The following is a 57,671-nucleotide window of genomic DNA, read 5'->3' as shown; positions in this document are numbered from 1 at the left end:
GTTTTCAAAGAAATTTAATTTTGGGGGATTAGATCAGAAAAAAGAATATGTTAACATAACAAATGAAACATTTTATACAAATGAGAATGAGTATGGATTTGTTACTGAAGGTGTTAAAGAGAAAAATGAATTATTACAAATTCCTGAACTTGGAAGTGCTTTCGATATTGATCCATCATTAATTGGGCAGCAAATAAGTAATATTCTTATGGAGGAGCAGGACAATAATAATATTATAAATGGATTTTGTTATAGTGATAAACCCGATGTACCATTAAGTTTTAGAGTTAAAATTCCACGTAGCGGAAATTATAACATAAAGTTAAGTATGGGAAATAAAAACAAGGATATGACGGTTTCAGTATTTTCCCAAAGAAGAAGGTGCGTACTAAAAAATGCAATTGCTAAAGCTGGGGAATTGATTGATTTTGATTTTACAGCAAACGTTTGTGACATTGTTCCTAGAGGTAAAACTGAGGTTTATAAAGATGATAGTATAGATATTACTATTTTGGGGATTAACTCTTGCATTAATTTCTTAACTGTTGATGAAGCTAGTAACATACCAACTATTTATATTGCGGGGGATTCTACAGTAACTGATCAAGGTGCAAATTACCCATATAATCCTGCAACTAGTTATTGCGGATGGGCTCAGATACTACCACTATTTTTAAAACAAGGCATATCTGTTTCTAATCATTCTCACTCTGGATTAACAACTGAAAGTTTTAGAAGCGGTGGACACTGGAGTATTGTTGAAAGGTCTATAAAGCAAGATGATATAATAATTATGCAATTCGGACATAATGATCAAAAGGACAAGACTTTGGGTGCTTTTGGAGGTTATGCAGATAATCTAAGAAGATATGCTCAGGAGATACAGGAAAAAGGTGCTTATCCAGTTATTGTTTCTCCAGTAAGTAGAACTATATGGAATGGGCCTAATGGGAGTTTTAATGATATGCTCAAAGAATATGCGGATGCGTGTAAACAAGTTGCTTTTGAAAGAGGAATCCCTCTTATTGATCTTCATGATAAAAGTGTTGATTTTATTTTAAAACATGGATCAAAAAAAGTTGCTAGGTATTTTTATCCTAAGGACTATACTCATCATAATGATTTTGGCGCTTTCGAAATGGCAAGGCTTGTAGTAGATGGAATTAAGGAAGCCAAAATCCATACTATAATAAAGCATTTAAGAGATATTTCTGAGGATGAAATACAAATAAAGCAAGTTTCTAATTGGGTAGAACCTACAGATGAAGCCGTACGTGAAGAATTTAAATTATGGTCGCAATCAAATGATTGGGCTCAAAATATTTCATTTACAAAATGTATAGATATTGATAAACATTTTGCTAAAACAGATATTGAAGAAGTGGTTAAACGTGGAATAATGAATGTTGAAGATGAAAAGTTTAATCCGAACAATATTTTAGCAAGGGCCAATTTTCTAGATATAATGTTAAAGGTATTTAGATATTCACCTACGAATGTATATAATGATGTTTTTGATGATGTATTTGGTGATGAGTGGTATGCTGGTATAATTCAAGCTGCTTATAATTATGACATAATTCCAGATAGTATTATTGTTAATAATACTATAATGCCTGAAAAACCAATAACGATAGGGGAAGTAGAGGATATTGTTTTAGCTGCACTTAAATTAAATAAAGATATAGCAGTTGATTTGGTGCAGGACAAGAGAAATGACAAAAATAGTTTAATTACCAGGGGTTATGTAGCAATGGTTGTAAAAAAAATGTTGGATAAAATGTAGTAAGAGTATATAAATTAAACTAATTGTTATAAAATGTAGAGAGGAGGTGATTACTGTAATACATAATTATTTAATTAAGACTAAGAATAATATTAAAAATAAGTATAAGGTATTATCTATTAAAAGAAAGGTATTTATTATTTTAACTACATTAGTATTGATAATTAGTATGTTATCCTTCTTTTTATTGCAGATAACATTTAAAGTATATGATAAGCAATTAATTAATAATTCATCTGAAATTCTTAATATATACTCTACAAATATTGAAAATGAACTTAGAAAGGTTGAAGGATTAAGTTTTGATGTTCTATCTTCAAATCAGACACAGAATTATTTGAAGACTATCAATAGTGACAAATCCTCTTATGAAAGATATGATGCAATTACAAATATGGAGGCTATATTGAGAAATAAATCTCAAACTGAGAGGTACATATCATCTATTAGTTTTGTAGATATTAATGATAAGATGTACACAGTAGGAAATAGTGCTATTACTATTCAGGATAATACGCAAAAGGAAATAATGAAAAGATTGGATGAAAAATCTGGGGGTTTTGTGTGGATGGAACCTCAAGGTGAGTATAAAAACTTTATTTTAGCACGAAAGATAAGATCCATAAGCAATTTTGAAGTAATAGGTACGCTTATAATAAGGATTGATGCGGGAACATTAGTAAGCTCGGTTTCAAGTATGTCTCCCCAATATAAAGCTAATTTAATGATTTTATCTGAAAACAAAGAGGTTATATATAAAGACGAAAAAATTGCATCGCAAAAGGCAATTGATGTTGGATTAAATGCTACAAAAAGTGAAATATATAATATCGATGGAAAGAAATTTTTATTAAATAGTGAAGTATCTGATTATACTAATTGGACATACGTATATTTTTTATCATATGAAAATATTTTTAAAAATATAGAAATTATGAGAACTATTATGGTATTTTGTTTTTTAATGATTTTTACTTTAGCAATTTTCACTGGGTTAGGGTTTTCGAGTAGTATAACAAAACCAATAATTACATTGAGTAAAAAAATGAAAAAAGTTGAAAATGGTAATTTTGATATAATGGTAATGGATAAGAGTTCTGATGGAAAATGTGATGAAATGGGACAATTAAATAATGATTTTATTGTTATGGTTAATAAAATAAATGATTTAATAAAAGAAAACTATACTAAGCAAATACTAGTTAAGGAAACACAATTAAAGGCTTTGCAATCTCAGATAAATCCACATTTTTTATATAATACTCTTGATTCAATACATTGGATAGCTAAAGCAAATAAACAAATCAAAATTTCATTAATGGTTAAGTCTCTGGCAAATTTATTTAGAGCATCTATTGCTAGTACGGATAATATCATTAAAATTGATGATGAGCTAAAGTTATTAAATGATTATATAACTATACAAAAGATAAGATATGAGGAGAGGCTTGATTTTAGCGAATTGGTATCTGAGGATATTAAAGATTGTCACATTCTTAAAATGACATTGCAGCCACTTGTTGAAAATTCTATTAAGTATGGACTTGAACAATTAACTGGAGTTTGTAAAATTACAATTAAATCTCAAAAGCATAAGGATTTTATTGAGATAATAGTTAGTGATAATGGAATAGGTATGACGGAGGAATTTTTGCGTGAGTTAGAACTTGGAGTAAACAAATCCAGGAGTACTGGAATTGGTATAAAAAATATAGATGAGCGAATAAAACTGTTTTTCGGAGATGAATTTGGATTGACAGTAAAGAGTGAATTAAATAAAGGAACTACTGTTATAGTTAGAATACCTTATAAAGCGGGGTGATAAAGTGTACAAAGTATTGATTGTTGATGATGAAAGAATAATAAGAGAAGGCATAGGAAATTCCATTGACTGGGATAACTATGGTTTCTCACTTTGTGGAATGGCTGAAAATGGTATAGATGCATATGAGACTATTATTCGTGATGTTCCAGATGTGGTTATTACGGATATCAAGATGCCAGGAATGGATGGGCTTGAATTAATATCTAAAGTAAATGCAGAGTATCCTCAAATTATTTTTATAATTTTATCTGGATATGGAGAATTTGAATTTGCAAATAAGGCAATGAAATATGGAGTTAAATACTATTTGTTAAAACCTTGTGATGAAAATGAAATAATTATGATTTTAATAGAAATAGAGAGTGAAAAAAAAGATGAAGAAAAAAAAGATAGATTTCTAAAAGATATTAATGATAATTTAAAAAAAGTTTTACCACAAGTTGGAGAACAATTTTTGAGAGATTTTATAATGGGAGTAAATTATAGTAAATTAGAACTAGAATATTTTTTAAGACTATTTGATATAAAAGAAACTAAGTTTAAACTTATAGTGTTTAAAATGGATAATGCAGTTAATGAAAGTGATGTAATTGATAAGTTTGCTTTGAAAAACATAGCATATGATATTTTAGATCAAAGTACGGTTTATTTAAGCACTATATTGGACAACAACATTTTATTGTTAATTAAATCTATGGATTTAGCTATACTGACAGATTTATTAACACAAATTAAAGACGCTTTTAATAAATATTTTAAAAATGATATTTGTGTAGGGGTAAGTAATGAAAATAGTTTCGACAGTATAAATAAAATGTATTTAGAGGTTCAAGAATGTCTGAAATGTGAATTTTATCTTGGTGATAACAAAATAATAACAGAAAAAGTTATTGAGTTTAACAAGTCGAGGGATAATTTAAATGATTCAACGTACAATGAAATAATTGCGGTTTCTGTTAAAACAGGTAATATAGAAAGCTTAAACTTGCAATTGGACAGTTTTTTTCATATGATATATGAGGGAAAACTTGAAATAGAAATGGCTAAAAATTATTGCATTGAAATATTTCTTATTATACTAAGGCAAGGTGATGGTAAAGAAGTTAGGGGTTATACAAAAGGGTTATATGAAATCCAAGACAAAAGTACGTTAAAACAAATTAGTGTATATATAAAAGAGATAGCTAATGAAATAGCTAAAAAAAATTATGATAACAACACAGAAAATTATGGTTCTATTATTAGTACAGTAATAAACTGCGTTGACAATAATATACAAAACTATGAATTATCTCTTACTTGGATTGCAAAAACGGTTTTATTTATAAATGAAAATTATCTGGGAAAACTTTTTTACAAACATACTAATGAAAAATTTTCTAGGTATGTTGTTAGGCTTAGGATGGAGAAAGCTAAGGAACTTATTAAAAGTAAAAAGGATTATAAAATATATGAAATTACTGAGCAAATAGGATTGGGTGATAACACTCAATACTTTAGTCAAGTGTTTAAAAAGTATACGGGGTACACTCCATCTGAATATAGAAAATTGTAACTGTTTACAAAAGTGCTGATTTTTAAACAAAATTAGCGCTTTTTTTGACTCTTTTATTTAATGAAAAATTGTATAATAAAAATATAAATACGAATAATAATTTAAGTACAAAATCAAGGGGGCAGGTATTAATGAAAAAACCTATTTCTATACTTTTAGCGGCTATACTTACAGGTACTTTAGCAATGAGCGGATGTTCAAAGGCAGACGATTCATCAAAAGGTAAAGTGGATGAGAATGCAGCTGTTAAATTATCAATAACTTGGTGGGGTTCACAATCAAGACACGATTATACTAATAAATTACTGGAAATGTATACTGCTAAAAACCCAAATATAACTTTTCAAGCAACACCTTCTGGTTGGGATGGATACTTCGATAAAATATCAGCACAGGCTGCAGGAGATACTATGCCAGATATAATGCAAATGGATTATTCATTTATATCAACATATTCCAAAAATGATACATTAGCGGATTTAACACCTTATGTGACTGATAAAACTATTGATCTAGCCACTGCTGATACTAATTTAGTAAATACTGGTAAAGTAAATGGTAAGCTAACAGGAGTTGTTTTAGGTGGATTATCACTTGCAATGACTTATAATCCAGATGTGGTTGCTAAAGCTGGACTTGAAGTTCCAACATCGAAATGGACTTGGGCTGACTTTGAAAAAGATATGATACAAATTAAGCAAAAGACTGGAACTTATGGTCAAAGTAAAATAGATAATATAAGTACTTATCCGTATTGGGTAAGACAGTATGGTAAAACTATGTATTCTGCAGATGGAACGAAACTTGGTTACGATAATGATAAAGTTTTTGTAGATTATGTTAGCATGCTTAAAAGGCTTCAAGATGCAAAAGCAATGCCTAATCCAGATGAGTGGGCACAAATTAGTGCAAAAGGAAAAGAAGCAGAACCAGTTGTTACTGGTCAAGCAGGAGCTACACTAGATTGGTCTAATTATGCTGTGATCGTTTCAAAATCAAATCCTAATTTGAAAATAGTAACACCTCCATATAGCGAAACCGGAACTAAAGCTTTATGGAATAAACCATCAATGTTTTTCTCAGTTGCGAAATCTTCAAAGAACCAAAAAGAAGCAGCTAAATTCATTAATTGGTTCTTAAATGATCCAGAAGCTAATAAAGTCATAAATGCTGAACGTGGAATTCCTGTATCTTCAAAAATAAGAGATAGCTTAAAAGCTTCTTTAACAGCTCAACAAAAGGATATGTTTGATTATGCTGATATTACTATTGCAAATTCAACAAAAGCAGATCCAGCAGACCCAGCAGGTGTTGCAGAAGTTACTAAGGCATTAACAGACACAGTAAATTCATTCTTATATGGTAAAACAACAGCTGAGGCGTCAGCAGCTGATTTTAGAACTAAGGCTAATGAAATACTTGGAAGAAATTCTAAATAACAAAAAACATTGCTTTACAGATGTCATTTTTATGTAGTCTGTAAAGCATTTTTTAAAATTAAATTGTAAAGGTTGTGAATTTATATGAGCAAAAAAAAGAAATTTAAATCAGGAAATAATAATGCTGTTGGTTATATCTTGATTGCACCATGGTTAATTGGATTTATAATTATGTATTTAATACCAATGATTATATCTATATATTTCTCTTTTACTAAATACAACTTACTTAGTGCACCTGTATTTATTGGTATAGATAATTTTACAAGAATGTTTTTTCATGATCCGAGTTTTTGGAAATCATTAGGGGTAACTTTTTATTATGTATTTATGTTAGTACCTTTAAGATTAATATTTGCATTTATAGTAGCTATGCTACTTAATAGTAAACGAAAATTCTTAGGTCTATATAGGGCTGTATATTATATACCTTCTATAGTAGGAGGAAGTGTAGCTGTTTCTATAGTATGGAAACAAATATTTGGGAATGACGGAGTTGCAATGTCTCTACTTTCTATTATTGGAATAGATCAAAAAATATCTTTTATAGGTAATCCGTCTACTGCTATTTGGACAATAATATCCTTAGGTGTATGGCAATTTGGTTCAGCAATGTTAATATTTCTAGCTGCTCTAAAACAAGTACCAAAAAGTATATATGAATCTGCAGGCATTGATGGTGCTGGTTATTTCACACAAATTTTTAAAATTACAATACCGATGCTTACACCAGTAATTTTCTTTAACTTAATTCTTCAAATAATTAATGCGTTTAAAGCATTTACAGAAAGTTATATAATAACTCAAGGTGGACCAATGGACAGTACATTATTTTATGTATTAAATCTATACAGAAAATCATTTACTTATTTTGATATGGGTTATAGTAGCGCTATGGCTTGGGTATTGGTTCTTATAATTGGGTTATTCACAGTAGTAATATTTAAATCCCAATCAACATGGGTACATTATGAATCAAAGGAGTGATAAAAGTGGGACAAAATAAAAAATTAAGGTCATTTATATTTCATTTTTCAACAATATTATTAGGTCTTATTATGATTTATCCCCTGTTATGGTTAGTAAGTAGCTCATTTAAAAGTAATTCAGAGATATTCGTTAATTCATATTCACTAATACCTAAACATTGGGATATTGTAAAAAATTATTCCTCAGGGTGGAAGGGTATAGGCGGAGTTTCATTTGGTACATTTATGTGGAACTCTATAATTGTAGCTGTGATTGGAACTGTAGGAGGAGTTTTATCTTCAGTACTTGCTGCTTATGCTTTTGCTAGAATAAAATTCTTTGGTAGCAAATTTTGGTTTTTCTGCGTTATGATGACACTTATGATACCAAACCAAGTTATGGTAGTGCCACAATTTATTATATTTAAAAAGCTCGGCCTTATAAATAATATGGCTGCACTAATAATACCATGGGTTTTTGGTAGTGCATTCTTCATATTTTTAACTGTTCAGTTTATTCGCGGATTACCAATTGAATTAGATGAAGCAGCTGAAATTGATGGATGTAATAAAATTGAAATATTTATTAAAATTATATTTCCACTAGTGGTTCCAGCTGTAATTACATCAACTATATTTTCGTTCTATTGGATATGGCAGGACTTTTTTCAACCATTAATTTTTATGAGTAATCCAGAACACTTTACTGTTTCTTTAGCATTAAATTTATATCTTGATCCAAATTCCTTTAATAATTATGGGGGAATGCTTGCAATGTCTGTTGTATCTTTAATACCAGTAGTTATTATCTTCTTAATATTCCAAAAGCAATTGGTAGAAGGTGTTGCAACAAGTGGACTTAAAGATTAATAATTAAATAAAAAATAGTTTATGACCACAGCCACTTAGAATAAATTCTAGGTGGCTGTGGTCGTGATAATATTTTTAAAAAGAAGTAATTGCTAAAGTTAGTATACTACTATAAAACATGCTATAATAATAATTATTGTTACAAAATAAGAAATATATTGAAACAGACATCAAACAACATATATAAAGAATTATAAATATAATTTTAATGATTTGATCTGTTATGTGAGAAAAATGTAATCGAAAGGAATGTTAAATTAATGCTGGCAATAGAAAGAAAAAGAAAAATAATAAGTTTGCTTGAGGAAAGAAATAGTGTGTTAGTTCCAGAATTAAGTAAAATTTTCAGTGTGACTGAAGAAACTGTAAGGCGCGATCTTGAGAAGCTTGAAGCAGAGGGATTTTTAAAGAGGACGTATGGTGGAGCCGTTATTAATGATAGTATAAATTCAGAACTACCTTTAAAAATAAGGGAAGTTACAAACATTGACGGCAAACGATGTATTGGAATAAAAGTAGCAGAATATATAAATGATGGTCATACTATTATGCTTGATTCGAGCACAACTGCTTTGCAAGTTGCAGAAAGAATTAAACATAAGAAGAGGATAACTGTGATTACTAATTCTGTAAAGGTGGTATCAGAGCTTGCTAGTGCAAAAGATTGTAAAGTTATCTCAACAGGTGGAACTCTAAGAGAAAAGTCTATGTCTTTTGTAGGCCACCTAACGGAAGACTCCATTAGTAATTTTAATGTTGATGTTTCTATAATTTGCTGTAAAGGGGTAGATATAGAAAAGGGAATAACAGAATCAAATGATGTAGAAGCAGAGGTGAAAAAAGCTATGACAAGGGCCGCTGATAAGACATTCCTTGTGGTGGATTACACAAAGTTCAATAAAGTATCTTTTATCAAAATGCTTAAGCTTGAAGATGTAGATATGATATTTACCGATAGAAAACTGTCGCAGGAATGGGAGCAATTCATAGCTAGTAAAAATGTAGAATTAGTATATTCTTAAGGTGAAAAGAAAAACACAAAATATATTTATATATTTTGTGTTTTTCTTTTTTGTTTTTGTTGACAACGTTTTCTTATTTTGATAAAATAAAATAAAGAAAATAAAAGAAAGTAAAATAAATCAAAAGAAACTAAAAGAAAAATAACGCAAGGAGGCAATAATAATGGTAGCAGAATATGAAATCAAGAAATTTATGTGTGAAATAGGTAAACGTGTTTACAATAATGGGTTTGTAGCAGCAAATGACGGTAATTTCTCAGTAAGAATAGGTGAGAATGAAATACTTACTACTCCTACAGGTGTGAGCAAAGGGTACATGACTCCAGATATGATTTGTAAAGTTAATATGAAGGGTGAAACACTTCAATCATCAGGACCTTATAAACCATCTTCAGAACTTAAAATGCATATAAGAGTTTACGAAGAAAGACCAGATGTAAAATCAGTTGTACACGCTCATCCGCCATATGGTACAAGCTTTGCAATAGCAGGTATACCTTTAACAAAACAAATAATGCCAGAAGCTACAATATTTTTAGGATGTATTCCAATAGCTGAATATGGTACCCCATCTACTTATGAGATTCCAGATAATATTTCTAAATATCTTCAAAATTATGATGCTTTATTATTAGAAAATCATGGTGCACTTACTTATGGTGTGGATCTACTAGCAGCATATTTCAAAATGGAATCATTAGAATTTTATGCTAAATTAATGTATCATTCAATAATGCTTGGTGGACCAAAAGAATTAAGTAATTCACAAGTAAAGGATTTATTAGAGTTAAGAAAGAGTTTTAATGTTCCAGGAAAACATCCAGGAGAATTATGCTTAAATAATTCATGTCCAACTAAAGAAGTTTGTGCTTCAAAATCTGTAGCGTCTAAGGATTCAAAATGTAATTGTAATGAAAAACAAGCACAAACGCAATCTAAACCAGAATCAAATGATATGTCTGCACTAGTATCAGAAATTACAAGAAGAGTTCTTAACGAATTAAACAAATAGATCCTCGAAAAGTGAGGTATTGAAATGAAAAGGTCTAAGCGATTTGAACTGTTAGAGAAAAGGCCAATTAATCAAGATAGTTTTATGAATGAATGGCCAGAAAAAGGATTTACAGCTATGGCAAGTCCATACGATCCTAAACCATCAATAAAAATAGAAAATGGAAGCATAGTTGAAATGGATGGAAAGATAAGAGACGAGTTTGATTTTATAGATTCTTTTATAGCAGACTTTGCTATTAATATAAATGAGGCTCCCAAATCTATGCAGCTCAGTGACCTAGCTGTTGCAAGGATGCTTGTAGATATTAATGTAAGTAGAAAAAGCATTATAAAGATATTTTCAGGATTTTCTCCTTCTAAAATAATTAAGATTTTGGATGAACTTAATGTGGTTGAGATGATGATGGCTATGCAAAAAATGAGAGCTAGAAAAACACCAGCCAACCAAGCACATATTACAAATTTAAGGGATAATCCTGTCCAGATAGCAGCTGATGCCGCTGAAGGAGCTTTAAGAGGGTTTAGAGAAGAAGAAACTACTGTAGGTGTTGCTAGATATGCTCCATTTAATGCTATTTCACTTTTAATTGGGTCCCAAGTTGGAAAATCTGGAGTTTTAACTCAATGCGCAGTGGAAGAAGCAACAGAACTTGAATTAGGTATGAGAGGATTCACAACTTATGCAGAAACCATATCTGTATATGGAACTGAAAGTGTATTTATTGATGGGGATGATACTCCTTATTCAAAGGCATTTTTAGCTTCAGCTTATGCATCAAGGGGTCTTAAAACAAGGTTTACGTCAGGTACTGGATCAGAAGTTCTTATGGGGAATGCAGAAAATAAGTCCATGTTGTACCTAGAAACCAGATGTCTTTTGGTAACAAAGGGTGCTGGAGTTCAAGGTATACAAAATGGTGCAGTTAGCTGCATTGGGATTACATCATCAGTTCCATCAGGAATTAGAGCAATACTTGCAGAAAACCTAATAGCTTCATTATTGGATTTAGAGGTTGCCTCTAGTAATGATCAGACATTTACTCATTCGGATATAAGAAGAACGGCTAGGACAATGATGCAGTTCTTACCTGGAACAGATTTTATATTTTCTGGTTACGGTGGAACACCTAATTACGATAACATGTTTGCAGGTTCAAATTTTGACGCTGAGGATTTTGATGATTATAATGTTCTTCAAAGAGATTTGATGATAGATGGAGGACTCAGACCAGTTAAAGAAGAAGAAGTGATAAATGTTAGATATAAAGCAGCTAAGGTTTTACAAGCTCTTTTTAAAGAATTAGGGTTAAGTAAAATTACAGATGAAGAAGTTGAAGCTGCGGCTTATGCTCATGGAAGTAAGGATATGCCAATTAGAAATGAATTAGAAGATTTTGAAGCTATTGAGGATCTTATGAATCGAGGGCTTACTGGGATAGATATAGTTAAAGCTTTAGTGAATACCGATTATAATGATGTAGCGGATAGTATATTAAATATGTTAAAGCAAAGGATATCAGGAGATTATCTTCAGACTTCTGCAATACTAGATGACAAATTTAATGTTAATAGCGCAGTCAACAACGCTAATGATTATCAGGGACCTGGTACTGGTTATAGGGTACAAGGAGAAAGATGGGAAGAAATTAAAAATATACCTAACATCATTAACCCTGATGATATATAAAGGTGGTGAAGCCATGGACTTTGATGAAAAGCTAATACAGCAAATAACAAAGATTGTAGTTCAAAGGTTAAAAGAAAACAAGAAATCCCAAAAGGTTATTAATTATGAAATGATAGATGGCTATTTTGAAACAGGTATTGCAAAGAAAGGAAGAGATCCTAAAGAAGTTGTTATAGGGGTTGGGCCATGTTTTGCTAAAGTTGTAAAAAATACTATTACAGGGCTTAGCCACTTTGATGTTTTAAAACAGATACTTGCAGGAATTGAAGAAGAAGGCATGAAACCTAGAATAATAAGAGTTTTAAAAACTTCAGATGTTGGATTCATAGGGAAAGAAGCAGCAATGCTTAGTGGATCTGGAATCAGCATAGGAATACAATCTAAAGGAACAACATTAATTCATCAAAAGGATTTATATCCGCTAACTAATTTAGAACTTTTTCCTCAAGCACCACTTATTACATTAGAAATGTTTAGAGATATAGGGAAAAATGCAGCTAAATATGCAAAAGGTATGGCAGTTATTCCTATTCCAGTACAAAGTGACTTTATGTCAAGGCCTAAGTATCAGGTAAAGGCTGCAATAATGCACATTAAAGAAACTGAAAATGTAATAAAAAATGCAAGCTCTATAGAAATAGAAAGGGTGAAGCTATAATGATAAAATATCCTTTATCGCAAAATATGCCTGGGCAGCAGATAAAATCGAAAACAGGTAAATCACTTGAGGATATTAATATAAATAATATCCTTGATGGAAAAATAACAGCGGATGATATAAAGATTTCTAAAGAGACACTAATAATGCAAGGTGAAATTGCCAGTGAGGCTGGAAGAACTCAACTAAATGATAACTTTGTTCGCGCTTCAGAACTTATTGAAGTTCCAGATAAAGAACTACTAGAAATTTATGAGAAATTAAGACCTAATAGATCTACTAAAAGTGAACTTTTAGAAATTGTTAGGAGGCTTGATGAAAAATATAATGCAACTCATTGCTCAAAATTAGTGTTAGATGCAATACAAGTTTATGAAAAAAGAGGTATTTTAAAATGAAATTTATTGCAGGGGTCGATATAGGAAATTCTACAACGGAAGTATGTATTGCCTGCATAAATGACAATAAAAAAATTGAAGTATTATCGAGCAGCTTGACTAAGACCACAGGTGTTAAAGGTACTATTAAAAATGTAAATGGGATTATCATTGCATTAGAGCTTGCAATTAATAAAATTGGTAAAGATTTAAAGGACATAGGTACCATAAGACTTAATGAGGCAGCGCCAGTAATTGGGGACACTGCCATGGAAACCATTACACAAACTATAATAACTGAATCTACAATGATTGGTCACAATCCATCAACTCCTGGTGGAACAGGGATTGGAATAGGCGAACTAATTAGAATAGATAAGCTAAATGAAATGCAAAAGGAAAAGAAGTATATTGTGGTTATTCCTGAAATGGTTGATTATGAAATTGCATCTAATGCAATAAATGTCTTCCTTAGTGTTGGCTTTGAAATAGTTGGTGCTATAGTCCAAAGGGATGAAGGTGTACTAATTAGTAATAGACTTACTAAGGTAATACCAATATTGGATGAAGTAAAGTATATAGATAAACTTCCTCTTGGAATAAAAGGTGTTGTAGAGGTAGCTGATAGTGGTTACACCATAAAAACATTATCAAATCCATATGGGATTGCATCAATTTTTAATCTTAGTGCAAATGAAACAAAGCAGATTGTACCAGTAGCAAAAAGTCTTGTGGGAACAAGGTCTGCGGTAGTAATCAAAACACCAGAAGGCGAAGTAAGAGAAAAGGTTATACCTTCAGGTAGACTTAATATAATAGGAAAAACTACTAGTCAAAAAATTGATGTAGATGCTGGCGCAATAGAAATTATGAAAGCCGTAGCTAGCATTCCAAAAATTCAAGACATTGAAGGACAGCCTGGAACTAATATTGGAGGCATGATTAACAGTGTTAAAAATATTATGGCAGAGCTTACGCAGACAAAACTTCAAGATGTGAAAATAAAAGATTTATTAGCAATAGATACAACTCTACCGGTTAAGGTACAAGGTGGAATTGCAGGAGAAACTTTTATGGAAAAAGCAGTTGCAGTAGCGGCTATGGTTAAAGCTGATAAACTTCCTATGATTAAGGTAGCAAGGGAACTTAGTGAAAAACTAGGGTCAACTGTAGATGTAGCTGGAGTTGAAGCTGTAATGGCTGTCCTTGGTGCATTTACAACACCAGGAGTTAAACTTCCACTTGGAATATTAGACTTAGGCGGTGGATCAACGGATGCTGCAATTTTAGATGAGTTTGGGATTGTAAAATCCACACATCTTGCTGGGGCAGGAGAACTTGTAACAATGTTAATTAATTCAGAGTTAGGGTTAAATGATAGAACTTTAGCTGAAGAAATTAAAAAAAATCCAGTAGCAAAGGTAGAAAGTTTGTATCATATAAGGATGGAAAATAGAGAAGTAAAATTTTTTAACACCCCGCTAGATCCCAAGTTTTTTGGGAGAGTAGTTGTATTAAAGGATGAGATGATGCCTATATATGCTGATATTTCATTAGAAAAAATAGTTGAAGTTAGAAGAAGTGCAAAAAAGAGAGTTTTTGTGGAAAATGCGTTGAGAGCATTAAAAGACATAGCCCCAATGAATAACTTAAGAAATATTCCAAATATAGTTTTGGTTGGTGGTTCAGCATTAGACTTTGAAATTCCCGAAATGATTATGAATGAATTATCAAAGTACAAAATTGTAGCGGGGCGAGGGAATATAAGGTCTGTTGAAGGTCCTAGGAACGCAGTAGCTACTGGGCTAGTTTTAGCATATATTTCTAGTTAATATTATGCCTAACGAAATGACTAACATTTTGAAAAGATAATCAGTCAAGGGAGATTAATATGAAAACCCAAAAACCTGTTATAAAAGTTTTTGTAACTAGTTCTTCAAAATCTTTCTTAAAAGAGGTATTAGCAGGAATTGAAGAAGAAGGTGTTCTTTATGAAGTGGAAACTATTGAATATGGATCATCTAAAGAAATGGCAACTACGGCTGCTTCTGAGTCACTTTTAGAAACTGGTATAGGCATTGATGAAGAGATGGCCACTATAACTATATGCCAGTTACCAACTAATAATCCACTACAAAGTTATAGCTGTTTAGATAATGATAAGCTTAGACTTGCAGGTAGTAATGCTGCAAGAATAGTTAAAGGAATACCTTTAAAATATTAAAGGGTTGGTGGTAATATGAGTATCACTACAAAAAATGGTGATAAGGGATATACAAACCTTTTAAACAATGCATCAGTACTTAAAAGTGATCCTAGGGTTAACATTCTTGGTGAAATAGATGGACTTTCTAGCTATTTAGGATTACTTAAAAGTGAAATAGAAGAGGACACAATAAAAGGTGAGTTAAGTTATATACAAAGCAATATAAGTACTGTTATGGCAGAAATTGCAGCAGGAAACAATGATAAATATCATTTATCAAAAGAAAATTTAAATGAGATTGAAAAACTTATAAATCATTATGAAGGAATGTATATATCACAAAATAAATTTATTCTGCCTGGTGAAAATAGAATTTCATCTATTATGGATATATGCCGCACAGTAACTAGAAAAGTTGAGAGATTGTTAATTGATATTGATTTAACATATCCAGTAGATGAATATAGTAAAAAATATATTAATCGTTTATCAGATTATCTTTTTGCAACAGCTAGATATGTAGATTTCAGAGAGGAAATTACTAAAAAAGTGAAAGAATCCTTAAAGATCAAAGGTGCTAACTATGAGGCGAAAAAAGTTTTAGATCTTGATTTGTCTAAAATACTTCTTGGCAAGATCGAGAAGAAGGCAACAAGCAATGGTTTGCCTGTAGTTATTGCCATAGCAAATCAGTGGGGAAACATAATAGCAGTACATTTTATGGATGGAGCTCTTCCAGGTAGTTATGATGTAGCAGTAAACAAAGCATATACTTCTGCTATATATAGGTTAGGTACTTTAGAGCTAGGAAAAATGTCTAAATCAGGACAAACTCTTCAAGGTATTAATAGTGCCGATAGCAGAATAGTTATTTTTGGAGGTGGATATCCACTAAAAATTAATAATAAGTTTGTAGGTTCTGTTGGTGTAAGTGGAGGAAATGGGCAGCAGGATGATGAAATTGCCCTTTATGGAGTAAATGTTATGGAGGAACTAAGTGAAGGAGGTGGACAATAGATGTCCGTAAAAGAAAATGATATAGAAATGATAGTTAAACAAGTGCTTTTAAATATACAAAATGTTAGCAAAAGTGCTTCGAAACCTTTAAATTTATTTAAATCTTCAAATCCTTTAAATTCTACGTTAGGTGTTTTTGATGATATTAATGATGCAATAGAAGCTGCAATAGTTGCTCAAAAAAAAGTGAAAATTATGACTATAGAGCAAAGAGAAGCTATAATAAAGAAAATCAGAGAAAAGACTATACAAAATGCTAAAGAGCTTGCACGACTTGGAGTTGAAGAAACTGGAATGGGTAGAGTAGATCATAAAATTTTAAAACATCAACTCTTAGCTAATAAAACTCCAGGTACTGAGGATATAAAAACATTAGCTTGGTCTGGGGATAGAGGATTAACTTTAGTAGAAATGGGTCCTTTTGGAGTAATCGGTTCAATAACTCCATCAACAAATCCAAGTGAAACTATTTTATGTAACAGTATAGGTATGATAGCAGCTGGAAACACAGTAGTTTTCAACGCTCATCCATCTTCTAATAAAGTTGCTATAATGGCTGTCAAAATTGTCAACGAAGCATCCATAGAAGCAGGTGGACCTGAAAATATAGTAACAACTGTTTCGAGTCCAACACTAGAATCATGTAATATCTTGATGAAACATAAAGACATAGCACTAATTGCAGCAACTGGTGGTCCAGGAGTTGTAACAGCAGCACTTTCCTCAGGCAAGAGAGCAATAGGTGCGGGAGCAGGAAACCCTCCTGTAGTAGTAGATGAAACTGCAGATATTCCTAAAGCTGCAAAAGACATTATAGATGGAGCTAGTTTTGATAATAATCTTCCATGCATAGCTGAAAAAGAAGTAGTGGCAGTAAAAGAAATTGTTGATGAGCTTATGTATTATATGGTTCAAAATGGAGCATATGAAATTACAAGTGAAGAAGCTACGAATTTAACAAAAATAGTATTTATTGAAAATAGTGGTAGGAGATCCTTAAATAGAGATTGGGTTGGAAAAGATGCATACAAAATATTAAGAGCATTAGGCATAGAAGTAAGTGAAGATATAAGATGCATAATATTTAAAGGTGCAAAAGATCACCCTCTAATAGCTGAAGAATTAATGATGCCTATATTAGGTGTAGTAGAGGTAGAAAACTTTGATGAGGCTGTAGAAGTTGCAAAAGATCTTGAACATGGTAATAGACATTCAGCTCATATGCATTCAAGAAACTTAAGTAATTTAACTAGGCTTTCAAGAGAAATAGATACAGCAATATTCGTAAAGAATGCACCATCATATGCAGCACTTGGGTTCGGTGGAGAAGGATATTGCACATTTACTATTGCAAGTAGAACTGGAGAAGGACTTACATCTGCAAAAACCTTCACAAAGAGCAGAAGGTGTGTACTCGCAGATGGGTTGTCAATAAGATAAGGAGTTGAAATATGGATATTAAACAAATTAATATTGAAGACATTGTTAAACAAGTTATGAAAGAAATGGTTGGCAGTAGTAATGATACTAAAAGTTCACCTAGTAATGGATCAATTCCTAAAACTAGCCGCGTTGCAATGCTTACTGGTGAGAGGAAAATAGAAGTAAAAGAATATAACATTCCTGAGATAAGTGATGATGAAATTCTTGTTAAGGTTGAAGGTTGTGGAGTTTGTGGCACTGATGTACATGAATACAAAGGAGATCCATTTGGCCTTATACCTGTAGTGCTAGGACATGAGGGCTCAGGTGAAATAGTTAAAATAGGTAAGAATGTTAAAAGGGATACAGCGGGTAAGACAGTTAGAATTGGTGATAAGTTAGTATCTTGCGTTATTCCTTGTGGGGAATGTGAACCATGTTTAAGCAATCCAGGTAGAACTAATCTTTGTGAAAATGCAGGAATATTTGGACTTCTTCCTGATGATGATGTTCATTTAAATGGATGGTTTGGTGAATATTTAGTATTAAGAAAAAATGCAACTTATTTCAATGTAACTGGAATGAACTTAAATCAAAGATTGTTAATAGAACCAGCAGCAGTTGTAGTCCATGCGGTAGAGAGAGCGAAAACTACTGGATTACTTAAGTTTAATAGTAAGGTAGTAGTTCAAGGATGTGGCCCAATCGGATTACTTTTAATTTCAGTAGTTAGAACACTTGGAGTTGAGAACATAATAGCTGTTGATGGTGATGAAAATAGATTGAAAATGGCTAAAAAGATGGGAGCTACTAAAGTTGTAAACTTTATGCAGCATAACGGAATAGAAGCTTTAACTAAAGCAGTTAATGATGCTTGTGGCGGAATTGGAGCTGATTTTGCTTTCCAATGTACTGGTGTTCCAAAAGCAGCAGCTAATATTTGGAAATTCATAAAACGTGGTGGTGGACTTTGTGAGGTTGGTTTCTTCGTAAATGGTGGAGATTGTACAATAAACCCTCACTTTGATATATGTAATAAAGAAGTCACATTAGTAGGTTCTTGGACTTACACACCTCAGGATTATCCAACAACTATTGATTTTATAAAACGTGCAACTGGAATAGGAATACCACTTGAAGAATTAATAACTCATAAATTTCCATTAGATGAATTAAACCAAGCTATGGAAGTTAATATGAAACAAGAAGGAATAAAAGTTATTTATGTAAATGAAAACTTTTAGAGGGATATAATATGGCAGAAAGTGTAGGATTTCTTGAAGTATACGGCTTAACTGCAGCTTTTGTTGCAGCAGATGCGGCATGTAAAGCTGCAAATGTGAGAATCGATGCTTTTGATCATAATAAACCAGCAAATGCTGATGGTTTACCAGTACCACTACTTGTTTTGGTAAAAATAAGAGGAACAATAGAAGATGTTAAAGCAGCAATGGATGCAGGCTGCGAGGCAGCTAAGAAGGTATCAGGAGTGGTTACCACTCATGTTATAGCAAGGCCAGATATAGAAACAGAAAAATTATTAAAAATAAATTCATTAAAATAATAATAAAAATTTAGGAGGATATTAAAATGGCACAAGAAGCTTTAGGAATGGTAGAAACAAGAGGATTAGTAGCAGCAATAGAGGCAGCAGATGCAATGGTAAAAGCTGCAGACGTAACACTCATAGGAACAGAAAAAATTGGCTCAGGACTTGTAACAGTAATGGTAAGAGGAGACGTTGGAGCAGTTAAGGCAGCAACAGAAGTTGGAGCAGCAGCAGCTCAAAGACTAGGTGAGCTTGTAGCGGTACACGTAATCCCAAGACCCCATGGTGATGTGGAAAAAATTCTTCCAAGCGCAAAGTAGGAAATTTATTTTATGAAAGCATTAGGTTTTGTAGAAGTATCAGGAATAGTAGCAGCGGTTGAAGCCCTAGATTCTATGCTGAAAACCGCAGATGTTGAATTTGTTACTTGTGAAAAGAGACTTGGTGGAAGGCTTGTAACAATAATAGTAACTGGTAGTATTTCCGCAGTTCAAGAGGCAGTTGAAAGTGGCACCGCAAGAGCAAATGAAATAACTAAAACTGTTGCACATGCAATAATTGCAAATCCTCATGAAGAAATTATAAGAATGATCCAAATCAGTGCTGAAAAATTAAATTTAGCGAGAGAAGTGGTGAATAAGTGAGTTCAAGTGGGTTAGAAGTACAAGAAGTTGAAGAAAAGATTGATACAAAGGTTATAAAAGATATAAATGATAAAAAAAATGCAACAAGTAAAAGTAGTAAAGTTAAAGATAATGTAGCTATAACTTCGACTGAAATAACATCTACTGAAATAAATAAAAAAGAAGATGAAGAAAAAAATAAAGAAATTATAATAGAGGAGGAAATAAAAATGGAACAACAATCATTAGGTATGGTAGAAACAAGAGGACTAGTAGCAGCAATAGAGGCAGCAGATGCAATGGTAAAAGCTGCTAATGTAACACTTATAGGAACAGAGAAAATTGGTTCAGGACTTGTAACAGTAATGGTAAGAGGAGATGTTGGAGCAGTTAAAGCAGCAACAGAGGTTGGAGCAGCAGCGGCTCAAAGACTTGGAGAACTTGTAGCAGTACACGTAATTCCAAGACCACATGGTGATGTAGAAAAAATACTTCCAAGCGCAAAATAATTTGAAAGTTAAGGTATGATTATGGATAAGGATGAATTGGTTCAGATAATAACTAGAATTGTTAAAGAAACTGTTAGCAATGATAATAAACTGTTTGTATCAGTGGGAATTTCTGTAAAACATGTTCATTTGTCAAGGGCTCATATGGACATTCTATTTGGGAAAGGTAGTGTGCTTACAGAAAAGAAGGACTTAATGGGAGGGCAATTTGCAGCAGAGGAGTGTGTAACTATCCTTGGAGCAAAACTGAGTTCTATGGAAAAGGTTAGAATACTTGGACCACTTAGGCGCGAGAGTCAAGTTGAGATATCAAAAACTGATTCCATAGTTATGGGAATAAAAGCTCCACTACGTCAATCAGGCCTAATTGAAAAATCGGCACCTATTACATTAGTAGGACCTAATGGTTCAGTTACGCTAATTGAAGGTTGTATAATTGCCAAAAGACATGTTCACATGACACCTCAAGAAGGTAAAAAGTTTGGATTTTTGAATAATCAACTTGTTAACTTGAAAATTCCAGGAGAACGTGGTGGGATACTAGGTAATGTACAAGTTAGAATAGATCCTACCTATTCACTCGAAATGCACATAGATACAGATGAGGCTAATGCAATGGGAATCAAGAATGGTAGTTTACTAGAAATAGTAAAGTAATTATAGAAAGGCAAGTTCTTTAAATGAATTAATAACATTAAGAACTTGCCTTTCTGTAATTTAATAACATCTAAAAAAGCAATTTTAATTATAGATATATTTAAGGGAGTTTGGTAATTATGATTATTGGAAAAGTTATCGGAAAAGTCATTTCAACAAGGAAAAATCAAAAACTAGTTGGAAACAAATTTTTGATTGTTGAACCCTTAGGCGATTTCGGGTTTGATGCTAATAATAGAATTGTAGCTGTAGATAATGTTGGCGCAGGAGTTGGTGAAATTGTTCTTGTAGTGACAGGAAGTTCTGCAAGAGCAGTATGTGATATAGAAAATGCACCAATAGATGCTGCTATTGTAGGTATTGTAGATAATGAAAAAGATATAATGTTAGATGAATAGATCTAGCAAATCGAGGTGATTAGATGGAAATTGAAGAATTAAAAGCAAAACTGCGTGCTTGTGGTGTTGTTGGAGCAGGTGGAGCAGGTTTTCCCACTTATGCTAAATTAAATAGCTTGGCGGATGTTGTAATATTGAATTCTTCGGAGTGTGAACCTCTACTTAGGGTTGATAGACAATTATCTAAGTATTATGTGGAGCAAATTTTAACTGCATTAGAGTTAATAGTTAAGACATTAAAGGCTGAAAAGGGTATTTATGCAATTAAATCGGAATATACTCAGGCTATAACTTCATTAAAAGCTGTTATATATAAATACGAAAATATAGAAATAAAGATATTAGATAATGTTTACCCTGCTGGTGACGAGGTTGTTCTTGTTTATGAAGCCACTGGAAAAATAGTTCCACAGGGTTCTTTGCCAATAGAGGTAGGTGCAGTGGTACTTAATACTGAAACTGTGTTAAATGTGTATAACTGCGTATTCTTAGATAAACCGCTTACCGAAAAATATGTAACCATAACTGGTGAGGTTAATAATCCCACTACTTTAAAGGTTCCTATTGGAACTAGTATAGGTCAATGTATAGAACTAGCGGGGGGAGTTAAGATTAAAAACTTTAGATTAATTCTTGGTGGTCCTATGACAGGACGATTGGGGGAAATAGAAGATGTAATAACAAAAACTTCTAAAGCTATAATTGTGCTACCAGAAGAACATTCAATAATTTTAAGAAGGTTAACAAGAAGTGCAATCAAAATAAATAGAGCAATGTCAGTTTGTTCTCAGTGTAGAATGTGTACTGATTTATGTCCAAGGTATCTTTTAGGGCACAGTATTCAGCCTCACAGAATAATGAATGCTATTGCAAATGGTTTAACAAGTGATGTAGAAGCTTTTAAATCTGCTGCACTTTGCTGTGGTTGTGGAATTTGTGAAAATTATGCATGTTACCAGGGGTTAGCTCCTTCCTCTATAATTGGTGAATTAAAAGTAAGACTTAAAGAAAAAGGTGTTAATAATACTCCGCCTAAGCAGGCAAGCAAAGTGAATATAATGAGAAATGGTAGAAAAGTTCCTATGAAAAGATTAATAGCAAGACTGGGACTTACAAAATACAATATAAGTGCTCCTTTGATTGACGAGCTTTGTAATGTACTCAAGGTAGATATTAAATTAAGTCAACATATAGGAGCCCCAGCTACGCCTATGGTTAAAGTTGGCGATTTGGTACGTGTTGGTGACTTAATAGGAGAAATAGAAGAAGGTAAATTAGGAGCTAATATACATTCAAGTATTAATGGAGTTGTTACAAATGTTAACAATGATGTAATAACCATAGAAGCAAGGGGTGATATGAATGGATAAGGCCATAGCACTAATTGAATATATAACTGTCCCTTGCGGTATTAGAGCTGCAGACAAAATGGTTAAAACGGCTGATGTTGAAATAATGGAGGCTCAAACAGTTTGTCCTGGGAAATATATGGTGCTTATTTGCGGGAACTTGAGTGCAGTAAACGCAGCTATAGATTCCGGAAGATTGGAATTTGAAGAAAATATAATAGATAGTTTCATTTTGGGAAATCCTCACGATTCAATATTTACAGCAATAAGTGGAGTAACTGATCCCGGTGAAGTTGAAGCACTTGGTATTATAGAAACATTTTCAGGAGCATCTATAATAGTAGCTGCGGATACTGCCGCTAAAACAGCTAAAGTCAATCTAATTGAGATAAGAATATCCCGTGGAATGTGTGGAAAATCTTACCTTATGATGTCTGGAGAAATTGCAGCAGTTGAGGCCTCGGTTGCTGCAGCCTGTATTAATGCAAGTGCGAGTGGAATGCTTTTAGACAAAGCAGTTATCGCAAGGCCTGACCCTAAACTATGGGAAAAATTGCTATAAGGAGCATACAAAGTGGATATTTTAAATAATATATTAGATAAAACTCATAATTATTTAATACTTGTAGAAGCAAGAAATACTGGTCTAATAGCATTAAATTTAGGACTGTTATCTTTTTATTATAACTCGTTATCGCACCTTAAAATTATTGTCTTAATACTTTGTTTGCTCAGCATTCTTATTTTAGCAATATCTTTTATAAACTTTAATTTTAGATATAAAGTAAATGAAATTAAAACAAACGAAATTGATAATAATGCATGCGAAGGAAATGAAGGGCATATATCAAAAAATAACGATATTTTAGGGGTTGGATCTAAAGCAATAAAGAGATCTGATAATGATGATAAAATTAAAGAGAATCAGAGAGATTTAAACAAAAATTTGAAATTGAATATTTATAATATTAAAGATATTGTTAAACTTAATCCTAAGCAATATTTGAATTTGGTTTCAAATAAAATGGAAGTAAAAGGAGATAAGTTATTAAATTTTATAAAAAAAGATTATAGGTACTCCTCGGCTAGTATAGATTTGTCCGAGGAGATTTTAATGACTGCTAGAATGTGTGGATTTAGAGAAAAAATATTTTATATTACAATATACATGTTTATAGCAAATATTTTAATACTAATGATTGATAATATAATTTTATAAGGTAAAGACAAGAGGTAGAGAGTATAAATTAGCAAAAGGAGTAACAAGCATAAAACTTGTTATTTTTTTTATATTTTTTATTAAAATACACGTAAATTATGTTTAAAATAAAACTATATTTAACAATTGGAGGTTTAGTATAGATGAGTATATACGAGCTTAACGCAAAACAAATAAAAAAAGACATATATTCAGGTCATCTTAATATGGGAGGAACTAATCCATGTGGTGAAGAAATTTCTCTTACAAATTATTATATTGAAAAAAATCATAAACCATTTTTCGTTATATGTGGGGAATTTCATTTTTCAAGGTGTGACAGTAGGTTTTGGGAAGATGAAATAATAAAAATGAAGTTATGTGGAATAAATACAATTGCAACTTATGTTATATGGAATCATCATGAGGAAGAAGAAGGAATATTTGATTGGTCTGGGAGTAGGAATCTTAGATTTTTTATAGAACTATGTAAAAAACATGATCTTTTTTTTGTTTTAAGAATTGGTCCATTTGCACATGGAGAAGTAAGAAATGGTGGATTGCCAGACTGGTTGTATGGAAGACCTTTTCGCATAAGATCTAACGATGAAGGATATCTATACTATGCTAAAAGACTATACAATGAGATAGGTAAGCAAGTGTCAGGGCTTATGTATAAGGATGGAGGGAATATAATTGCAGTACAACTTGAAAATGAGTTTGAGGCAGCAGGTGCTCCTTGGGAGACCACACCAATTCAGGTTGTAGAATGGGCGGGTTCAACTGGCGGAAAAGAGCATATGAGAATATTAAAAGATATGGCAATTGAAGCTAAAATTGATGCTCCAATATATACGGCTACTGGTTGGGGAGGAGCACCAATTCTTGATGATGAAATTTTGCCATTGTATGGTGGTTACGCATTTTGGCCTTGGTTATTTTATGGAGATGTGACGGAGCATCCACCAACAAAGGAGTTTTTATTTCAAGACTTCCATAATGATAATAGTGAATGTATTGATTTTAATCCACCTTATAAAAAGAACCATTACCCATTCGCATGTTGTGAAATGGGAGGAGGAATGCAAGTCTGGTATAATTACAGATTTACAGTGCCTCCTGTTAGCGTTGAAGCAATGGCAATTATGAAGGTTGCTGGGGGATGCAATTTTATTGGATATTATATGTTCCATGGAGGTTCTAATCCAATTGGGAAAAAATCTTATCTTAATGAGAGAACAACACCTAAAATTTCTTATGATTTTCAAGCGCCTTTAGGTGAATTTGGACAAATCAGAGAGTCATATAAGAGGTTGAAGTTACTTCATTATTTCTTTTCAGAGCACGAAAAAGAATTGTGTAATATGATTACAGTTCTACCTGCGAAGAATCAAGAAGTTATTGAAACAGATACTAAAATATTAAGATTTGCTGCTAGAATTAAGGGTAATTCTGGATTTCTATTTTTAAATAGTTATCAGGATCATATAGAAACCAAGGACCATAAAAATTTTAGAATAAAACTTCAACTTGATAATGAAGAATTAATTATCCCAGAAACTTTTGATCTGACATTGAAGAAAGATGTTTGTTGTATTTTGCCTTTTAATATGAAACTTCGTTGTATATTAATAAAATACTCTACAACCCAGTTTATATGTAGTATTATAGAAAAAGATGTTAAATACTACTTCTTTTATACTCCAACAGGAATGGATGGTCATTATTGTTTTGGAAATAGTTCAATTGAGAATATTAAAATTAATAATGGACATGTCAATAGGAAAGACGGACGTATATATGTAGATATACCTAAAGATGATATGAGTTTTATAAAAATAGATCTAAAGGAAATAAATCCTAGTGAAATAAATAGAATTATAATCTGTACATTAACTAGAGAGCAGAGCCTAAATTTCTGGAAGGTTAATCTTTGGGGAAGGGAAAGGGTTATAATCTCAGATGAGGATATTATGGTTACTGAAAATGCTATAGAGATACTTAGTCTTGAAAAAGAGACATTAAAATTCAGTTTATTTCCCGGGGTGGAAGAAACGTTATCGTCTATAAGTGGAAGTTTAGAAAAGGACTATAGCAGTAATATATTTAAAAATTATAGAATTAATGTAGCAAATAAAATAATAAATTATGATATTCAAAGGGTTGATAATTCCAGGGTAGTAATTAATTTTAAGGATAACTCTTTTATTGATGTCAAAGAAGTATTATTAAATATAGATTATGTGGGTGATGTCGGTTATGCATTTATAGATGGGACATTAATTAATGATAACTTCAATAATGGAACTACATGGGAAATTGGTTTAAAGAGATTTGAAAAAGAACTATTAGAAAAGGGAATGTATTTATATATAACTCCATTAAAAAAAGGGGGAATAGTAAAAAGGGATTCTGCAATGGCAGCGCTTCAAGAAATTGGAGTTGAAGAAATAGTCGAATTTTCTTCGATTAAGATATTATCGCAGAGAAGTATTGTAATAAATAAAATTTAGTAGGGGGACTAATTTATGTGTAAAACGGATTTTGTAATAATAGGTGGAGGTTGGAGAGCTGAGTTTTATCTTCGTATAGCCAAGGAACTTCCAGAACGTTTTGAAGTTAGTGGTATGGTTATTATAAACGAGGTAAAAGGAAAAGAGATGGCGAAAAAATGGAATGTAAAGGTATTTAGCAGTATAGAAAATTTATTAAAGGTTATAAATCCAATGTTTGCTGTAGTCTCGGTTCCGAGAGAAGTGTGTGCTAAAATAATAGAAAAATTAGCATCTAAGAAAATACCTGTGCTTGCGGAGACTCCACCTGCGGAGGATTTAGATGGACTTATAAAGTTAAATAAGTTAACAGCAGATGGAGCTAAAATACAGGTAGCTGAGCAGTATCAATTTCAACCTATGATTGCAGCACTTATATCGGTTGCTAGATCAGGCAAACTGGGAGATATTAGTCAAGTTCAACTATCGGTAGCTCACTGCTATCATGGAATAAGTGTAATGAGAAAAATTATGGGGATAGGTTTTGAGAATGCAACTATAACGGCAAGAAGTTTTTCATCACCACTTATAGATGGACCTAGCAGAGATGGCAAACCAAATGAAGAAAAAACAGTAATGTCTAATCAAGTTATAGCAACTTTTGATTATGGTGATAAACTTGCTATTTATGATTTTACTGATGACCAATATTTTTCATGGGTACGGTCAAATCGTTTGTTAATACGTGGTTATAAAGGAGAAATTGTTAACTATAGGGTAAGTTATCAAAAGGATTTTAGAACACCAGTTGAATTTGAGTTGAATAGAAAAGATGCAGGACTTAATGGGAATTTGGAAGGATATTATCACAAGGGTATTCTTGCGGGCGAAGAGTGGATATATGAAAATCCTTTTGTACCTGCTAGGTTTACGGATGACGAAATTGCAGTTGCAACATGTCTTAATAAAATGGCATGTTACGTAAATGGAGGACCAAGTTTTTATAGTTTGGCCGAGGCATCACAAGATCATTATCTTTCGCTTATGTTTATCAAATCACTAAAAGATAATAAATCAGTTTCAACGCAGAGTCAACCTTGGGGAATATAATTTCGGTGCAGTGTTAATAGATTATAGTATAGAAAGGAAGGTAAGTTAAGTGGATAAAAAATCAAAATGGGAAGGTAAAAAAGTTAACTTTTTAGGGGATAGTATAACTAGTGGACATGGTACAACAATAATATATCATGAAATCATAAAGTCAAAGCTTGGATTAGAAGTAGCAAGAAATTATGGAATTAGTGCAACGAGGATCGCAAGTTGCCTTGATGATGAGAATAATTCTATGTCTGTTAGGTTTTCAAAAATGGAGGATGATGTTGATTTAATTATGGTGTTTGGCGGAACAAATGACTTTGGACATGATAAATCACCAATAGGAAGATTTGATGATAGGTGCACAAGTACATTCTATGGAGCTTGCCACGTACTGATGCAGGGGCTTATAGAAAAATACTATAAACAAACTATAGCATTTATTACACCAATTCATAGGGACTATGATGAGGATGTCTCATATGAAAAAAATACAAGTGGTAATACATTAAAGCAATATGTAAACATAATAAAAGAAGTTGCTCAGTATTATTCTATACCAGTTTTGGATCTATATTCTTCAAGTGGAATGCAACCTAAAGTTCCAATAATAAAGGGGATGTATATTCCTGATGGGTTACATCCCAATGAAGCAGGACATAAAAGACTAGCAGAAAAAATAATATCCTTTATGGAGAGTCTTTAATTGTAAAGTATACTTGATTTTATAATTAATATAATATATTGTTAAAATAAAGATTTCAATAAAAATAATAAGTTAATGGGGTTGATGAAAACTTATGGAAAAATTAAATACTAAAAAAGATATGAAGTTATGGTACTTAAAGCCGGCAGACCCGAAGGACTGGAATCAAGCATTACCTATTGGTAATGGAAGTCTTGGAGGTATGGTATATGGAGGAGTTAAAACAGAAAACATACAACTTAATGAGGATACACTTTGGTATGGTGGGCCAAGGGATAGGACAAACCCTGATGCTTTAAAATATTTGCCTAAAATAAGAGAGCTTCTATTTGCAGGTAAATTAAAAGAAGCTGAGAAATTATCACTTCTTGCACAAGCAGGAACACCAGAAGCATCAAGACACTATGAATCATTAGGAGATCTTTTTATTGAGTTTGAAAATCATAACGAAGAGATATGTAATTATAGAAGAGAACTTGATATTGAGAAAGCGGTTATTACTATAACTTATAAAATATCGGATGTTAGTTATAAAAGAGAAATATTCACAACTGCAGTACATAATGTCATGGTGGTAAGACTTACTGCAGATAAACCAAGGAGTATTTCTATTAACACTTTTATGAGTAGACAAAGATACTTAGATGAGAGAACTTCAATAAATGAGAATACTTTATTAATGAATGGAACAGGTGGTGGGAAGGGTGCAGTAAGTTTTTGCTCACTTATGGCGGGAGTTTCAGATGGTGGAAAGACCTATACTATTGGATCTACATTAATAGTTGAAAATGCAGATGCGGTAACATTGATATTAGATGCTAGGACAAGCTTTTATGGAGAGGATCCATATAAGTGGTGCCAGGATACATTAGATAAGGCAGCAAATGTAAGTTACGATCAACTACTAGAAGAACATATAAAAGAATATCAAAGCTATTATAAACGTACAAGTCTTAAAATAAGTGGAAAAGATAATGAAAAAGAGTTAGAAAAATTACCTACAGATAAAAGACTACAGGCAACTCAAGAAGGAGTAGATGATTTAGGGCTTGTTAGCTTGTATTTTCAATTTGGAAGATATCTTCTAATATCATCAAGCAGACCAGGATGTATGCCGGCAAATCTACAAGGTATATGGAATAACGAAATGTCACCTCCATGGGGTAGTAAATTTACAATTAATATAAATACACAGATGAATTATTGGCCAGTAGAAGTATGTAATTTATCAGAATGTCATCTGCCTTTATTTAAGCATATAGAAAGAATGAGAAAACCTGGTAGAATAACTGCTAAGAAAATGTATAATTGTAGGGGTTTTGTAGCTCATCACAATACAGACCTATGGGGAGATACCTCTCCACATGATTTATGGAAACCAGGAACACAGTGGCCAATGGGAGCAGCATGGTTATGTTTACACCTTTGGGAGCATTATGAGTTTACCCAGGATAATGTTTTTTTAGAAAAATCCTATGAGACCATGAAGGAAGCAGCAGAGTTTTTCGTGGATTTCTTAATAGAAGATGGTAAAGGCAATCTTGTTACGTGCCCTTCTGTATCTCCTGAAAACACGTATATGCTACCAAATGGTGAAAAAAGTGCGCTGTCTATAGGACCTTCTATGGATAGCCAGATTATACATGCTTTATTTATGGATTGTATTCAAGGCTCTGAAATTTTAGGAATAGATAGTGAATTTAGCAGTAAGTTAAAGGAACTTATGAAGCGGTTACCAAAGCCAGTCATAGGTAAATATGGTCAAATACAAGAATGGTCAGAAGACTATGATGAAGTTGAACCAGGACATCGTCATATATCACATTTATTTGCATTACATCCATCAAATCAGATTACTTTGAATAATACACCAGAACTTGCTATGGCTGCAAGAAAAACGTTAGAAAGAAGACTAGCAAATGGTGGTGGTCATACTGGTTGGAGTAGAGCTTGGATTATAAATATATGGGCAAGGCTTCAAGATGGAGAACTAGCATATGAAAATATAAAAGCATTACTTTCTAAATCTACATTGACAAATTTGTTTGATAATCATCCACCATTTCAAATAGATGGTAATTTTGGTGGCACAGCCGGTATTGCAGAAATGCTTCTTCAAAGTCACGCTGGTGAAATTCAATTACTTCCTGCGATTCCTAAAGTTTGGAGTTGTGGAGAGGTAAAAGGACTTTGTGCTCGCGCTGGATTTGAAGTTGACATCAGTTGGAAGAATGGAGTATTAACAAGTGCTCAAATATATTCGAAAGCTGGAAAAAGTTGCAAAGTGCATACAAGTATACCAATGCGAGTTATGCAGGAAAATCAAGTTATTTTCCAAAATGACACGAGTAATACAACTATAGAATTTAAAACTGAAATCGGTAAAACATATACAATTATTCCACTTACCTAATTAAATAATCAAAAGGGGTGATTAATGACTTCGGAAGGAAATTTGTTTTCCTACTGAAGTTATTTTTTGATTTAAATAGAGTTCTAACCTTTACATCTCCAGAAAATAAAGATATAATTAAAACATAACAAAACGTTTCGCTCAGAGGTGATAAAAATTTCAGCAACTATAAAAGACGTAGCAAAATATACAAGTTTATCAATTGCAACTATTTCTAAATATATTAATGGTGGCAATGTTTTAGAGGAAAACAGAAGTAAGATTCAAGAAGCAATAAAAATACTTGATTATAAAGTTAATGTTATGGCAAGAGGTTTAAAGACTAATAAAACTATGACCATAGGTATACTCATTCCAAGTTTCGTAAATACATTTTGTATGGAGATTGTGTCAAACATAGAAAATATACTATTGAAATATGGATATAGTGCATTTATATGTGATTATAGAGAAGATGTAGAACTTGAGAAGGTTAAACTAGAATTTTTAATTGATAAATCAGTAGATGGCTTAATACTAATGCCTTCTGGTGACGATGAAGATATAATTAGAAAGGTTAATAAAAATGATATTCCTATAGTTATAATTGATAGAGCTATGAAACAAATGACTTGTGATACTGTTTTAGTTGATAATATGAATGCGTCTTATGACGCGGTAGAACAACTTATAACAAGAGGACACCGCAAGATTGCAATAATAACTGGCCCACAAAACATATATACCGCATCCGAGCGTTTAAAGGGTTACAATAGAGTTCATGAAGATTATTCCATACCAATAGATGAAAATCTTATAAAATATGGAGATTATAAAATGGCTGGTGGATATGATCTTTTAAAGGAATTATTAGAAATGAAAAGTCTACCTACAGCAGTATTTATTACTAATTATGAGATGACACTTGGTGCCATTATGGCAATTAATGAAGCTAATATTATAATTCCAGATCAATTATCAATTATTGGATTTGATAGTTTAGAGTTAACAAAAATTGTAAAACCATCTCTATCATTGGTATTCCAACCATTAAAAGAAATAGGTGAAACTGCTGGTGAAGTTATTATGAAGAGGATTAAAGGTGATTTTTTAAGCTTTCCCGAGATGCACAGGCTTAAAACAAAACTTATTATGGGGAAGTCTGTGAAGAAAATAAATTAATAGAGACACAATAACATTATAAATTTATAATGTTATTGCACATTTTAAGCGAAACGTTTAGCTGCAAATAAACTTATAAAATCTAACTATACAGTTGAGTGTAAATATAATAAAGAAAGGATGATGATTATGTTAAAAGGTATTCCCACAATTTTATCACCAAAGTTATTGAAAATTATGATGGAGATGGGCCATGGCGATGAAATAGTTATAAGTGATGGAAATTTTCCGGGGGCAAATCTTGCTAAAAAACTAGTAAGGTGTGATGGAAATAATGTTTGTGAGGTTCTAGATGCATTTTTAAAGTTTTTTCCATTAGATCAATATTCTAAGGCTCCAGCAGCTTTAATGGCTGTTGTTCCCGGGGATAGCATTGTACCAATTATTTGGAAAAGTTATGAAGAAACAATAATAAAACATGAGCCTAATTTTAAAGAGTTTGATATGGTAGAAAGATTTGATTTTTATGAAAGAGCTAAAAATGCGTATGCAATAGTTGCAACTGGTGAAAAAGCTCAGTATGCAAATATAATTTTGAAAAAAGGTGTAGTAATAGAGGTGGAGAAATAATGAAAACTAAGGGAACATATTTTCAAAATAGCAAAGATAAACCTATAATTTATGGAGAAATAGAAATTTACAATAATTCAAGTAAACGTTTAAGAGGCGAACCCTTACAGGACGGGATTAAAAGTAAAACTGTTTTGACTGGGTTTTGTGGTACTGATTTTGAACTAATGCATATGGGGATGAGAGGAGAACTACTTCCCAAATTTCCAGCAGGATTAAATAGACTTATAAATGGTCATGAAGGCGTTGTATTTATTCCATCAGAAAATAGATTTGCTATAGTACTTATAAGAGGTGGGGATTCATATGACCCTACAAGATATATGGATGATGAGACATATTTTGAATATGGCTGCGATCAGGCTGATGGAATTATGTGTTATGAAAATTTCTATAATCCAGACATGCTACTTCATATACCAGATAAGTATATAGAAAACGGAAAAATACCATTATCTATAGCTAAGAAACTTTGTTTTTCAGATCCTTATGCTTGTATGATTTTTCAACTTGAAAGAATGGAGGACCTTGGGTCGGCACAAAACTTTAGAGTTGAATTGGCCAGGAACAAATGCACGCAGGAAGAAGCAAGGAAACTAGCAATGAAAAATATTTTTAATAAGGTAGTAATATTTGGACTTGGCACTACGGGGATGTTTATAGGAGATTTAATCCATAGAAAATATCCTGATGCTAAAATTCTTTTTGTAGCTAGAAGTAGTGCCGATACTAATAAGGTTAAATATGCTCTTAAAAAAACTAATGGTATTTATGTGGAGAGTAAATTTAATACGAATAAAGAACTTGCTGATTGTATAAAAGAAAAATTGAATGGTAAGGCAACTGCATTTATCGGCGTGTCTGGCTCAAATTTAGAACATAAAATAGCTTTTGAAGAGGATGTCCTAGGCAATAATGGTATTTATAATAGTTTTTCACTTGGACCAGTAATGGACTTTAAAACTATGCCATTTGGTTTTAAAAACCACTTAATTTTTGGATCAATAAATTTTAGACAAGATCATATGGAGAAGGCAATAGAGCTACTTTGTGAATCTGACTATGATAAGGTTGTTGAACTAATAGATCTTGAAGAAGTTAAGAGAGACCCTAAATCTGCCTATGAGAATAAAATATATTGCAAGGCAGCACCAATGAAAACAGCTGCAATATGGGACTATAATTATATTGACATGGATAAATAATTTAATTTGAAAGAATAAGATATATATATAATTTGGAGGGGAAATAAAATGACAAAAATGAAAATAGTTTATATAGAAAAACCAGGAGAAATAACTTTAAAAGAGGTAGAAATTCCTACTGCTCAAAGGGGTGAAGCACTACTCAAAATTAAATATTGTGGAATATGTGGTTCTGATACTGCAACTTATACGGGTAATCAACCATTTACAACATATCCAAGAATTCCTGGACATGAGTTTTCTGCTGAAATAGTTAAAATTGAAGAAAATGAATTTGGTTTAAAAGTAGGCATGAACGTAACTGCAAACCCTTATTTTAATTGTGGTAAATGTTATTCTTGCAAAAGAGGAAAAGTGAATTGTTGTGAAGATAATCAGACTATGGGAGTTCAACGAAATGGTTCCTTTGCTCAGTACATCACTATGCCGATTGATAGAATATTAGATGGCAAAAATTTATCACCGAGGACTCTTGCACTTATTGAGCCTTTCTCAATAGGCTACCATGCTATAAATAGAGGAGAGGTTGGGCCTGGTGATAAAGTGCTAGTTATGGGAGCTGGCCCTATAGGCATTTTTGCAATGATATCTGCAAAGCTAAAAGGAGCAACAGTGTATATAGCCGATTTACTTCAAGAGAGATTAGAACTTGCAAAAGAAATGGGAGCAGATGGTACTATAAATATAAAGAATGAAGACTTGCGGAAGAGGGTTAAGGAAATATCTAATTCTTGTTGCATGGATGTATGTGTTGAGGCTGTAGGATTACCAGAAACATTTTTAAACTGTATTGATAATACTTGTTTTGGTGGAAAAATTATACTTATAGGAAATGGTAAGAGAGAAACAACCTTTAACCATTCAGTTCTATTAAAGAAAGAACTAAATGTATATGGATCAAGAAATAGTCTAAATGATTTTAAACCTCTAATACAAATAGTAGCTGATGGAAAGGTTAATATTGATAAAATGATTACAAATGTATTTACTCTTGATAATGTTATTGATGCCTTTGAAGGTTTAAAAAACAATGATGGAAGTATGGCTAAGGTTCTAGTTTAATTCTAATTTAAAATGGAATGAGGTAAAATAAATGTCATATTTAATTATAGATGCTCATGCACATTTGTGGGATGAACTTTCTGGAAGTGTTGAGGGTTATGATGTGAAAAGTATTGGTGGAGGAAAAGCCACATTTAATGGTGGAATCCGTCAAATGATGCCTCCTTACATGCTTGATGGAAAAAATACAGCGGAGTTATTTGTATCTAATATGAATTACGACTGTGTATCTGCGGCAGTCATAACCCAAGAATATCTTGATGGAAATCAAAATGATTATTTGTTAAAGGTAAAAGGAAAATATGGTACGAGGCTAAAAATAGCTGGACTTTGTGATTTCAGAAGACCAGGGTTTTTGCCTGAAGTTAAGAGAATGTGTAAAGGTGGATTTAATTGCATTAAGGTGCCCGCACAAAGGCTCGTAAACCTACCTAAAAGAGTATATCTCACGGATACTGAGATGTTAAAAGCCTTTGAAGTTATGGATAAAAGCAATATTATTCTTTCTATTGATCTTGCACAAGGGGAAACTCAAGTAGATGAAATGAAAGAATTAATATATAGGTTTCCAAATCTTAAAATAGCTATAGGACATTTTGGTATGGCAAACAGACCTGGTTTTGAGAGTCAGATACTATTAGCTAAAAATAAAAATGTAATGATTGAGTCTGGTGGAATAACCTGGCTTTATCATAATGAATTTTATCCATATGTGGGCGCAGTAAATGCTATTAAAAAAGCAATAGATATGGTAGGGGTTGAAAAACTGATGTGGGGTTCGGACTATCCAAGAACTATGACCGCTATAACCTACAGGATGTCATATGATTTTATAATAAAATCTAATGTACTAAGTCAAGCAGAAAAAATTAGCTTCCTAGGTGAGAATGCTAAAAGTTTCTATGGATTTAAGGATTTAGAAGTGCCACAATATATTAAAAATATGGTAGAAGATTAAAAATCATCTAGGACTCTGCCATTTTTTTCTAAAGGCTAAAGGAGTTATGCCCTCGCGTTTTTTAAATAGGTTAATAAAGTGGCTAACATTATCAATCCCTGTTTTAAAGGAAATTTCAGAAACTGGGATATCAGAGTATTTTAGTAGTTCCTTGCTATAAGAAATACGCTTTGAGATAACATATTCACTAGGAGAGATTCCAATGAATTTTTTGAATTCTTTTTCTAGGTGGAATTTATTAATAGAATACTTTTGAGATAGCATATCCAAAGTAATTTTATTAAGCAAACTTTTGTCTAAATCCTTCATAATATTTTTTATATATTCTGGGAGAAATGTTTCTGAGGAGTCGTGAGAAGTAATGGTTAATAAGAACTCAGTTAATAACTCCACGAGAAATTTTGAACACAATAATTCTGTTCTTATATTCTTATCCTTATGACTTAATATTAATTGATTAAGAATAGAAGGTACTATAGAATTCTTTTCAAAGTTACAAATAGGAGAATTATTTTTAGAAAATTGCTGATAATAACTATGACTTGTACCTCCGTTAAAGTGAACCCAAAGAATTTCCCAGGGGTCGGTAGTATCAGAATTGTAATACTGATATTCCATACAATCAATAAAAATTCCTTGTCCTTTACAAATTGTATAAGATTTTCCTTTGTATTTTAAATATCCCTTTCCAGATAAGACAAAGATAATTAAATATGAGTTTAAATTTTCTCTTTCTGTATAATAATTTGACATAGTCTTAAAATATCCGACTTCTTCCACATAAAAATATGTGGATTTGGCCACAAGTGTAGGGGTAGCTATAATGCGAACTGAATTTTCAGACCAATCATAAGAAGCATTTTCTGTATAACTTTTCATATAATACTCCTCCAGTCAATATACTATTATTTTACCACAACATACTATTATGTTTTATACAGTGTAAACCTTTATAATGAAATTGTAAAACTATTATTTTAATTATAAGGAGTGAAGGAATATGTCAAAATTAATTCCTATAAAAGCTATTAAAAAACCTCGTATTGGACTTTATACTATAGGGCTAAAAGCATATTGGACTCAATTTCCAGGGCTTGAAAATAGAATGATAGAATATGGTAAATTTTTAGAAACCGGAATGTCAGTGAACGGAGAAATATTTAATTATGGGTTAGTAGATACTGAAATAGAGGCAAGGAAAGCCGGAGAATGGTTTAATGAAAAAAATGTAGATTTAATTTTTTGCCATTCGGGAACTTATGCTACAAGTTCAACTGTATTACCTGTTCATCAAATTTGTAGAGCTCCAGCAGTAGTATTAAATCTTCAACCAACTGCCAGAATAAATTACGAAAGTTCAACTACAGGTGAATGGCTTGCTTTTTGTGGCGCGTGTCCTGTGCCTGAAATATCAAATGCTTTTAATCGAGCAGGAATAGATTTTAGAGTGGTAAATGGATTGCTTGGACTTGATTATACTCCAGAAATTTCTTTAACAAATGAAAACACATCTGAGAAAAAAGAGGCAATTAAGGCATGGAAAAACATAAACGAGTGGATTAGAGCAGCATCAGTTCCAAGAAATTTAAAACACAGTAGCTTTGGATTCTTAGGTGGTTATTATAGTGGTATGCTAGATATGTATAGTGATTTTGCTATGCTACAGGCACAAACTGGAATGCATATAGAAGTACTTGAAATGTGTGATCTTGATAGATTTCTTCAAAAGGTTAGCGAAGATGAAGTAAAAGAAAAAATGAGTGAAGTAAAAGAAATGTTTGAAATTAGTGGTGATTCACCATCAGATCCGTTGGCAAAAAAGCCGACGCAGGAACAGATAGATTGGTCTTGTAGGGTTGCTGTGGCTCAGGAAAACATGGTAAAGGAATATAATTTAGATGCTTTAACGTATTATTATCATGGAGCAGATGGAAATCATTATGAGAAAGTACAGGGTGGATTTATAGTAGGCCATTCATTACTAACGGCTAAGGGAATCCCTTGTGCTGGAGAAGGTGATTTAAAAACAAACCTAGCTATGAAAATATCTGATATTTTAGGAGTAGGTGGCAGTTTTTGTGAGATTGTAGTTACAGATTATGTAGATGAAACAATTATTTTAGGCCATGATGGGCCGTTTCATATTGCAATTTCAGATGGAAAACCTATTTTAAGAGGAATGGGCTTATTTCATGGTAAAAAAGGAACTGGGGTATCGGTTGAGGCTAAGGTGAGAACTGGGGATATTACTACACTTAATGTGACGCAAACTATAGATGGTAAGTTAAAATTTATAATTAGTGAAGGGAAATCTACAAATGGTCCGACAATGAAGATTGGAAATACCCAAACACCTATTAAATTTAAGGTACATCCTGATGAATACATGGATATGTGGTTTGCCGAGGCACCTACACATCACTGTGCTATGTCAGTTGGAAGCAATGCATCATTGTTTGAAAAAGTAGCAGATCTTTTGAATGTAAAACATGTGACTTTATAATAAAATCAATAGAAAGGCCATTTCTACATATATAGTTAAAAGAGATGTTTGAGATTTAGTATAGAATTATAAAAAGGAGATTAGTTGTAATTTAATTATGGCTGGTTTCTTTTTTATTGCTTTTTCTAGTGTGTTTTTGTCTATATTTTAACCTTTTTAATCAGTATGTTGCAAAAAACTAAAAATAATTGCAAAAAACAAAATAAAATGGTTGCTTTTTTAAATGTAAACGTTATAATATATTTATAGAAACCGTTTAAATAGAAACAAAGAATACAAAATTGTACTAGAATATATAGGCACAAAACAACATATACTGCTATATAGTGTGAAATATTAGTACTCAAGAAGGAAGAGAATAATTGCTTAAAATTTATTTGAAACAAAATGAAAGATTATGAAATAAAATGAAAGATTATGAAAAAAATGAAATAAAGTTGTATTAATTACTGTGAATAAGAATAGGGGGTATGAACAGTGTCTGAATATGTACTTGAACTAAATGGCATTACAAAAACATTTCCAGGTGTTAGAGCATTAGACAAGGTTAACTTTAAATTAAAGGCAGGAGAGATTCATGCTCTGATGGGTGAAAATGGAGCTGGAAAATCTACCTTTATTAAAGTTATAACTGGAGTTCATGCTCCTGATGAAGGTGAAATAATATTAAATGGTAAGGTAGTAGATATTAAAAATCCTAATAATGCACAAGCAATGGGAATAGCAGCTATCTATCAGCACGGTAACGTTTATCCTGATTTGACGGTAACCGAGAATATCTTCCTTGGTCATGAAAAAATAGAAAAATGGACAAAAAGAATTCTTTGGAATGAAATGCATGAAGACGCAAAAAAGTTATTGGATGAATTAGGAGCTAGTTTTGAACCTAAAACAAAGATGGGAGCACTAAGTGTTGCGCAGCAACAACTAGTAGAGATTGCAAAAGCACTTTCATCAAATGCTAAAATTATAATAATGGATGAACCTACAGCAGCACTTTCAAGGAGAGAAAGTGAAGAACTCTATAGAATAACTGAAAAGCTTCGCGACGATGGAGCTGCAATAATTTTTATTTCTCATAGATTTGAGGATATGTACAGGTTAGCAAGTAGGGTTACAGTTTTTAGAGATTCTAATTATATTGGTACTTGGAAAGTTGATGAAATTACTAATCAAAATTTAATTATGGCTATGGTTGGTCGTGAAATTTCGCAATTATTTCCTAAAAAACAAGTTGAACTTGGAGAAGAGGTTTTACGAGTTGAAGGATTTTCGAAAGCAGGTTATTTTGCTGATATTTCATTTGCAGTTCATAAAGGAGAAATAGTTGGATTAACAGGTCTTGTTGGAGCAGGACGGAGTGAATTATGTCAGACTATCTTTGGAATAATGAAACCTGATTCTGGATCATTGTTATTAAATGGAAAAGAAATTAAAGTTAATAGTCCAGTCGACGCAATGAATTATGGCATAGGGTATTTACCAGAGGATAGGCAAAGGCAGGGACTAGTGCTTAGTTGGGGAATTGGTGAAAATATAACACTACCTATTCTTGAAAAGTTTTCTAAAAGTAGTGGACTCGATGTGAAAAAAGAGAGAGCATACGCAAAGCTTTTAGCTGAAAAGGTAGATGTTAAAGCTAATAGTATTTTTACACTTGCAAGTCAACTATCAGGTGGTAATCAACAAAAGGTAGTAGTTGCAAAAATGCTAGCTGCAGATTTGAAAATTATAATTCTAGATGAGCCTACAAAAGGTGTGGATGTTGGTGCGAAAGCTGCAATGTATGAAATAATGAGTGATCTAGCATCTCAAGGATACGCCATTATTATGATTTCATCAGAGATGCCTGAAATGATAGGAATGAGTGATAGAATCGTTGTAATGCGCAATGGGAGAATTAGTAGAATAATTAATAGAGAAGATGCCACTCAGGAAAAAATTCTCGAAGCAGCAATGTCAACTGCAGGAAAGAAGAGTTAATATAATATAAATTGATACTAAAATATAATTATAAGGAGAAAGGTTATGTCTGAAAAAGTGGTAAGGAAGACTTTTAGTAAAGAAACCTTTAGTAAAATAAATTTGGGGAAATCAAGAGAAATAGGAATGATAGGATTTATTGTTATTATTTCTATATTTGTTCAAATGCGTAATCCGAATTTTTTAACACTTGAGAATATAAATGACTTACTTAAAAATACAGCAATATTGAGCATTTTATCAGTAGGCATGATGTTGGTTATGATCACAAGGGGAATAGATCTTTCCATTGGAGCAACCCTTGCTTTATCAGGAATGATAGCTTCGCTCACAGTAAGTGCAAATCCAAATTTAAGTCCAATAATTGCAATTGGTATAGGAATAGGGGTAGGTATTGTTTGTGGTGCTGTTGTTGGTGGACTTGTTTCTAAAGGTGGAATTTATCCGATTATTGCAACACTTGGTATGATGAATGTGTATAGAGGGTTAACATTTATGTCCAGCAATGGAAAATGGGTAAGTGCACAGCAAATGCCAGTTAGTTTTAAAGCAATTGCAACTAGTTCTATATTAGGAATTAACACTTTGATATTTGTAGCTATTGTTGTTTATATTATAATCTATTATTTTATTAATCATACAAGAACAGGTAGAAAAATTTATGCAGTTGGTAGTAACCCGGAATCGGCTGAGGTTAGTGGTATAAACAATAAACGAATACTATTTATGGTTTATACGATAATGGGAGCGCTGGCAGGTCTTGCAGGTGTTTTATGGGTATCAAAATTTGCATCAGCGCAAGGGGATACTGCTAGTGGTTATGAAATGAGTGTTATTGCAGCTTGTGTTTTAGGTGGAGTAGGTATGTCAGGTGGTTCAGGAACTATTCCGGGAATTCTTATAGGGTCCCTTCTACTTGGAATTTTAAATAATGCCTTACCACTTATAAATGTATCTACATTTTGGCAAAATGCTATACAAGGAGCAATTATTCTTATTGCTATAATTGTAAATACTATTGTTAAAAGAAGAGTGGATAAAAAAAATCTCAGTAGGAGGAAGATATAAGTATGAAACAGAGAATAATTGCTGATAAAAAAGAATTGACACTGAAGAGCTTTTTCTTTCAGTGGGAATGGTTACTTATATTAATTTTTATTGTTATGACAATCATTAACGGATCGTTAACTCCATATTATCTAAATGCTGATAATTTAATTGGAGCAACTATGGCCTTTCTTGATAAAGCATTTATTGTTTTACCTATGGCATTTATAATAATACTCGCAGATATTGACATATCTGTTGCATCAACAGTTGCACTAGCATCAGTTGTTATGGGTGTCCTATATAACTCAGGAGTGCCTATGGTTTTAGCCATGGTAATTTGTCTTCTAGTTGGAACTCTATGTGGGTTTATAAATGGGGTTCTGGTAGCAAAGTTTAAAGAGTTATCTTCCATGATTATTACGCTTTCAACTATGATTCTTTATAGGGGAATTGCTTATATTATACTTAAAGATCAATCCGCTGGTAAATTTCCAGAGTGGTTCACCTCAATTGGGTGGGGATATGTAGGACCTGTACCATTTATACTTATTGTATTTATAATTTGTGCAGTAATCTTTACATTCATACTTAATAAAACTGCATTTGGAAGAAGAGTTTATGCTATAGGTAGTAATCCTATCGCAAGTAGATTTACTGGGATACAAGTTGATAAAACAAAAATTATTGTATTTACGTTAGCAGGTCTTATGGCTGGAGTAACTGCTCTGTTTTTAACTTCTAGAATGGGCAGTACAAGGCCAAACGTAGCAACTGGATATGAATTAGATATTATAACTATGGTTGTACTCGGTGGTATTAGTACTGCAGGAGGAAAAGGAAGGATTTATGGAGCTATAATAGCAGTTTTCCTAATAGGATTCTTAAGATATGGTCTTGGTTTATTTAATGTAAATGCTCAAGTATTGCTTGTAATAACAGGATTACTCTTAATTGTAGCAGTTATTATACCAAATTTAAATATAAAAAAAGTTAAATTCAAATCTTTTAAAAACTAAATCGAATATGGAACAGTTAGATCTGTTTTATATATATGACAATGAGGGGGATATGAAATGAAAAAGACATTAATATCAATGATGGTTCTTGGACTAACATTATCAACACTTTCAGGATGTAGTACAAAAGCACCTGGGACTTCAACTACGGCACCAGCTGCAGGTGGAAAACCTAAATATGCAATTATCGTAAAAAGCACTGGAAACCCATATAATGAAAAAGAGATGGAAGGTTACAAGAAGGCAATAACAGAAATTGGAGGAGAGACTATATTAAAAGCGCCAGATCAACCAACGGCTGAAGCTCAAATTCAGATGATACAAGAACTTGTTTCACAAAAGGTTGTTTCAATTGCTATAGCTGCAAATGATCCGGATGCTTTACAACCAGCACTTGAAAAAGCAATGGCTGCAGGAATTAAAGTTATATCTCTTGATTCAGCAGTCAATGCTAAGAGCCGTTTGGTTCATGTTAATCAAGCAGATCCAAATGCAATAGGACGTATTGAAATTGAAACTATAGCTAAAATGATAGGTGGAAAAGGAGACATAGCAATTTTAAGTGCAACTTCACAAGCGACCAATCAAAATTCATGGATTACAGTTATGAAAAAAACACTCGAAGATCCAAAATATAAAGACATAAAACTTGTAAAAGTTGCCTATGGTGATGATTTAAGAGATAAGAGTGTTTCTGAAACAGAAGCATTATTAAAAACTTATCCTAATCTTAAAGGTATAGTTGCACCTTCAACTGTTGCAGTAGCAGCAGCTGCTAAAGTTATAACTGATAAAGGATTAAATGGTAAAGTACAATTAACAGGTCTTGGACTTCCTAGTGAAATGGCAGATTATATAGCTAGTGGAGTATCTACAGCAGTTCATCTTTGGAATCCAATTGATGTTGGATACTTAGCTGGTTATACTTCAGAAGCTTTAGTTAAAGGAACAATAACCGGTAAAACAGGAGACAAATTTAAAGCAGGAACTCTTGGAGAAAAAACAATTATCACAGTTGATGATGGAACTGAAATTATGCTTGGCGATCCCTTTGAATTTAACAAAAGCAATATTGATCAGTGGAAAACAGTATATTAGAATAAAAGTTACTTAAATAAACCTTCTACAAAGTTAAAATTTGTAGGAGGTTTTTTAAAAATTCAAAGACATTCAAATCAAATATTTACGCCAGAGGGCAAGTTGTATAAATAATGGTTTTAGGCGAAAGGACAATGAGAAAATCGAAAGATTTCGATAATACTAAGAAACAAATGGGAATAAAACATATGAAGCTTAGAACAAAGTTGTCTATTGGTTAATCTGTATTAATTTCAGTAGAAGAACTTTCATTGTCTTCGCAAGATATATTAGTATTTATTGAAAATGCTCTTCTAAATGACTATAAAAAATTAATTTATATTAGTGATGAATATAAATGCGATGGGGAAATAATAAAAGATATTATTGAAAATTTTGCTGAAGTTAATGTTAAGAATGAAGTCATAGTATTAGAAACAAGGCATAATGAAATTAGTGCAGTTAATTTAGATAAAGTAGTTGAGGGATTTACAATATATTAATTCAAATTTTTTATAATAGATGATATAATATATTTGTAATCGTTTTAAAAATTTAAAAGAAGAAATTCTTAGTGAGGTAATGCAAGAATGAAATTTTGGGATTTGTGGGATAAAGCGGGTATTTATATAATGTCTATTACAACTTTGTTGATTTTTGCTATATTAACCCCCAATATATTAGCTATTAGCAATATAGTTAATATATTAGTACAAGTATCTATGGTAGCAATCGCAGCCGCAGGAATGACTTTTGCTATTACTAGTGGAAGTTTTGATTTATCAATTGGATCTACATTATCTCTTACAACATGTGTCCTTGCAATCAATATACCACGTATAGGGCTTTTATATTCTGTTATATTGGCAATTCTAGTAGGTGGAATACTAGGATTCATAAATGGAGTGATTATTACAAAATTCAAGGTTCAAACTTTTGTTGCTACTTTGGCAACAATGATAATATATAGAGGGTTATCTTCAATATATACAAATGGACAGGATGTAACACTAATAAATTTTAGGCAAATTAAAATGTTCTCCAGTGGAGAAATATTATTCATACCAGTACCAATAATTATAACTATATTTGTATATATTTTATTTTATCTTATATTTAAGTATTCATTATTTAGTTTAATTGTGAGAAGTGTTGGGTCTAATGAAAGAGTTGCTAGGATGATAGGACTTAAGGTAGATAAAACTATAATTTGTATTTTTATAATGACAGCAGTTACGTCAGTAATTGCCGGGGTAATTCAAACATCAGAGTTATTAACTGGTAATGGAAAATTTGGAGTTGGGTTTGAACTTCAGGTAATAACAGCAACTATCCTCGGGGGCACAAGGCTTTCAGGAGGAAAAGGAAACTTGTGTGGAACTTTATGTGCTGCGATTATGCTTGGAATTATTAAGAATGGATTAAATTTACTTGGGATCTCCGATAACTACCAGCGGTTGATAACTGGAATAATATTAATTTTAGTTATATCGACAAGTGGAGCTAGGGAAAAAGAAAAAATGAGTATAAACTAGTTCTAAAAGAAACAAAAGGGGATGCAAATAATTGGACAATTTGATATCGAAAGATACTTTAAAAGCAAAACTTAGGTCTAATTTAAAAGAAAGAGGTATATTAGTTTCTTTGATTTTACTGTGGGTAGTATTTTTTTTTACAAACGAAAATTTTAGAGTAATTGATAGTTATCTTAGTATTTTAAGGGAAGCATCCTTTGTAGGCGTAGCGGCAATAGGCATGACATTTTGTATAATAATAAAAGCTATCGATTTATCGATAGGTGCCATGGTTGGATTACTTGCTCTTTTTACAGTAAGCATAATAGGAGAAGTAGGATTAATTCCGACTGTGATAATTATAGTGATTAGTGGAGCATTACTAGGAGCTATTAATGGCTTTTTATATTCTAAGTTTAGAGTTCCTGCATTTATAGCAACGCTAGGAATGAGTTACATATATAATGCTGTAGCATTAATATATAGTAAAGGAAGACCAATACAATTCAATGAAAAATGGTTTACTGTAATAGGTAATGGAAATTTCATTGGTTTACCTGTACCTTTTATAATATTTATTATATTGGCAATATTAGGATCAGTCATATTAAAAAAGACTATACTTGGAAGGCAAATTTTATCAGTAGGTAATTCTGAAAAAGCGAGTTATTTGTCAGGTATAGATACCATGAAAGTCAAAATTTTTGTATTTGCGTTAGTTGGAATGTTTACAGCTATTGCATCTATTCTTATAAGTTCAAGAATGTGGTCAGCTAATGCAGAAATGAAAGTCGGATATGAATTTGATGTTATTGCAGCTGTGGTTCTTGGAGGTACTAGCCTTAAAGGTGGAAAGGGGAGTATTCTTAATACAACACTTGCGTCTATTTTTTTCGCATCCATTTATATCGGTATGAATATGTTTCATGTTGATGCCTATATGCAAAAGGTAGTAGAAGGGATCATTTTGGTGGTAGCATTTTCTATTGGTGGTGACGGCAAGTTAATAAAGGCAAAGTTAAAGGGAAATAAAGTAGTAAATACAAATATAACTTAGGGGAGAAATAAATGATAAAAGTAAGAGGCTTTTTAATAGTTATTTCATTAACCCTTGCTTTTACAATTATAGGTTGTGGCAAGAAGAATATAAATGAAGTTTCTAAATCAAAAATAGGGTTTTCAGTATATGATATGCAATATGAGTATTTTCAAGGAATGGAAAAAGGTACAAAGCAAGGTGTGCTAGATTTAGGGTATGGGTATATTTTACATGATCAAAAAAGTGATCAAATGCAAATGGTATCTGGTGCCCAGGACCTAATAAATCAAGATATTTCTGCTTTGATTATTTCACCTAATAATCCTGAGGCATTAGGTCCAATTGTAGAAGCTGCCCATGCTAAAAAAATTCCTGTAATTGTAGATGATATTGGAGGTGGTAACTCTAATTATGATGCTATAGTAATTTCAGACAATATTGGTGGCGGGAAGATGGCGGGAGATTATGCTGTTAAAAATATTAAAAAGGGATCCCATGAGGCTGCCATAATAAAAGCTGAGCCTTCAGCTATATTTGCTTCAAGAAGAGGAGAGGGCTTTAAAAACACTGTTACAGCAGCGGGGTTTAAAGTGGTTATAGAACTTTCTGGGCATAGTAAGCAAGAGGAAGGGTATTCTATAATGAAGGATATTATCACTTCTAATCCTAAAATTCAAGTAGTGTTTTGTGAGAATGATCCCATGGCGGTTGGAGCTGCGCAAGCATGTATTGACTCTAAAAGAAAAGATATAATGATAATTGGGTTTAATGGTGATAAAATAGCTCTTGATGCAATAAAAAATGGAATTATGGCTGCAACTATTAAGCAATCACCAGGCGAAATGGGTAAGGCTACGGTAGGTTTAGCAGATAAATTGATAAAAGGCAAAAAAATAGATTTTGATGATGAGAAAAATAAAGAAATTTATATTTCGGTTAAATTAATAACTAAAGAGGATATAAAGTAACATAATACTCTACTTATGATTACATATATTAAAGAGTATGTTATAATTTAGATGAAAATTAATGGGTATAAATAATATTATAAAAACGGAGAAAGGGAGATATGACATGTTTGCAGCTGAAAGATTAGCCAAAGTACGGGAAGTTTTACTGGAATATAAACATGTGGATATATCAACTTTAAGCTCCATTTTATCAGTATCAGAGGCGACAATTCGCAGGGACCTTGAAAAACTTGAAGATGAAGGATTTTTAACTAAAACTCATGGTGGAGCAGTGATTAACGAAGATGTCGATCAAGAGGTCGTGTTAAGCTTTATAGATGACCCATATATTGAAGAAAAAAAACAAATAGGCATAATAGCATCACAAATGATAATAAATGGGGATGTTATTTTTCTAGGGTCAGGTACCACTTGTCAATTAATAGCAAAACATATAAAAGACAGAAAACAGTTAACTGTAGTTACTAATAATATGAATATTATAATAGAGCTTTATGGGTGTAATAATATCAATTTAATTGTTCTTGGGGGGAATATTCAATCTGTTGGTAATTCAATTTCAACTTCAGGGCAATTTTCGAAGAAAATGCTTGAAGGAATTTTTGTTAATAAAGCATTTTTTTCAGTTGATGGGATAAGTATAGAACACGGATACACCATAAGCAGCGTCGAACTTTCAGAAATATATAATATAATATTACAAAATGCAGGGGAGTCAATAATTGTAGTTGATTATTCAAAGTTTGATAAGAGGGCTTTTGTACAACTAGGAAATATTGATTTAGTTAAAAAAGTAGTTACAAACGCACAGGTGTCTTTGGAATATAAAAAGTTGTTTTTCGAAACTAATATTCAGTTATTTACTGCATTTAATGAGGATAAGGTAGATGAGAGATAAGACATATTTGTATTATTTATAAAGTTAAGGAGAATGCATATGAGTGGTTATATAATTGAAATGTGTGGTATAAGTAAACAATTTAATGATGTATCTGTTTTAAAAGATATAAATTTCAATGTAAAACCAGGTGAAGTTCATACACTTTTTGGTGAAAATGGTTCTGGAAAATCAGTTCTGATGAAAATTCTTTCGGGGGTATTACAACCTGATTCAGGATTGATTTATTTTAATGGGGAAAATGTAAACTTTAAGAGTTATAATGATGCTCAAATATCAGGTATAAGATCTGTTTTTCAAGATCATTTAACCTTTCCTGACCTAACAGTTGCAGAAAATTTATTCCTATTTAATATTGCAGGAGAAAGTAAAATAGCTGGTAGAATAATTAAAACTGATAAAATGTACTATGATTGTCAAAAGATCTTTAAAGATTTGAATTTTAATCTAAATCCTAAGCGATTAGTTAAGGAACTCGACCTATGGGAAAAACAGCTCCTTGAAATTGCAAAGGCTATTTCGGTAAAGTCTCAAGTGATAATTATGGATGAACCTACAAATCTGTTTTCTAACATTGATATTGAAAATATCTATAAAATTATAGAGAATCTCAAACAAAAGAAGATTTCTATAGTTTTTATTTCACATAGAGTTGAAGAAGTACTTAGAATCTCAGATAGAATTACAATTATGCGTGATGGACAAATAGTTACTACAGGAACACCAGAAGAGTTAACTAAAAATATGTTAATTAAGCTTTCTGCGGGTAATGATTTAAAGGACAGATATCCAAAACTTACAGTTCAAAAGGGTAGGGTGTTATTCAAAGCAGAAAATTTGAGTGTAAGTAACATAATAAATAATATAAATTTTGCTATAAAAAAAGGTGAAGTTTTAGGTATCGCAGGATTGGTTGGTTCAGGAAGAACTACAATTGCAAAAGCAATTTTTGGGATTTGTGAATTAACTAATGGGCAAATGTTTCTTAATGGTACAAAACTAAATATAAAATCCCCTCGTGATGCTATTAAAGCGGGAATTGGATTCGTGTCTGAGGATAGACTTGCTGAGGGTTTGATACAAAACTTTGATATTGCCAGTAATATTACTTTAACAAATTTGAACAAGGCTAAAGAAGGCTTTTTTTTAAGAAAAGAAAAAGAAAAGAATATAGCAAGAAGATATATAAAAAAACTTGTTATAAAAACTCCTTTTATTGAACAGATAGTAAAAAACTTAAGTGGAGGTAATCAACAAAAGGTAGTATTATCAAAGTGGCTATTTAGTGGCGCCAAGGTATTTATATTTGATGAACCAACTGCTGGGCTTGACAGTGGATCTAAAGTTGAGGTTTACAATATTATGAATGAGATTGTTTTAAACAATGGGGCTATAATATTGATTTCTTCAGATTTCTCGGAGCTTATGGGAATGAGTGATAGAATTCTAGGAATATATAATGGACAAGAGGTTCTAGATATAAAAAGAGAACAGTTTGATCTTGAGAAGATTCTTTATTGTATAACAGGAGAAAAAAATGAAATTGATAATAAAAATTAAAATAGAAGGTAAAAATTAAAATTGTACGTAAATTTCTCCACTTAATAATTAGATATTAAAAATTGTCACTATTAGATAACGACTAATCAGTTTATCTTTGAATTGTATGTAAATGTTTACTTGCATATAATTAAATTAAGGTAATTAGGAAATAGTTTCTTGAAAGATTTCAGTGATTACGATAATAGGGGGGCGAAGTTAAATGTCAAATTTGCAAGTGAATGAAAAGATTAATACAAAGGGGAAAACCCAACAAAAGGTACAAGGTTTCGGTAGATTCTTAAGCGGAATGATACTTCCAAACATAGGCGCATTTATAGCATGGGGGTTAATTACAGCATTATTTATACCAACGGGATGGCTTCCAAATGCTAATTTTGCTAAAGTAGTTGGACCAATGATAAATTTCCTTTTACCATTATTAATAGGTTTCACTGGTGGTAAGATGGTCGCTGGAGCACGAGGTGGAGTAGTTGGAGCAATTGCAACCATTGGAATTATAGTAGGAGCAGATATTCCAATGTTTATGGGTGCAATGATAATGGGACCGCTTGGTGGTTATGTAATAAAGAAGTTTGATAAAGTTATTGATGGTAAAGTACCGGCTGGATTTGAAATGCTAATTAACAATTATTCAGAAGGTATACTTGGAGCAATACTTGCATTGATTGCATTTTCAGGAATTGGACCAGTAGTCTTAGGCTTAAATGGTCTTATGAAAGACGGAGTACAAGCAATAGTAAATGCAGGGTTATTACCTTTAGCATCTATATTTATAGAACCAGCAAAAATATTGTTTTTAAATAATGCAATAGGTAATGGAATCTTGGTACCGATAGGTGCACAAGAAGCTAAGGCAGTTGGAAAATCAATATTTTTCTTATTAGAATCAAATCCAGGTCCTGGACTTGGAATCTTAGTAGCTTATTGGATGTTTGCAAAGGGTGCAGTCAAAGAATCAGCACCTGGAGCAATAATAATTCATTTCTTAGGTGGAATACATGAAATTTATTTTCCTTACGTTTTGATGAACCCTTTGCTTATAATAGCAGTAATTTGTGGTGGCGCAAGTGGAATATTCACATTCCAAATTTTTGGAGCAGGATTAATTGCAGCAGCATCTCCAGGAAGTATAATTGCAGTACTTGCAATGACACCTAAAGGTGGATATTTCGGAATAATAGCAGGTGTTCTTGTAGCAGCTGTAGTTTCATTCTTAATATCATCTGTAATAATTAAGGCATCAAATAAAAAAACAAATGGAGATACAAACGGAAATGAATTAGAAGAAGCAAAGGAAAAAGTTAATGCAATCAAAGGAGTTAAAGTTAAGACTTTCAACAAAATAATATTTGCGTGTGATGCAGGAATGGGTTCAAGTGCAATGGGAGCAACAACATTAAAAAATAAGTTTAAAAAAGCAGGTTTTGATATAAATGTTGTTCACTGTGCAATAAATGAAATTCCAACGGATGCAGAGATTGTTATTACTCATGAAACATTAGCAGATAGAGCGAAATCAAGAGCGCCAAAGGCAGAAATAATTACAATTAAAAACTTTATAAATAGTCCTGAATATGACAAACTTGTTAATAGACTTTTATAATTTGAGATTGTATAAAGGATAATTATGAGAATGCGATCAAATTTATAAAAATAAATTTGATCGCATTTTTTAGGACATATAGTTTACAATATTAAATATTGTCATCATCTGCTACTGACTAATCAAGATATCTTTGAATTGATTGTAACTGTTTACTGGATTATAATGAGGTTATAGCAATTGGTAAAATGCTAAATAAATTTGGAGGAATTTTATGAAAGGTTACAAAATTAATTCACGCATAAAGAATATTTTGCAAATTATATGTAAGGAAGATGATTATGTTACTATTTCTAAAATTGCAAAGGATTTAGATGTTAGTGGAAGGACAGTACTTAGAGATATTCCAGAGGTGCAAAATTTCTTAAAGCATAATGGAATAAATTTAGAAAAAAAAACTGGAGTGGGCATCAAAGTAATTGCTACTCTTGAAGAGAAAAAAACTATTATTAATTTGTTAAATGGAGAAATAAATGAAACTATATACTCTCCTCTAGAAAGAAAAAACATAATTATTAGTGAACTACTACAAAACCAAGAACCTGTAAAGTTATATAATTTTACTAGGATCTTAAAAGTTACAGAGGCAACTATAAGCAATGATTTAGAGAAGACAGATGAATGGTTTAAGAAACATGGTCTAAAATTAATTAGAAAGCAAGGACTAGGAGTGTATGTGGAAGGAAGAGAGGACTATATAAGAAAAGCTATGGTTAGTCTAATCTACGAAAATACAAATGAAAGTCAGCTATTAGGTTTAATAAGAAAGAATTTGGATAATTCTGTAGTTGTGGCTCAAGATATTGAGGTGGCATCACGAAATAGATTACTAAATTTAATAGATAATGAAACAATAAAAAAATTAGAAGTTTTAGTTGAGTCAATGGAGAAGGAAAGAAACTACAAGTTAGTAGATAGTGCTTTTGTAGGGTTAATTGTTCATATTGCACTTGCAATTGAGAGAGTCAAGAAAGGTGATAAAATAACAATAAATGGTAAATTTTTAAAAGAGCTTAAGACAAGTGAGGAGTATGTGATTGCATCAAACTTATCTAGTAATATATCAAAATGCTTCGCGGTTGATATACCTGAGGATGAGATTGGTTATATAACAATGCATATAAAGGGATCTAAAAACTATAAGGAAAAGTATAAAGCAGGTAATAAAGTCATAGGAAGTTTTGAACTTGTAAAGTTATCAAAAGAAATTATTAAAATAGCTGAAATTGAAACAGGGAGATTTCTTGGTAATAATGAAAATCTATTAAATGGGTTAGTAAATCATCTTGGAACAGCAATTACAAGGCTAAAGATGAATCTCGAAATTAGAAATCCACTTTTAGAAGAAATTAAAGCAAATTACACTGATTTAATGAGGATAAGTACTAAATGTTCTGTGGTAGTTGAAAAACATATTGGTATAAAGATGCCTGAAGCTGAGATTGCATTTATTGCTATGCATTTAGGAGCTGCAATTGAGAATAGTGAAACACTAATTAAACCCATATATAAAGTTGCAATTGCATGTGCAACAGGGATGGGGACTTCAAGGCTACTTGCAACAAGAATAAAAAATGAGTATGAAAATATTGAGATCGTAGATATAATTTCCACGATACACATCGAAAAAAGTTTTCTAATGGAAAAAGAAATAGATTTTATTATATCAACAGTTAATATCGATAAATGTTATAAGCCTGTTGTAAGGGTAAATCCACTCCTTTTTCAGGAGGATAAAGATAAAATAGCAGACCAAATAAAAGCAATGAAAAACATTAATATCATTCACTCGAATAGGAAAATAAAAAATATTAATTTTAAGGATAAATTAATTTCATTAAATATATATAGTGAAGCTATCATACAGATTTTAGATAATTTTTTCTTGAAAGAAATTCCTGAGATAAGCAGCATAGATGCATTAATAATAGAAACAAGCAAGCTAATAGAGAGAGATACTAAAGCTGGAGATCAATTAAGGAGAGCTCTAAAAAATAGAGAAGAAAAAGGAAATACTGTGGTAACTGGACATGAGATGATATTACTTCATTGTAGGACTGGTTTTGTCAAGAAATTATACTTTGGAGCTATAAAGTTAACAAAGGGTATAGAGTGTTTAAATGGTTTAGATAAAATTGAAAATGTAAAACTTGCAATTATTATGCTTGCACCAGAGGAGTGTAGTAAGTCCCATATTGAAGTTATAGGTTATGTAAGTAAAAATCTAATAGAAAGAATAGATTTTCTTAAATATTTAAAGGCCGGAAATAGCGAGTATGCCTTTAGTGAATTAAACGATATTTTAAAAGAATTTTATAACCAAAAAGTAAATAATTAATGGAGGTATGAGTTATGACAGACACAAAGAAAGTAAATAGAGGGAATTCTAAAGAAAAAGTACAAAGTTTTGGAAGGTTTTTAAGTGGAATGATTCTTCCAAACATAGGTGCATTTATAGCATGGGGGTTAATTACAGCATTATTTATACCAACAGGATGGTATCCAAATGCTCATTTTGCTAAATTAGTTGGTCCGATTATAACATATCTTTTACCATTATTAATAGGTTTTACCGGTGGTAAAATGGTAGCAGGAGCACGAGGTGGAGTAGTTGGTGCGATTGCAACTATTGGAATTATAGTAGGAGCAGATATTCCAATGTTTATGGGTGCGATGATAATGGGACCTTTAGGTGGGTATGTTATAAAGAAGTTTGATAAACTCATTGATGGTAAAGTGCCTGCTGGTTTTGAAATGTTAATTAACAACTATTCAGAAGGTATACTTGGAGCGATACTCGCGTTGATTGCATTTTCAGGGATTGGTCCAGTAGTCCTAGGGTTAAATGGTCTTATGAAAGACGGAGTACAAGCCATAGTAAACGCAGGATTGTTACCTTTAGCATCTGTGTTTATAGAACCAGCAAAAATATTGTTTTTAAATAATGCAATAGGTAATGGGATTTTGGTGCCAATAGGTGCACAAGAAGCTAAAGCAGTTGGAAAATCAATATTTTTCTTATTAGAATCAAATCCAGGCCCTGGACTTGGAGTCCTAGTAGCTTATTGGGTGTTTGCAAAAGGTGCAGTTAAAGAATCAGCACCTGGAGCAATAATAATTCATTTTTTAGGTGGAATACATGAAATATATTTTCCTTACGTCTTAATGAACCCTTTGCTTATAATAGCAGTAATTTGTGGTGGCGCAAGTGGAATATTCACATTCCAAATTTTTGGAGCAGGATTAATTGCAGCAGCATCTCCAGGAAGTATCATTGCAATACTTGCAATGACTCCTAAAACTGGATATATAGGAGTAGTTGCAGGTGTACTTGTAGCTGCAGTAGTTTCCTTCCTTGTTTCAGCAGTAATAATCAAGGCATCAAGTAAAAAAACAAATGGTAGTGCTGATGGAAATGAATTAGAAGAAGCAAAAGCTAAATCAAGTGCATTAAAAGGAACAAATAAATCAAATATAACTAAGAGTACTTTTGATAAAATAATATTCGCATGTGATGCAGGAATGGGTTCAAGTGCAATGGGAGCAACTACTTTAAGAACTAAGTTCAAAAAAGCTGGATATAATATTCAAGTTGTAAATTGTGCAATAGAAGCTATTCCTACGGATGCTCAAATAGTTATTACACATGAAACATTAACAGCAAGAGCAAGGAAAATAGCTCCTAATGCTGAGCACATATCGGTTAAAGATTTCCTTAACAATGGTGCTTTTGAATTACTTTCAACTAGACTGGCGGTTAGCAGTGACAATGTAAGTGATAGTAATATAGATGCGAAAATTGAAACGAAAGCAGTAGAGACTAGTGATAATAAAATTCTTCAAAAGAAAAATATACAAGTAGGACTTGAGAGTGTAGATAAATATACTGCTATCAAAATGGCAGGTAGATTATTATTTGAAAGTGGATATGTGCAAGAAGATTATATAGATGCCATGATCCAAAGAGAAGATGATCTTTCAACATACATTGGTAAAGGAATATCAATTCCTCATGGTGTTGGAGAAGCTAAGAAAAACATTATAAAAACAGGAATGGTAGTACTTCAATTTCCGAATGGTATAAAGTTCGAAGATGATTTAGCTTACCTTGTAATTGGTATTGCTGGAGTTGGAGATGAACATTTACAAATACTTTCAAATATTGCAGTTGCTATTGAAGGAGAAGATGATAGCATTACTGATAAACTTAAAAGTACTCAGGACGTTGATTACATCTATAACCTATTTACAATAAAATCTGAAGATTAAATCAAAAGAAGAAATATTGAATATAAGAGGTGATAATATGATTACAACTATAACTTTAAATCCTGCAGTTGATAAAACTATTGAAATAAATAATTTCAGTGTAGGCAATGTTAATAGAGTAACATCAGTAAGACTAGACGCTGGTGGAAAAGGAATTAACGTATCAAAAGTAATAAAAAGTTTAGGAAGTAAAAGTAGGGCGATGGGAATACTTTCTGGAAAATCAGGAGAGTTCATAAAAGGCTATTTAGATGGTATACAAATTTTAAATGACTTTATTTTTACGCAAGGAGAAACAAGGACCAATACAAAGGTTGTAGACCCAATTAATCATACTAATACAGATATAAATGAAGCAGGGCCAGAGGCAAGTCTTAAAGACTTAAATGAATTAAATGATAAAATATTTAATGATATGAAAAGTGAAGATATGATAATTTTATCAGGAAGTGTTCCTAGTAATGTAGATAAAAAGATTTATGGTGAGTGGATTGTGAGAGCTAAAGAAAAAGGAGCAAAAACCGTATTAGATGCAGATGGTGAATTGCTTAAGTATGGTATTTTGTCAGGACCGTATCTTGTAAAACCTAATATAGATGAGCTCGAAGGTATGTTTAATAAGAAAATAAATGGAATAGCAGAAACGGTTGAAATTGCGAAGAGTTTGCTGGAGTATGGTATCATTATAGTAGCGGTTTCTCTGGGTAGTGAAGGTGCCATCTTTGTAAACAAGGAATGCGCAATATATGCTCGTGGACTTAAGGTGGATGTGAAAAGTACAGTGGGAGCTGGGGATTCAATGGTTGCAGCCCTTGCATATTCAATTGAAAAGGGTCTTAGCTTTGAAGAAACTGTGAAACTTGCTGTGGCAACTGGAGCAGCAAATGTAATGACAGAAGGAACAAAAGCAAGTGATATTAAAACAATTATTGAACTGGAAAAACAAGTAGAATTCGAATATTTATAATAAATAACAAAAGGTGGTAATATATATGAAAACAAGAGCAGTAAGATTATACGGGAAAAAAGATTTAAGAATGGAAGAGTTTGAACTTCCAGAAATAAAAGATGATGAAATACTAGTGAAAGTAGTTTCAGACAGTATATGTATGTCTACTTATAAAGCAGCAATACTTGGTAGTGATCATAAGAGAGTGCCTAATGACATCTCAGTTAATCCTATAATAGTAGGACATGAAATGGCTGGAGATATAGTGCAAGTTGGTTCAAAATGGAAAAACGACTTTAAAGTTGGAAATAAATTTTCTATGCAACCTGCATTAAACTATAAGGGAAGTATGGATTCACCTGGATATTCTTATAGGTATTGTGGCGGAGCTGCAACTTATATAGTAGTTCCACAAGAAGTAATGGAAGTTGGTTGTTTATTAAATTATGAAGGTAAAGCGTATTATGAAGCATCCCTTGCTGAACCAATGTCTTGTATTATTGGAGGTTTCCATGCAAGTTTTCATACAGTAATGGGTAGTTATGAACACAAGATGGGAATAGTTGAAGGTGGAAAGCTTGCAATGCTTGCTGCTGCTGGTCCTATGGGTCTAGGTGCAATAGATTATGCTATGCACTGTGATAGAAAGCCAGGTATGATTGTAGTAACAGATATAGAACAGGGTAGATTAGATAGAGCAAGAGCAATATTCACAGATGAAGATGCAAAGAAAGCTGGAATTGAATTAATATTTGTTAACACTAAAGGTATAGAAGATGTTCCTGCTTATTTAAGAGACTTAACTGGTGGAACAGGCTTTGATGATGTATTTGTATATTCTCCAGTTAAACCAGTTGTTGAACAAGGAGATAAGATATTAGGTAGAGATGGTTGCTTAAACTTCTTTGCAGGTCCTACAGATACTAACTTCTCAGCTACATTTAATTTTTATAATGTTCATTATCAATCAACACATACTATCGGAACCACTGGTGGAAACACAAATGATATGATTGAGTCACTAAGAATGACAGAAAAGAATATTATAAATCCAGCAGTTATGGTTACTCACATTGGAGGACTTGATAGTGCTGCAGATGCAACACTTAAATTAACAGAAGTACCTGCAGGCAAAAAACTTATATATACAAATATATTTATGGATATTACAGGAATTGATGAGTTTGAAGAAAAAGGCAAAGTAGATCCACGATTCAAGAAATTAGCAGAAATTGCTAAAAACAACAAGGGCCTTTGGTCATTAGAAGCAGAGGATTATTTACTTGAAAATTGGAAAATTAAATAATTAAATTAAAAAATACAGGATTAAACTCCAATGTCATTAAGTTAAGAAATTAAACCAATAGTTTTAAAACAGAGTATGTTTAAAAATGCATACCTGTTTTTTTTATATAATTTTTTAAATAAATTCCAGAAAACTTTCA

Annotated in this window: 51 protein-coding genes (1 of these 51 running past the window's edge); 50 read left to right on the top strand and 1 reads right to left on the bottom strand. The window is 32.1% G+C overall.

What is annotated here, in order from left to right:
- The 34 genes from KPL55_RS14715 to KPL55_RS14550 form a co-directional block, all read left to right on the top strand.
- On the top strand, positions 1-1,786 hold the 3' portion of the coding sequence (locus KPL55_RS14715) for a rhamnogalacturonan acetylesterase (RefSeq protein ID WP_216307493.1). The gene continues 14 nt to the left of window position 1, outside the view; 1,786 of the gene's 1,800 nt are visible here — the last part of the coding sequence; its start codon lies beyond the left edge, outside the window; it ends in the stop codon at positions 1,784-1,786.
- A gap of 46 nt (positions 1,787-1,832) precedes the next feature.
- Positions 1,833-3,608 carry a sensor histidine kinase gene (locus KPL55_RS26590; RefSeq protein WP_216307492.1) on the top strand — a complete coding sequence of 592 codons (1,776 nt, stop codon included), beginning with the start codon at positions 1,833-1,835 and terminating at the stop codon, positions 3,606-3,608.
- A 4-nt stretch (positions 3,609-3,612) separates the two neighbouring features.
- On the top strand, positions 3,613-5,166 hold the full coding sequence (locus KPL55_RS14705; protein WP_216307491.1) for a response regulator transcription factor: 1,554 nt from the start codon (positions 3,613-3,615) through the stop codon (positions 5,164-5,166).
- A gap of 131 nt (positions 5,167-5,297) precedes the next feature.
- The gene (locus KPL55_RS14700; RefSeq protein WP_216307490.1) at positions 5,298-6,605 is read left to right on the top strand and encodes an ABC transporter substrate-binding protein; all 1,308 of its coding nucleotides are present in this window, start codon (positions 5,298-5,300) and stop codon (positions 6,603-6,605) included.
- Between the two features lie 84 nt (positions 6,606-6,689).
- On the top strand, positions 6,690-7,592 hold the full coding sequence (locus KPL55_RS14695) for a carbohydrate ABC transporter permease (RefSeq protein WP_216307489.1): 903 nt from the start codon (positions 6,690-6,692) through the stop codon (positions 7,590-7,592).
- 5 nt (positions 7,593-7,597) lie between these two features.
- The gene (locus KPL55_RS14690) at positions 7,598-8,443 is read left to right on the top strand and encodes a carbohydrate ABC transporter permease (RefSeq protein WP_312887302.1); all 846 of its coding nucleotides are present in this window, start codon (positions 7,598-7,600) and stop codon (positions 8,441-8,443) included.
- A 260-nt stretch (positions 8,444-8,703) separates the two neighbouring features.
- Positions 8,704-9,465, top strand: a complete 762-nt coding sequence (locus tag KPL55_RS14685) for a DeoR/GlpR family DNA-binding transcription regulator (RefSeq protein ID WP_216307488.1) — start codon at positions 8,704-8,706, stop codon at positions 9,463-9,465.
- A gap of 163 nt (positions 9,466-9,628) precedes the next feature.
- Positions 9,629-10,477, top strand: coding sequence for a class II aldolase/adducin family protein (locus KPL55_RS14680; RefSeq protein ID WP_216307487.1), 849 nt, complete (start codon positions 9,629-9,631; stop codon positions 10,475-10,477).
- Positions 10,478-10,501: 24 nt separating this feature from the next.
- On the top strand, positions 10,502-12,166 hold the full coding sequence (locus KPL55_RS14675) for a propanediol/glycerol family dehydratase large subunit (protein WP_216307486.1): 1,665 nt from the start codon (positions 10,502-10,504) through the stop codon (positions 12,164-12,166).
- Between the two features lie 13 nt (positions 12,167-12,179).
- Positions 12,180-12,824 carry a propanediol/glycerol family dehydratase medium subunit gene (locus KPL55_RS14670; RefSeq protein ID WP_216307485.1) on the top strand — a complete coding sequence of 215 codons (645 nt, stop codon included), beginning with the start codon at positions 12,180-12,182 and terminating at the stop codon, positions 12,822-12,824.
- The gene (locus KPL55_RS14665; protein ID WP_216307484.1) at positions 12,824-13,222 is read left to right on the top strand and encodes a diol dehydratase small subunit; all 399 of its coding nucleotides are present in this window, start codon (positions 12,824-12,826) and stop codon (positions 13,220-13,222) included. The genes KPL55_RS14670 and KPL55_RS14665 overlap by 1 nt, the downstream gene beginning before the upstream one ends.
- Positions 13,219-15,033 (top strand): diol dehydratase reactivase subunit alpha, encoded by a 1,815-nt coding sequence (locus KPL55_RS14660; protein ID WP_216307483.1) that lies wholly within the window; start codon positions 13,219-13,221, stop codon positions 15,031-15,033. The genes KPL55_RS14665 and KPL55_RS14660 overlap by 4 nt, the downstream gene beginning before the upstream one ends.
- A 59-nt stretch (positions 15,034-15,092) precedes the next feature.
- On the top strand, positions 15,093-15,425 hold the full coding sequence (locus KPL55_RS14655) for a glycerol dehydratase reactivase beta/small subunit family protein (protein WP_216307482.1): 333 nt from the start codon (positions 15,093-15,095) through the stop codon (positions 15,423-15,425).
- A gap of 15 nt (positions 15,426-15,440) precedes the next feature.
- Positions 15,441-16,424, top strand: coding sequence for a cob(I)yrinic acid a,c-diamide adenosyltransferase (locus KPL55_RS14650; protein ID WP_216307481.1), 984 nt, complete (start codon positions 15,441-15,443; stop codon positions 16,422-16,424).
- Entirely contained in the window at positions 16,425-17,864 is a 1,440-nt protein-coding gene (locus KPL55_RS14645; RefSeq protein WP_216307480.1) for an aldehyde dehydrogenase family protein, read from the top strand.
- An 11-nt stretch (positions 17,865-17,875) separates the two neighbouring features.
- Positions 17,876-19,090, top strand: coding sequence for a zinc-dependent alcohol dehydrogenase (locus KPL55_RS14640; protein WP_216307479.1), 1,215 nt, complete (start codon positions 17,876-17,878; stop codon positions 19,088-19,090).
- An 11-nt stretch (positions 19,091-19,101) separates the two neighbouring features.
- Positions 19,102-19,410, top strand: coding sequence for a BMC domain-containing protein (locus KPL55_RS14635; RefSeq protein WP_216307478.1), 309 nt, complete (start codon positions 19,102-19,104; stop codon positions 19,408-19,410).
- A gap of 26 nt (positions 19,411-19,436) precedes the next feature.
- Entirely contained in the window at positions 19,437-19,715 is a 279-nt protein-coding gene (gene eutM / locus KPL55_RS14630) for an ethanolamine utilization microcompartment protein EutM (RefSeq protein ID WP_216307477.1), read from the top strand.
- A gap of 12 nt (positions 19,716-19,727) precedes the next feature.
- Complete coding sequence (locus KPL55_RS14625; RefSeq protein WP_216307476.1) at positions 19,728-20,039, top strand: BMC domain-containing protein; 312 nt, start codon at positions 19,728-19,730, stop codon at positions 20,037-20,039.
- A 209-nt stretch (positions 20,040-20,248) separates the two neighbouring features.
- Complete coding sequence (gene eutM, locus KPL55_RS14620) at positions 20,249-20,527, top strand: ethanolamine utilization microcompartment protein EutM (protein WP_216307502.1); 279 nt, start codon at positions 20,249-20,251, stop codon at positions 20,525-20,527.
- Between the two features lie 21 nt (positions 20,528-20,548).
- A complete protein-coding gene (locus KPL55_RS14615; protein WP_216307475.1) occupies positions 20,549-21,184 on the top strand; it encodes a phosphate propanoyltransferase in 636 nt (211 codons plus the stop codon).
- A gap of 119 nt (positions 21,185-21,303) precedes the next feature.
- Positions 21,304-21,582 carry a EutN/CcmL family microcompartment protein gene (locus KPL55_RS14610; protein ID WP_216307474.1) on the top strand — a complete coding sequence of 93 codons (279 nt, stop codon included), beginning with the start codon at positions 21,304-21,306 and terminating at the stop codon, positions 21,580-21,582.
- A 23-nt stretch (positions 21,583-21,605) separates the two neighbouring features.
- Positions 21,606-22,952, top strand: a complete 1,347-nt coding sequence (locus tag KPL55_RS14605) for a 4Fe-4S dicluster domain-containing protein (protein WP_216307473.1) — start codon at positions 21,606-21,608, stop codon at positions 22,950-22,952.
- Positions 22,945-23,493 (top strand): BMC domain-containing protein, encoded by a 549-nt coding sequence (locus KPL55_RS14600; RefSeq protein WP_216307472.1) that lies wholly within the window; start codon positions 22,945-22,947, stop codon positions 23,491-23,493. Before KPL55_RS14605 ends, KPL55_RS14600 begins: the two co-directional genes overlap by 8 nt.
- Positions 23,494-23,505: 12 nt before the next feature.
- A complete protein-coding gene (locus KPL55_RS14595) occupies positions 23,506-24,150 on the top strand; it encodes a hypothetical protein (protein WP_216307471.1) in 645 nt (214 codons plus the stop codon).
- A 143-nt stretch (positions 24,151-24,293) separates the two neighbouring features.
- Positions 24,294-26,642 (top strand): beta-galactosidase, encoded by a 2,349-nt coding sequence (locus KPL55_RS14590; RefSeq protein WP_216307470.1) that lies wholly within the window; start codon positions 24,294-24,296, stop codon positions 26,640-26,642.
- Positions 26,643-26,657: 15 nt separating this feature from the next.
- Positions 26,658-27,731: a Gfo/Idh/MocA family protein gene (locus KPL55_RS14585; protein ID WP_216307469.1), complete on the top strand. Its 1,074-nt coding sequence runs from the start codon at positions 26,658-26,660 to the stop codon at positions 27,729-27,731.
- A gap of 49 nt (positions 27,732-27,780) precedes the next feature.
- The gene (locus KPL55_RS14580) at positions 27,781-28,422 is read left to right on the top strand and encodes an SGNH/GDSL hydrolase family protein (RefSeq protein ID WP_216307468.1); all 642 of its coding nucleotides are present in this window, start codon (positions 27,781-27,783) and stop codon (positions 28,420-28,422) included.
- Positions 28,423-28,516: 94 nt separating this feature from the next.
- Positions 28,517-30,835 carry a glycoside hydrolase family 95 protein gene (locus tag KPL55_RS14575; protein ID WP_216307467.1) on the top strand — a complete coding sequence of 773 codons (2,319 nt, stop codon included), beginning with the start codon at positions 28,517-28,519 and terminating at the stop codon, positions 30,833-30,835.
- A gap of 147 nt (positions 30,836-30,982) precedes the next feature.
- A complete protein-coding gene (locus KPL55_RS14570; RefSeq protein WP_312887300.1) occupies positions 30,983-31,996 on the top strand; it encodes a LacI family DNA-binding transcriptional regulator in 1,014 nt (337 codons plus the stop codon).
- Positions 31,997-32,125: 129 nt separating this feature from the next.
- Positions 32,126-32,566 carry an L-fucose mutarotase gene (gene fucU, locus KPL55_RS14565; protein WP_216307466.1) on the top strand — a complete coding sequence of 147 codons (441 nt, stop codon included), beginning with the start codon at positions 32,126-32,128 and terminating at the stop codon, positions 32,564-32,566.
- Positions 32,566-33,771, top strand: a complete 1,206-nt coding sequence (locus tag KPL55_RS14560; protein ID WP_216307465.1) for an MDR/zinc-dependent alcohol dehydrogenase-like family protein — start codon at positions 32,566-32,568, stop codon at positions 33,769-33,771. Before fucU ends, KPL55_RS14560 begins: the two co-directional genes overlap by 1 nt.
- Positions 33,772-33,819: 48 nt before the next feature.
- Complete coding sequence (locus tag KPL55_RS14555) at positions 33,820-34,833, top strand: zinc-binding alcohol dehydrogenase family protein (protein ID WP_376770451.1); 1,014 nt, start codon at positions 33,820-33,822, stop codon at positions 34,831-34,833.
- A gap of 31 nt (positions 34,834-34,864) precedes the next feature.
- A complete protein-coding gene (locus KPL55_RS14550; protein WP_216307464.1) occupies positions 34,865-35,791 on the top strand; it encodes an amidohydrolase family protein in 927 nt (308 codons plus the stop codon).
- 3 nt (positions 35,792-35,794) lie between these two features.
- Here the strand turns inward: KPL55_RS14550 and KPL55_RS14545 are convergent, their stop codons facing one another.
- Positions 35,795-36,670 carry an AraC family transcriptional regulator gene (locus KPL55_RS14545; RefSeq protein WP_216307463.1) on the bottom strand — a complete coding sequence of 292 codons (876 nt, stop codon included), beginning with the start codon at positions 36,668-36,670 and terminating at the stop codon, positions 35,795-35,797.
- A 121-nt stretch (positions 36,671-36,791) separates the two neighbouring features.
- Here KPL55_RS14545 and KPL55_RS14540 point away from each other — a divergent pair, with 121 nt between their 5' ends.
- The 16 genes from KPL55_RS14540 to KPL55_RS14465 all read left to right on the top strand — a co-directional run bounded on the left by KPL55_RS14540 (position 36,792) and on the right by KPL55_RS14465 (position 57,532).
- Entirely contained in the window at positions 36,792-38,294 is a 1,503-nt protein-coding gene (locus KPL55_RS14540; protein WP_216307462.1) for an L-fucose/L-arabinose isomerase family protein, read from the top strand.
- A 477-nt stretch (positions 38,295-38,771) separates the two neighbouring features.
- On the top strand, positions 38,772-40,277 hold the full coding sequence (locus KPL55_RS14535) for a sugar ABC transporter ATP-binding protein (RefSeq protein WP_216307461.1): 1,506 nt from the start codon (positions 38,772-38,774) through the stop codon (positions 40,275-40,277).
- 45 nt (positions 40,278-40,322) lie between these two features.
- Positions 40,323-41,345, top strand: a complete 1,023-nt coding sequence (locus KPL55_RS14530; RefSeq protein WP_216307460.1) for an ABC transporter permease — start codon at positions 40,323-40,325, stop codon at positions 41,343-41,345.
- A gap of 2 nt (positions 41,346-41,347) precedes the next feature.
- The gene (locus KPL55_RS14525; RefSeq protein ID WP_216307459.1) at positions 41,348-42,343 is read left to right on the top strand and encodes an ABC transporter permease; all 996 of its coding nucleotides are present in this window, start codon (positions 41,348-41,350) and stop codon (positions 42,341-42,343) included.
- A 57-nt stretch (positions 42,344-42,400) separates the two neighbouring features.
- On the top strand, positions 42,401-43,441 hold the full coding sequence (gene rhaS / locus KPL55_RS14520) for a rhamnose ABC transporter substrate-binding protein (RefSeq protein WP_216307458.1): 1,041 nt from the start codon (positions 42,401-42,403) through the stop codon (positions 43,439-43,441).
- Positions 43,442-43,692: 251 nt separating this feature from the next.
- On the top strand, positions 43,693-43,923 hold the full coding sequence (locus KPL55_RS14515; protein WP_216307457.1) for a hypothetical protein: 231 nt from the start codon (positions 43,693-43,695) through the stop codon (positions 43,921-43,923).
- An 87-nt stretch (positions 43,924-44,010) separates the two neighbouring features.
- Positions 44,011-44,955, top strand: coding sequence for an ABC transporter permease (locus KPL55_RS14510; protein ID WP_216307456.1), 945 nt, complete (start codon positions 44,011-44,013; stop codon positions 44,953-44,955).
- A gap of 31 nt (positions 44,956-44,986) precedes the next feature.
- Positions 44,987-45,991 (top strand): ABC transporter permease, encoded by a 1,005-nt coding sequence (locus KPL55_RS14505; RefSeq protein WP_216307455.1) that lies wholly within the window; start codon positions 44,987-44,989, stop codon positions 45,989-45,991.
- A gap of 11 nt (positions 45,992-46,002) precedes the next feature.
- Complete coding sequence (locus tag KPL55_RS14500; protein ID WP_216307454.1) at positions 46,003-46,941, top strand: substrate-binding domain-containing protein; 939 nt, start codon at positions 46,003-46,005, stop codon at positions 46,939-46,941.
- A gap of 106 nt (positions 46,942-47,047) precedes the next feature.
- Positions 47,048-47,842, top strand: a complete 795-nt coding sequence (locus tag KPL55_RS14495) for a DeoR/GlpR family DNA-binding transcription regulator (RefSeq protein WP_216307453.1) — start codon at positions 47,048-47,050, stop codon at positions 47,840-47,842.
- 39 nt (positions 47,843-47,881) lie between these two features.
- Positions 47,882-49,402 carry a sugar ABC transporter ATP-binding protein gene (locus KPL55_RS14490; protein ID WP_216307452.1) on the top strand — a complete coding sequence of 507 codons (1,521 nt, stop codon included), beginning with the start codon at positions 47,882-47,884 and terminating at the stop codon, positions 49,400-49,402.
- A 202-nt stretch (positions 49,403-49,604) separates the two neighbouring features.
- A complete protein-coding gene (locus KPL55_RS14485) occupies positions 49,605-51,008 on the top strand; it encodes a PTS mannitol transporter subunit IIBC (protein WP_216307451.1) in 1,404 nt (467 codons plus the stop codon).
- Between the two features lie 214 nt (positions 51,009-51,222).
- Complete coding sequence (locus KPL55_RS14480; RefSeq protein ID WP_216307450.1) at positions 51,223-53,346, top strand: BglG family transcription antiterminator; 2,124 nt, start codon at positions 51,223-51,225, stop codon at positions 53,344-53,346.
- Between the two features lie 14 nt (positions 53,347-53,360).
- The gene (locus KPL55_RS14475; protein ID WP_216307449.1) at positions 53,361-55,277 is read left to right on the top strand and encodes a PTS mannitol transporter subunit IICBA; all 1,917 of its coding nucleotides are present in this window, start codon (positions 53,361-53,363) and stop codon (positions 55,275-55,277) included.
- 37 nt (positions 55,278-55,314) lie between these two features.
- On the top strand, positions 55,315-56,244 hold the full coding sequence (pfkB, locus tag KPL55_RS14470; protein ID WP_216307448.1) for a 1-phosphofructokinase: 930 nt from the start codon (positions 55,315-55,317) through the stop codon (positions 56,242-56,244).
- A 25-nt stretch (positions 56,245-56,269) separates the two neighbouring features.
- Entirely contained in the window at positions 56,270-57,532 is a 1,263-nt protein-coding gene (locus KPL55_RS14465; RefSeq protein ID WP_216307447.1) for a zinc-binding dehydrogenase, read from the top strand.
- Positions 57,533-57,671: the final 139 nt, after the last annotated feature.

Source organism: Clostridium lacusfryxellense, assembly GCF_018861735.1.
Taxonomy (GTDB): domain Bacteria; phylum Bacillota; class Clostridia; order Clostridiales; family Clostridiaceae; genus Clostridium_AD; species Clostridium_AD lacusfryxellense.
Note: the sequence above shows the minus strand (reverse complement) of the source record. Positions and strands in the feature narration are given on the sequence as shown.

Coding starts and splice junctions, on each gene's coding strand:
- KPL55_RS14700 (WP_216307490.1), top strand. CDS start 5,298: ATGAAAAAACCTATTTCTATACTTTTAGCGGCTATACTTACAGGTACT.
- KPL55_RS14695 (WP_216307489.1), top strand. CDS start 6,690: ATGAGCAAAAAAAAGAAATTTAAATCAGGAAATAATAATGCTGTTGGT.
- KPL55_RS14685 (WP_216307488.1), top strand. CDS start 8,704: ATGCTGGCAATAGAAAGAAAAAGAAAAATAATAAGTTTGCTTGAGGAA.
- KPL55_RS14680 (WP_216307487.1), top strand. CDS start 9,629: ATGGTAGCAGAATATGAAATCAAGAAATTTATGTGTGAAATAGGTAAA.
- KPL55_RS14675 (WP_216307486.1), top strand. CDS start 10,502: ATGAAAAGGTCTAAGCGATTTGAACTGTTAGAGAAAAGGCCAATTAAT.
- KPL55_RS14670 (WP_216307485.1), top strand. CDS start 12,180: ATGGACTTTGATGAAAAGCTAATACAGCAAATAACAAAGATTGTAGTT.
- KPL55_RS14665 (WP_216307484.1), top strand. CDS start 12,824: ATGATAAAATATCCTTTATCGCAAAATATGCCTGGGCAGCAGATAAAA.
- KPL55_RS14660 (WP_216307483.1), top strand. CDS start 13,219: ATGAAATTTATTGCAGGGGTCGATATAGGAAATTCTACAACGGAAGTA.
- KPL55_RS14655 (WP_216307482.1), top strand. CDS start 15,093: ATGAAAACCCAAAAACCTGTTATAAAAGTTTTTGTAACTAGTTCTTCA.
- KPL55_RS14650 (WP_216307481.1), top strand. CDS start 15,441: ATGAGTATCACTACAAAAAATGGTGATAAGGGATATACAAACCTTTTA.
- KPL55_RS14645 (WP_216307480.1), top strand. CDS start 16,425: ATGTCCGTAAAAGAAAATGATATAGAAATGATAGTTAAACAAGTGCTT.
- KPL55_RS14640 (WP_216307479.1), top strand. CDS start 17,876: ATGGATATTAAACAAATTAATATTGAAGACATTGTTAAACAAGTTATG.
- KPL55_RS14635 (WP_216307478.1), top strand. CDS start 19,102: ATGGCAGAAAGTGTAGGATTTCTTGAAGTATACGGCTTAACTGCAGCT.
- eutM (WP_216307477.1), top strand. CDS start 19,437: ATGGCACAAGAAGCTTTAGGAATGGTAGAAACAAGAGGATTAGTAGCA.
- KPL55_RS14625 (WP_216307476.1), top strand. CDS start 19,728: ATGAAAGCATTAGGTTTTGTAGAAGTATCAGGAATAGTAGCAGCGGTT.
- eutM (WP_216307502.1), top strand. CDS start 20,249: ATGGAACAACAATCATTAGGTATGGTAGAAACAAGAGGACTAGTAGCA.
- KPL55_RS14615 (WP_216307475.1), top strand. CDS start 20,549: ATGGATAAGGATGAATTGGTTCAGATAATAACTAGAATTGTTAAAGAA.
- KPL55_RS14610 (WP_216307474.1), top strand. CDS start 21,304: ATGATTATTGGAAAAGTTATCGGAAAAGTCATTTCAACAAGGAAAAAT.
- KPL55_RS14605 (WP_216307473.1), top strand. CDS start 21,606: ATGGAAATTGAAGAATTAAAAGCAAAACTGCGTGCTTGTGGTGTTGTT.
- KPL55_RS14600 (WP_216307472.1), top strand. CDS start 22,945: ATGGATAAGGCCATAGCACTAATTGAATATATAACTGTCCCTTGCGGT.
- KPL55_RS14590 (WP_216307470.1), top strand. CDS start 24,294: ATGAGTATATACGAGCTTAACGCAAAACAAATAAAAAAAGACATATAT.
- KPL55_RS14585 (WP_216307469.1), top strand. CDS start 26,658: ATGTGTAAAACGGATTTTGTAATAATAGGTGGAGGTTGGAGAGCTGAG.
- KPL55_RS14575 (WP_216307467.1), top strand. CDS start 28,517: ATGGAAAAATTAAATACTAAAAAAGATATGAAGTTATGGTACTTAAAG.
- fucU (WP_216307466.1), top strand. CDS start 32,126: ATGTTAAAAGGTATTCCCACAATTTTATCACCAAAGTTATTGAAAATT.
- KPL55_RS14560 (WP_216307465.1), top strand. CDS start 32,566: ATGAAAACTAAGGGAACATATTTTCAAAATAGCAAAGATAAACCTATA.
- KPL55_RS14555 (WP_376770451.1), top strand. CDS start 33,820: ATGACAAAAATGAAAATAGTTTATATAGAAAAACCAGGAGAAATAACT.
- KPL55_RS14550 (WP_216307464.1), top strand. CDS start 34,865: ATGTCATATTTAATTATAGATGCTCATGCACATTTGTGGGATGAACTT.
- KPL55_RS14545 (WP_216307463.1), bottom strand. CDS start 36,670: ATGAAAAGTTATACAGAAAATGCTTCTTATGATTGGTCTGAAAATTCA.
- KPL55_RS14540 (WP_216307462.1), top strand. CDS start 36,792: ATGTCAAAATTAATTCCTATAAAAGCTATTAAAAAACCTCGTATTGGA.
- KPL55_RS14530 (WP_216307460.1), top strand. CDS start 40,323: ATGTCTGAAAAAGTGGTAAGGAAGACTTTTAGTAAAGAAACCTTTAGT.
- KPL55_RS14525 (WP_216307459.1), top strand. CDS start 41,348: ATGAAACAGAGAATAATTGCTGATAAAAAAGAATTGACACTGAAGAGC.
- rhaS (WP_216307458.1), top strand. CDS start 42,401: ATGAAAAAGACATTAATATCAATGATGGTTCTTGGACTAACATTATCA.
- KPL55_RS14510 (WP_216307456.1), top strand. CDS start 44,011: ATGAAATTTTGGGATTTGTGGGATAAAGCGGGTATTTATATAATGTCT.
- KPL55_RS14500 (WP_216307454.1), top strand. CDS start 46,003: ATGATAAAAGTAAGAGGCTTTTTAATAGTTATTTCATTAACCCTTGCT.
- KPL55_RS14495 (WP_216307453.1), top strand. CDS start 47,048: ATGTTTGCAGCTGAAAGATTAGCCAAAGTACGGGAAGTTTTACTGGAA.
- KPL55_RS14490 (WP_216307452.1), top strand. CDS start 47,882: ATGAGTGGTTATATAATTGAAATGTGTGGTATAAGTAAACAATTTAAT.
- KPL55_RS14485 (WP_216307451.1), top strand. CDS start 49,605: ATGTCAAATTTGCAAGTGAATGAAAAGATTAATACAAAGGGGAAAACC.
- KPL55_RS14480 (WP_216307450.1), top strand. CDS start 51,223: ATGAAAGGTTACAAAATTAATTCACGCATAAAGAATATTTTGCAAATT.
- KPL55_RS14475 (WP_216307449.1), top strand. CDS start 53,361: ATGACAGACACAAAGAAAGTAAATAGAGGGAATTCTAAAGAAAAAGTA.
- pfkB (WP_216307448.1), top strand. CDS start 55,315: ATGATTACAACTATAACTTTAAATCCTGCAGTTGATAAAACTATTGAA.
- KPL55_RS14465 (WP_216307447.1), top strand. CDS start 56,270: ATGAAAACAAGAGCAGTAAGATTATACGGGAAAAAAGATTTAAGAATG.